General features: G+C 52.1%; 52 protein-coding genes (1 of these 52 running past the window's edge). 30 read left to right on the top strand and 22 right to left on the bottom strand.

Features of this window, described 5'->3' with window-relative positions; translation table 11 throughout:
- Both hslV and ABJN86_RS00255 read left to right on the top strand, forming a co-directional pair.
- Positions 1–251, top strand: partial view of an ATP-dependent protease subunit HslV gene (gene hslV / locus ABJN86_RS00260; RefSeq protein WP_348362870.1) — the 3' end only. Its footprint begins 307 nt before the window's first position; the window shows 251 of its 558 coding nt (coding positions 308–558); its start codon lies off the left edge, out of view; its stop codon occupies positions 249–251.
- A complete protein-coding gene (locus ABJN86_RS00255; protein WP_348362871.1) occupies positions 244–1,329 on the top strand; it encodes a hypothetical protein in 1,086 nt (361 codons plus the stop codon). Before hslV ends, ABJN86_RS00255 begins: the two co-directional genes overlap by 8 nt.
- A gap of 3 nt (positions 1,330–1,332) precedes the next feature.
- On the opposite strand, the gene ABJN86_RS00250 is transcribed toward ABJN86_RS00255, so the two are convergent.
- On the bottom strand, positions 1,333–1,716 hold the full coding sequence (locus tag ABJN86_RS00250; RefSeq protein ID WP_348362872.1) for a DM13 domain-containing protein: 384 nt from the start codon (positions 1,714–1,716) through the stop codon (positions 1,333–1,335).
- A gap of 161 nt (positions 1,717–1,877) precedes the next feature.
- Here ABJN86_RS00250 and hslU point away from each other — a divergent pair, with 161 nt between their 5' ends.
- The 3 genes from hslU to ABJN86_RS00235 all read left to right on the top strand — a co-directional run bounded on the left by hslU (position 1,878) and on the right by ABJN86_RS00235 (position 5,516).
- Complete coding sequence (hslU, locus tag ABJN86_RS00245; protein ID WP_348362874.1) at positions 1,878–3,197, top strand: ATP-dependent protease ATPase subunit HslU; 1,320 nt, start codon at positions 1,878–1,880, stop codon at positions 3,195–3,197.
- Between the two features lie 190 nt (positions 3,198–3,387).
- Positions 3,388–4,293 (top strand): alpha/beta fold hydrolase, encoded by a 906-nt coding sequence (locus ABJN86_RS00240; RefSeq protein ID WP_348362875.1) that lies wholly within the window; start codon positions 3,388–3,390, stop codon positions 4,291–4,293.
- A complete protein-coding gene (locus tag ABJN86_RS00235; protein WP_348362876.1) occupies positions 4,293–5,516 on the top strand; it encodes an MFS transporter in 1,224 nt (407 codons plus the stop codon). The genes ABJN86_RS00240 and ABJN86_RS00235 overlap by 1 nt, the downstream gene beginning before the upstream one ends.
- Here ABJN86_RS00235 and ABJN86_RS00230 read toward each other — a convergent pair.
- From ABJN86_RS00230 to ABJN86_RS00220, 3 genes are read right to left on the bottom strand one after another with little or no spacing between them, the layout of a single operon-like run.
- Positions 5,499–6,092 (bottom strand): Smr/MutS family protein, encoded by a 594-nt coding sequence (locus ABJN86_RS00230; protein WP_348362878.1) that lies wholly within the window; start codon positions 6,090–6,092, stop codon positions 5,499–5,501. The two genes, ABJN86_RS00235 and ABJN86_RS00230, sit on opposite strands and share 18 nt — an antisense overlap.
- Positions 6,093–6,096: 4 nt before the next feature.
- Positions 6,097–7,086, bottom strand: a complete 990-nt coding sequence (locus tag ABJN86_RS00225) for an MltA domain-containing protein (protein ID WP_348362880.1) — start codon at positions 7,084–7,086, stop codon at positions 6,097–6,099.
- 44 nt (positions 7,087–7,130) lie between these two features.
- Positions 7,131–7,787 (bottom strand): Tim44/TimA family putative adaptor protein, encoded by a 657-nt coding sequence (locus ABJN86_RS00220; RefSeq protein ID WP_348362881.1) that lies wholly within the window; start codon positions 7,785–7,787, stop codon positions 7,131–7,133.
- A 117-nt stretch (positions 7,788–7,904) separates the two neighbouring features.
- On the opposite strand from ABJN86_RS00220, the gene ABJN86_RS00215 reads away from it, so the two are divergent.
- Positions 7,905–8,393 (top strand): FxsA family protein, encoded by a 489-nt coding sequence (locus ABJN86_RS00215; RefSeq protein ID WP_348362882.1) that lies wholly within the window; start codon positions 7,905–7,907, stop codon positions 8,391–8,393.
- Between the two features lie 69 nt (positions 8,394–8,462).
- Positions 8,463–8,963 (top strand): protein-export chaperone SecB, encoded by a 501-nt coding sequence (gene secB / locus ABJN86_RS00210; RefSeq protein ID WP_348362884.1) that lies wholly within the window; start codon positions 8,463–8,465, stop codon positions 8,961–8,963.
- A 2-nt stretch (positions 8,964–8,965) separates the two neighbouring features.
- Here the strand turns inward: secB and dnaQ are convergent, their stop codons facing one another.
- Genes dnaQ through ABJN86_RS00190 form a run of 4 tightly spaced genes read right to left on the bottom strand, consistent with a single transcriptional unit; the run spans position 8,966 to position 11,673 of the window.
- Positions 8,966–9,655 carry a DNA polymerase III subunit epsilon gene (gene dnaQ / locus ABJN86_RS00205; RefSeq protein ID WP_348362886.1) on the bottom strand — a complete coding sequence of 230 codons (690 nt, stop codon included), beginning with the start codon at positions 9,653–9,655 and terminating at the stop codon, positions 8,966–8,968.
- Entirely contained in the window at positions 9,648–10,247 is a 600-nt protein-coding gene (gene coaE, locus ABJN86_RS00200) for a dephospho-CoA kinase (protein WP_348362888.1), read from the bottom strand. Before coaE ends, dnaQ begins: the two co-directional genes overlap by 8 nt.
- Positions 10,244–11,077 carry a shikimate dehydrogenase gene (locus ABJN86_RS00195; protein WP_348362889.1) on the bottom strand — a complete coding sequence of 278 codons (834 nt, stop codon included), beginning with the start codon at positions 11,075–11,077 and terminating at the stop codon, positions 10,244–10,246. Before ABJN86_RS00195 ends, coaE begins: the two co-directional genes overlap by 4 nt.
- Complete coding sequence (locus ABJN86_RS00190; RefSeq protein ID WP_348362891.1) at positions 11,074–11,673, bottom strand: Maf family nucleotide pyrophosphatase; 600 nt, start codon at positions 11,671–11,673, stop codon at positions 11,074–11,076. Before ABJN86_RS00190 ends, ABJN86_RS00195 begins: the two co-directional genes overlap by 4 nt.
- Before the next feature lie 393 nt (positions 11,674–12,066).
- On the opposite strand from ABJN86_RS00190, the gene hemJ reads away from it, so the two are divergent.
- The 7 genes from hemJ (at position 12,067) to ABJN86_RS00155 (ending at position 19,417) form a co-directional block, all read left to right on the top strand.
- On the top strand, positions 12,067–12,519 hold the full coding sequence (hemJ, locus tag ABJN86_RS00185; protein ID WP_348362892.1) for a protoporphyrinogen oxidase HemJ: 453 nt from the start codon (positions 12,067–12,069) through the stop codon (positions 12,517–12,519).
- Positions 12,520–12,644: 125 nt separating this feature from the next.
- Positions 12,645–13,916 carry a transcription termination factor Rho gene (gene rho, locus ABJN86_RS00180; RefSeq protein WP_348362894.1) on the top strand — a complete coding sequence of 424 codons (1,272 nt, stop codon included), beginning with the start codon at positions 12,645–12,647 and terminating at the stop codon, positions 13,914–13,916.
- Positions 13,917–13,946: 30 nt separating this feature from the next.
- Positions 13,947–15,227, top strand: a complete 1,281-nt coding sequence (gene mnmE, locus ABJN86_RS00175) for a tRNA uridine-5-carboxymethylaminomethyl(34) synthesis GTPase MnmE (protein WP_348362896.1) — start codon at positions 13,947–13,949, stop codon at positions 15,225–15,227.
- 2 nt (positions 15,228–15,229) lie between these two features.
- The gene (mnmG, locus tag ABJN86_RS00170; protein WP_348362897.1) at positions 15,230–17,104 is read left to right on the top strand and encodes a tRNA uridine-5-carboxymethylaminomethyl(34) synthesis enzyme MnmG; all 1,875 of its coding nucleotides are present in this window, start codon (positions 15,230–15,232) and stop codon (positions 17,102–17,104) included.
- Positions 17,104–17,730: a 16S rRNA (guanine(527)-N(7))-methyltransferase RsmG gene (gene rsmG, locus ABJN86_RS00165; RefSeq protein WP_348362898.1), complete on the top strand. Its 627-nt coding sequence runs from the start codon at positions 17,104–17,106 to the stop codon at positions 17,728–17,730. Before mnmG ends, rsmG begins: the two co-directional genes overlap by 1 nt.
- A 3-nt stretch (positions 17,731–17,733) precedes the next feature.
- Positions 17,734–18,534, top strand: a complete 801-nt coding sequence (locus tag ABJN86_RS00160) for a ParA family protein (RefSeq protein WP_348362899.1) — start codon at positions 17,734–17,736, stop codon at positions 18,532–18,534.
- Positions 18,524–19,417: a ParB/RepB/Spo0J family partition protein gene (locus tag ABJN86_RS00155; protein ID WP_348362900.1), complete on the top strand. Its 894-nt coding sequence runs from the start codon at positions 18,524–18,526 to the stop codon at positions 19,415–19,417. Before ABJN86_RS00160 ends, ABJN86_RS00155 begins: the two co-directional genes overlap by 11 nt.
- 4 nt (positions 19,418–19,421) lie before the next feature.
- Here the strand turns inward: ABJN86_RS00155 and hemW are convergent, their stop codons facing one another.
- From hemW to rph, 3 genes are read right to left on the bottom strand one after another with little or no spacing between them, the layout of a single operon-like run.
- Positions 19,422–20,582, bottom strand: coding sequence for a radical SAM family heme chaperone HemW (gene hemW, locus ABJN86_RS00150; protein ID WP_348362901.1), 1,161 nt, complete (start codon positions 20,580–20,582; stop codon positions 19,422–19,424).
- Positions 20,572–21,180 carry an RdgB/HAM1 family non-canonical purine NTP pyrophosphatase gene (gene rdgB, locus ABJN86_RS00145; RefSeq protein WP_348362902.1) on the bottom strand — a complete coding sequence of 203 codons (609 nt, stop codon included), beginning with the start codon at positions 21,178–21,180 and terminating at the stop codon, positions 20,572–20,574. Before rdgB ends, hemW begins: the two co-directional genes overlap by 11 nt.
- A gap of 4 nt (positions 21,181–21,184) precedes the next feature.
- Complete coding sequence (gene rph / locus ABJN86_RS00140; RefSeq protein WP_348362903.1) at positions 21,185–21,898, bottom strand: ribonuclease PH; 714 nt, start codon at positions 21,896–21,898, stop codon at positions 21,185–21,187.
- A 94-nt stretch (positions 21,899–21,992) separates the two neighbouring features.
- Between rph and hrcA the strand changes: the two genes are divergently transcribed.
- Complete coding sequence (gene hrcA / locus ABJN86_RS00135) at positions 21,993–23,054, top strand: heat-inducible transcriptional repressor HrcA (protein WP_348362904.1); 1,062 nt, start codon at positions 21,993–21,995, stop codon at positions 23,052–23,054.
- Positions 23,055–23,062: 8 nt separating this feature from the next.
- Positions 23,063–23,614, top strand: coding sequence for a nucleotide exchange factor GrpE (locus ABJN86_RS00130; protein ID WP_348362905.1), 552 nt, complete (start codon positions 23,063–23,065; stop codon positions 23,612–23,614).
- Here ABJN86_RS00130 and mutS read toward each other — a convergent pair.
- From mutS to dnaK, 3 genes are all read right to left on the bottom strand, one after another.
- The gene (gene mutS / locus ABJN86_RS00125; protein WP_348362947.1) at positions 23,600–26,218 is read right to left on the bottom strand and encodes a DNA mismatch repair protein MutS; all 2,619 of its coding nucleotides are present in this window, start codon (positions 26,216–26,218) and stop codon (positions 23,600–23,602) included. The two genes, ABJN86_RS00130 and mutS, sit on opposite strands and share 15 nt — an antisense overlap.
- A gap of 170 nt (positions 26,219–26,388) precedes the next feature.
- Positions 26,389–27,534 (bottom strand): molecular chaperone DnaJ, encoded by a 1,146-nt coding sequence (gene dnaJ / locus ABJN86_RS00120; protein ID WP_348362906.1) that lies wholly within the window; start codon positions 27,532–27,534, stop codon positions 26,389–26,391.
- Positions 27,535–27,622: 88 nt separating this feature from the next.
- Positions 27,623–29,542: a molecular chaperone DnaK gene (gene dnaK / locus ABJN86_RS00115; protein WP_348362907.1), complete on the bottom strand. Its 1,920-nt coding sequence runs from the start codon at positions 29,540–29,542 to the stop codon at positions 27,623–27,625.
- 207 nt (positions 29,543–29,749) lie between these two features.
- On the opposite strand from dnaK, the gene ABJN86_RS00110 reads away from it, so the two are divergent.
- Entirely contained in the window at positions 29,750–30,376 is a 627-nt protein-coding gene (locus ABJN86_RS00110; RefSeq protein ID WP_348362908.1) for an alpha-ketoglutarate-dependent dioxygenase AlkB, read from the top strand.
- Here the strand turns inward: ABJN86_RS00110 and ABJN86_RS00105 are convergent.
- Positions 30,373–31,194: an ABC transporter permease gene (locus ABJN86_RS00105; RefSeq protein ID WP_348362909.1), complete on the bottom strand. Its 822-nt coding sequence runs from the start codon at positions 31,192–31,194 to the stop codon at positions 30,373–30,375. The genes ABJN86_RS00110 and ABJN86_RS00105 overlap by 4 nt on opposite strands.
- A 126-nt stretch (positions 31,195–31,320) precedes the next feature.
- Here ABJN86_RS00105 and cysQ point away from each other — a divergent pair, with 126 nt between their 5' ends.
- From cysQ to ABJN86_RS00060, 9 genes are all read left to right on the top strand, one after another.
- Entirely contained in the window at positions 31,321–32,118 is a 798-nt protein-coding gene (gene cysQ, locus ABJN86_RS00100) for a 3'(2'),5'-bisphosphate nucleotidase CysQ (protein ID WP_348362911.1), read from the top strand.
- Positions 32,118–32,918, top strand: coding sequence for a manno-octulosonate cytidylyltransferase (locus ABJN86_RS00095; RefSeq protein ID WP_348362912.1), 801 nt, complete (start codon positions 32,118–32,120; stop codon positions 32,916–32,918). The genes cysQ and ABJN86_RS00095 overlap by 1 nt, the downstream gene beginning before the upstream one ends.
- Entirely contained in the window at positions 32,915–34,123 is a 1,209-nt protein-coding gene (locus ABJN86_RS00090; protein WP_348362914.1) for a glycosyltransferase, read from the top strand. The genes ABJN86_RS00095 and ABJN86_RS00090 overlap by 4 nt, the downstream gene beginning before the upstream one ends.
- A gap of 111 nt (positions 34,124–34,234) precedes the next feature.
- Complete coding sequence (galU, locus tag ABJN86_RS00085; RefSeq protein ID WP_348362915.1) at positions 34,235–35,125, top strand: UTP--glucose-1-phosphate uridylyltransferase GalU; 891 nt, start codon at positions 34,235–34,237, stop codon at positions 35,123–35,125.
- A gap of 18 nt (positions 35,126–35,143) precedes the next feature.
- On the top strand, positions 35,144–36,127 hold the full coding sequence (galE, locus tag ABJN86_RS00080) for a UDP-glucose 4-epimerase GalE (RefSeq protein WP_348362917.1): 984 nt from the start codon (positions 35,144–35,146) through the stop codon (positions 36,125–36,127).
- Between the two features lie 16 nt (positions 36,128–36,143).
- Positions 36,144–37,343 (top strand): glycosyltransferase, encoded by a 1,200-nt coding sequence (locus tag ABJN86_RS00075; protein ID WP_348362918.1) that lies wholly within the window; start codon positions 36,144–36,146, stop codon positions 37,341–37,343.
- A gap of 25 nt (positions 37,344–37,368) precedes the next feature.
- The gene (locus ABJN86_RS00070; protein ID WP_348362920.1) at positions 37,369–38,379 is read left to right on the top strand and encodes a glycosyltransferase family 2 protein; all 1,011 of its coding nucleotides are present in this window, start codon (positions 37,369–37,371) and stop codon (positions 38,377–38,379) included.
- Positions 38,376–40,070 carry a beta-1,6-N-acetylglucosaminyltransferase gene (locus tag ABJN86_RS00065; RefSeq protein WP_348377736.1) on the top strand — a complete coding sequence of 565 codons (1,695 nt, stop codon included), beginning with the start codon at positions 38,376–38,378 and terminating at the stop codon, positions 40,068–40,070. The genes ABJN86_RS00070 and ABJN86_RS00065 overlap by 4 nt, the downstream gene beginning before the upstream one ends.
- Positions 40,071–40,073: 3 nt before the next feature.
- Positions 40,074–41,504: a nodulation protein NodH gene (locus ABJN86_RS00060; RefSeq protein WP_348362923.1), complete on the top strand. Its 1,431-nt coding sequence runs from the start codon at positions 40,074–40,076 to the stop codon at positions 41,502–41,504.
- Here the strand turns inward: ABJN86_RS00060 and ABJN86_RS00055 are convergent.
- The 7 genes from ABJN86_RS00055 to ABJN86_RS00025 form a co-directional block, all read right to left on the bottom strand.
- Entirely contained in the window at positions 41,501–41,965 is a 465-nt protein-coding gene (locus ABJN86_RS00055; RefSeq protein ID WP_348362925.1) for a PTS sugar transporter subunit IIA, read from the bottom strand. The genes ABJN86_RS00060 and ABJN86_RS00055 overlap by 4 nt on opposite strands.
- A gap of 37 nt (positions 41,966–42,002) precedes the next feature.
- Positions 42,003–42,575, bottom strand: coding sequence for a ribosome-associated translation inhibitor RaiA (raiA, locus tag ABJN86_RS00050; RefSeq protein WP_348362927.1), 573 nt, complete (start codon positions 42,573–42,575; stop codon positions 42,003–42,005).
- A gap of 235 nt (positions 42,576–42,810) precedes the next feature.
- Entirely contained in the window at positions 42,811–43,572 is a 762-nt protein-coding gene (gene lptB / locus ABJN86_RS00045) for an LPS export ABC transporter ATP-binding protein (RefSeq protein ID WP_348362928.1), read from the bottom strand.
- The gene (gene lptA / locus ABJN86_RS00040) at positions 43,572–44,081 is read right to left on the bottom strand and encodes a lipopolysaccharide transport periplasmic protein LptA (protein ID WP_348362930.1); all 510 of its coding nucleotides are present in this window, start codon (positions 44,079–44,081) and stop codon (positions 43,572–43,574) included. Before lptA ends, lptB begins: the two co-directional genes overlap by 1 nt.
- 9 nt (positions 44,082–44,090) lie before the next feature.
- A complete protein-coding gene (gene lptC, locus ABJN86_RS00035; protein WP_348362932.1) occupies positions 44,091–44,690 on the bottom strand; it encodes an LPS export ABC transporter periplasmic protein LptC in 600 nt (199 codons plus the stop codon).
- A gap of 4 nt (positions 44,691–44,694) precedes the next feature.
- Positions 44,695–45,669, bottom strand: a complete 975-nt coding sequence (locus ABJN86_RS00030; protein ID WP_348362933.1) for a KpsF/GutQ family sugar-phosphate isomerase — start codon at positions 45,667–45,669, stop codon at positions 44,695–44,697.
- A 9-nt stretch (positions 45,670–45,678) separates the two neighbouring features.
- A complete protein-coding gene (locus ABJN86_RS00025) occupies positions 45,679–46,290 on the bottom strand; it encodes a ribonuclease D (protein ID WP_348362935.1) in 612 nt (203 codons plus the stop codon).
- 404 nt (positions 46,291–46,694) lie between these two features.
- On the opposite strand from ABJN86_RS00025, the gene ABJN86_RS00020 reads away from it, so the two are divergent.
- From ABJN86_RS00020 to ABJN86_RS00005, 4 genes are all read left to right on the top strand, one after another.
- Positions 46,695–47,000, top strand: a complete 306-nt coding sequence (locus ABJN86_RS00020; protein WP_348362936.1) for an Arm DNA-binding domain-containing protein — start codon at positions 46,695–46,697, stop codon at positions 46,998–47,000.
- A gap of 799 nt (positions 47,001–47,799) precedes the next feature.
- On the top strand, positions 47,800–48,042 hold the full coding sequence (locus ABJN86_RS00015) for a hypothetical protein (RefSeq protein WP_348377737.1): 243 nt from the start codon (positions 47,800–47,802) through the stop codon (positions 48,040–48,042).
- Positions 48,043–48,158: 116 nt separating this feature from the next.
- Positions 48,159–48,341 carry an AlpA family phage regulatory protein gene (locus tag ABJN86_RS00010; RefSeq protein WP_348362938.1) on the top strand — a complete coding sequence of 61 codons (183 nt, stop codon included), beginning with the start codon at positions 48,159–48,161 and terminating at the stop codon, positions 48,339–48,341.
- Positions 48,342–49,066: 725 nt separating this feature from the next.
- The coding region (locus tag ABJN86_RS00005; protein WP_348377738.1) for a hypothetical protein at positions 49,067–57,671 on the top strand (8,605 nt) is incomplete at its 3' end.

Raw genomic sequence — 57,671 nt, 5'->3', positions numbered from 1 at the left:
ACCTAGAGGCCATGTTGATCGTGACCGACGGCACAGATCTATTCGTTATCACAGGTGCGGGTGATGTGCTGGAACCGGAACATGACGTCACCGCAATCGGATCGGGCGGGAACTTCGCGTTAGCAGCAGGGCGCGCAATGATGGACAGCGACAAAGACGCTGAAACCGTGGCTCGGGACGCTATGAAAATTGCGGCTGAAATCTGCGTCTACACAAATGGAAACCTGACCGTGGAGACTATCGATGGGTGAAGGTGTTACCCGTGACGATCTTCGCGCCGCTGTCGCTTCGGGCGTTTTGGATGAGGCGCAGGCCAGCAAGTTGATGATCCTGTCTGATCAAAGACAAGGCTACCGCGCCAACATGATCGGCGATGATGAACCGTTTGAGCTATTCAAAGGGTTTGCTGAAATTTTCGTGACCGTGGGTTTGGGCCTCTTGATGGCGGGCTTGCTTAGCCTGTCCGCGCTAATGGGTGATGTCGCACTCGTTCCCTTCGTCGCTTTAGCGCTGTCATGGAGTCTCGCACTATATTTCACGAAGCGGCGGCGCATGTCATTGCCGTCCATAGCCCTATGTATCTCCTTTGCGCTTAGCCTTTTGGCTTTATTATACGCTGTATTGATCGATGACGCTGAGGCTCACACGCCAGCGAAATCCATACTCATCGGCACCATAGGAATGGCGTCGATGGCGGCATACTATCGGTACTTCAAGCTTCCTTTCTCGATGTTCGTACTGGGCGTGTTTGGCATCCTATTTATGGCGGGGCTTGTTGACGCCACAAACGCCGAGCAAGGGCTAGCATACAACGAGCTTACCGACGTCTTTGACCTGCGAAACAAGCCTTACTTGGCCGTTGGTACCCTTATATTCGGGGTCTGCGCCTTTTTAAGTGCATTGTGGTTTGACCTACAGGACCCTCACAGGGTTAGCCGTAAATCCGCCTCAGCATTTTGGCTCCACATACTTGCGGCCCCTGCATTGGTGAACACGCTGGTAATGTCGAACTACCAGTTGGGCGGTGGCGTCGGAACCAGCCTCGCCGTCATCGTATTGGCAATGTTCACCCTGCTAGCTGTCATTATCGACCGTCGCAGTTTTCTAACCGCAGGGTTGATCTATATGGGGTTGCTTCTAGCCTCCGCCATAAGTGAAACAGGAACTGAATGGGCCCCTGTCATAACAATGCTTGTGCTTGGGTTGTTTGTAACCTCGCTAGGGGCATTCTGGACGCAGACCCGTGCGTGGTTGCTTGGGCTATTGCCCAGTTTTCCTGGAAAACACCGCCTACCCCCCTATGAAGACGGGTTGGCGGTGTCGGAGTAACTTTTACAGCTTAGCGACGCCCAATGGGACGTTGAACTTTTCACACCAGATCCAGACTTCATTGTAGTCGTCTGGGTTGATGCCTTTTGGAAGCTTGTAAGAGGAAGCACCTTTGTTGGACTTCAGCAGACCCATCAGTGTTTTTGGGTCGTAGCCGTTTTTGCCCAGAGCAACTTTTGGATCAGGTGCGCCGTCAAATGTGAAATCACCCAAAAGTTCCACAGTCCCGCCGGAGCCAGACTTAACCAATTCCGCACGGCCTGTTGTGACGTGGTTGCTTGCACCTTTAAATGTACCGATACGGCCATGGCCGCCCGCAAAAGCTGGCAATACGGAAACAGTAGAAACTGCAAGTGCGCCGCGTAGGACGTTTCGACGAGAAATCATGAGAAAGCTCCAAAGTTTGATACGATTGGCAGAGTATTCTTCGAAAACTCATTCAGCGAAACCCCTTACACGCAAAAGTCAGGACATGTGAAACAAGCCCTTCAAGTTGCGGGGCATCGACCATAAGTCTAAAACACATGCAAACATCGAGGAATGCTAACGTGACCGACCTGACTCCACGCGAAATAGTGTCCGAGCTTGACCGCTTCATCATTGGACAAAACGACGCCAAACGGGCTGTTGCCGTAGCATTGCGCAACCGCTGGCGCCGTAAACAGCTCGCGGACGACCTACGCGACGAGGTTTACCCAAAGAACATCTTGATGATCGGACCAACTGGCGTTGGCAAAACCGAAATCTCGCGCCGCTTGGCCAAGCTAGCGCGTGCACCCTTCCTAAAAGTCGAAGCCACAAAATTCACCGAAGTTGGATATGTTGGTCGCGATGTAGAACAAATCGTGCGCGATTTGGTAGACGCAGCTATCGTCATGACCCGCGAACACATGCGCGAAGACGTCAAGGCAGCGGCTCATGAAGCCGCAGAAGAGCGCGTAATCGACGCGTTAGCAGGAACAGACGCACGTGAAGGCACGCGCGAGATGTTCCGCAAGAAACTGCGTGATGGCGTATTGGATGACAAAGAGATCGAGCTGGATGTAGCCGAGAGCAGCGGCGGCAACCCCTTTCAAATGTTCGAAGTCCCCGGGCAACCCGGCATGGGTGGCGGTCCGGGCATGATGAACCTTGGCGATTTGTTTGGCAAAGCCATGGGTGGCAATACCAAAAAGCGTAAGTTGAAGGTCGCCGACTCCTATGAGGTTTTAGTGGCCGACGAAGCGGATAAGCTTTTGGATCAAGAGACCGTCACGCAAAATGCCATTGAGGCCGTTGAACAAAATGGCATCGTGTTCTTGGATGAGATCGACAAAGTATGCGCCCGAGCAGATGCCCGCGGTGCGGACGTCAGTCGCGAGGGTGTACAGCGCGACCTGCTTCCCTTGATCGAAGGCACCACCGTTTCAACCAAACACGGCCCTGTAAAAACAGACCACGTGCTATTTATTGCATCTGGTGCATTTCACATCGCCAAACCTTCCGATCTGCTGCCTGAGCTGCAAGGGCGCCTTCCTATTCGCGTGGAATTACGTGCCCTAACGGAAGAGGACTTCGTTCGCATCCTGACTGAAACCGACAACGCGCTTACTCGCCAATACACTGCCCTTATGGGTACTGAGGAGGTTACCGTGTCTTTCACCGATGACGGCATCGCAGCTTTGGCGCGCATAGCTGCAGAGGTGAACCAGTCGGTAGAAAATATCGGGGCGCGTAGATTGTACACTGTCATGGAACGGGTTTTTGAGGAGCTTAGCTTCACTGCGCCAGATCGCTCTGGTGACGAAATCACTGTGAACGCCGAATTCGTCGAGCAGCATTTAGGTGAGCTTAGCAAGTCGGCCGATCTTAGCAGATACGTGTTGTAGTCCGGTGAATGTCAGACTTCTCCTACTCGCAGTTACCCTGCTTCTTGCCGCTTGTACCCATACAGGCGGACTGGCGCGCGTACCGGTAGGAGAAGACCCCGCATCAGTGCGGCCCGTGTTCTTTTCAACAACACGAAACATAGACCAGCTACCATTTGGGACAGGTCGCGCACGAACATCGCAATACGGCATGGCAGATGTATCCATTCCTTTAGTTCACAAAGCAGGCCGCATTGAATGGCCAAACAAGAAACCCGACCCCAAAAAGCACTTCTTACTGGCCAGCACGTCAGCCTATAGCAGCGGCGCAGAAATGCGGGCAAATCTGAACAGAACACTCGCAAGTAGGCCTGCTGACGACCGTGATGTGATCATCTTCGTTCATGGTTTCAACAACCGGTTTAGTGATGGCCTCTACCGCATCGCTCAAATGAGCCATGATCTTGGTCTTCCAGGTGTGGTCATGTCCTATTCCTGGCCCTCCGCTGCCAACCCATTGGCCTACGCATACGACCGCGACAGTGCGCTGTTTGCCCGCGATGGCTTGCGGCGCATGATTGAAGAGGTCGCGAAATCTGACGCAGACAACATCATTCTGGTCGCGCACTCTCTTGGTTCGTTAATCACAATGGAAACTCTAAGAGAGCTCAGCATCACGGGCAAAACCAAGGTAACCAACCGTGTTGGCGGGGTAGTCTTGATGTCACCCGACATCGACCTTGATCTGTTCAAGACACAGGCTGACGCTATCAAGAAACTGCCCGACCCGTTTATCATCTTCTCATCCCAAAAGGATCGGGCCTTGCTTTTGATTGAACGCCTAACTGGTCAGAAAAACCGTCTTGGGCGTCTCGAGAATATCGAAGCGATTTCCGAATACGACATCACCTACATCGACATAACTGCGTTCAGCGAAGGTGGCTTGAACCATTTCGCCACGGCCAACTCCCCAGCGCTTTTGAAGCTACTTGGTCAAGTGCCTGACCTGGATGCCGCACTTTCAGGGGATGGCGGGCGCACTGGCTTACTGCCCGGCACGGTTCTGACGGTTCAAAATACCACCGCTTTGATTCTTTCTCCTGTAACGAGCCGATAATGGAGACGCTTCGGTTTGTCCGCAGCAATCTAAATTGGCTTAGTGCAGGGTTGGTTCTTACCTTTTCATCCTCTTTTGGTCAGACGTTCTTCTTATCGATCTTTGCGGGTGAAATTCGGGCAGAGTTTAGTCTGACGCATGCCGCATGGGGCGGCATCTACATGCTGGGAACACTCTGCTCCGCCGCCACAATGATCTGGGCGGGGTCGCTCACGGATCGTTTTCGCGTTCGAATTCTGGGACCGCTCGTCCTATTGGTGCTTGCCGTAGCCTGCGCATCTATGTCCTTTGTGTCGTCTTTGCCAATGTTGGTGGTCCTAATCTTCGTGCTGCGGTTGATGGGACAAGGCATGTCCACACATGTTGCCAGCACCGCAATGTCGCGGTGGTTCACCGCCACCCGTGGACGCGCGCTGGCAATCGCGAGTTTTGGGTTTTCCATCGCTGAGGCCGTACTCCCGATAGTTTTTGTAGCACTCATGGGGTGGATAGGATGGCGTAGCTCTTGGTTGGTTGCAGCTGGATCTCTGATCCTGATTTCACCGGTTATTTTCCTCCTGCTTCGTCAAGAACGGACACCACAATCCACGTCATCAGATGATCAGGTCGCTGGCATGGGCGGTCGGCATTGGACAAGGTTTGAGGTACTGACTTCGCCAATGTTTTGGATGGTTGTGCCCGTGTTTATCGGTCCACCTGCATTTGGCACGGCATTCTTCTTCCTTCAGGTCCATTTGGCTGAAGTAAAAGGATGGAGCCATTTTGACCTAGTAGGCCTGTTTCCCGTCTATACCGGCGTCGCTGTCTGCTCAATGATCCTATCGGGTTTTGCAATTGACCGCTTTGGGTCTATTCGGATGATGCCGCTCTACACATTGCCTTTGGCTTTGGGATTCCTGATCTTCTCACAAGGACAAACGCTGATCGTTGGCGCTATCGGGATCGCGTTCTTCGCCATGACATCAGGCATGCAAGCCACCCTACCCTCGGCCTTCTGGGCAGAGGCTTTTGGCACACGTCACTTAGGAAGCATCAAAGCAATGGCGACAGCATTCATGGTTTTCGGGTCAGCCATCGGACCCGGATTAACGGGGTTAATCATTGATTTTGGCGTCGACTACAGCCGGCAAATGATCTGGGTATCCGCCTATATGGTCATCGCAACCGTCTTCGCCGTAACTGGGCTGCGAAGCGCCGGATCGAAACTAACGCGTGCGGCGTAGATAGACGTAATACGCACCCGATCCACCATGCTTTAAGCTGGCTTGCGCGACCTGCAAGATATGTGGCTTTAATGGATGCTGATGAAACCACTGTGGGACTTGATGGCGAAGGACGCCAAGGCGTGTCGGAATGGGACCAAAGTCATCGCGGCTTTTCCCTTTGCCAGTGATGACCAGCACCAGCCGCTTACCCTGAGCATGCGCATCCAGAATGAAACGGTTTAGCATTGGGTGCGCCTGTTCCAGCGTCATACCATGCAGATCAAGCCGCGCCTCGGGGCTGAGCTTTCCTTGCTTGAGGCGGGTGAACGCCTTCTTGTCCATCGCCACGGTAGACTCCGCGAACTGCTGCTCCAAACTTGGGGACAGATTGTGTTTCGCAGCCTTTGTGGACGCCTTTTCCCCCAACCGGAATGATTTGATTGAACGAGGTGAAATTGGGTCAGGAACCTTGGCTTTGGCAGTGCTGACGGCAACCTTTGCCTTGGCGTGCACCGGCATTGGGATAGCCGTCTCGGTGACACGCGCCCAGAGCTCTTGCTCTTCGGCGTTCAGGGTTCGTTTGCCGCGCTTCATCAAGTTAACCGCCTGGCGCTAAGGTATATGCGGTTTGAATAGGCATTAAAGTAACCAAGCGACCACGGTCACGGATATGACCCGCGTCGCGACCGGCTTGGTCTCCGGTGCCATAATAAATGTCCGCTCGCTGAGCACCTTTAATGGCAGAGCCAGTGTCCTGCGCGATCATCAAACGCCTAATCGGGTCAGCACCCGATTTCTCAACCCAAATAGGACTGCCCAAAAGATTAAAACTCGGATCAACCGCGATGGAGCGCATGGGCGTGATAGACCGGTTCATCGCCCCTAACGGTCCCTTATGCGGGGGGACCTCGGACACTTCGCGAAAGAACACATATGACGGATTGTGCCGCAACAGTTCAGCGCCATCGATAGGGTTGCGCTTTACCCAGTTACGGATCACCTGCGCAGATACTTGGTGCGGCTCATAAATTCCGCGGCGGATCAGCTCCTTACCGACGGACTTATACTCATGGCCGTTTTTGCCCCCATAGCCCACACGCATCGCACCACCTTCGGCCAACTTTACTCGACCCGAGCCTTGTACTTGCAGGAAGAACTTTTCCACTGGATCATCGATCCAAACCAACTCCAAGCCACGCCCCTCCAATAGGCCTTGCTCCTCAATCTCGCGGCGCGATCTCCAAGCGGTGCCGTTTTTCACTTCGGGTGGCTTCCGGTGAAGCGGGTATTGATAGGGCCCGCCTCGATTGCGCGATCCTCGCAGTTCTGGTTCAAAGTAACCAGTGAACAGCGCATCTTCTTCGCCATTTATCAAAACGGGGCGGAAAAATAGCTCGAAAAACGTACGCGCCGAGGGTTGGCTGGTCGCCAACGCACATAGAGTTGCCCACTCGGGATCTTTGATATCAGCGCAGGTCTCTAGAAAAACCGTGAGGGCGGCGGCGTGGTCGTCTTCGACCCAACCTTCTAAATCATCGAACTTGAGAATTTCATATGTCGGCGCGGCGTCAGCTGGGTTGAGGGTCATAATCGCCCCCAACGCCAATACCGCTGCTGCCCGCCGGACATGCCTCATTCCCCAGTTGCGACCAATTGCCAATTCGGGTCATCACTTCCCATGATGCGGGAGAAGGTCCAGATGTCTTTCACGCGCTTGATCTCGTTTGGATCGCCTTCAACAATGTCACCTGCAGAGTCGCGAACCACTGAAGTAAGCTCACCTACGAATTTCACCTTCAACTCACCCTCTTTGGTGTCTTGGTCGAACTCTGCATCGAGCAGGGTCATTTCACGAACACCAACAAAGTTTGCTTGAACCAGCAGGCCTTCTTTTTCGCGCTGCTCGATCACACCCTCAAAAGCTTCAAGGACATCGCCAGACAAGAACGGCGCAATGTCATCAATTTCGCCCAGCTCAAAGGCCATCAAAATCATCTCATAGGCACCGCGTGCACCACCAAGAAAATCGCTGACACCGAAAGTTTGGTCGATGCGCTTCATGTCGGCCAACGCTTTGGCCGCATCGCTATCTTCGTCAACGTGGTCTGTGATATCGCGATCTGCCCCGCCTTCAATAACTTCGAACCTTTGACGTGCCTGTTGGGCAGGCTCGTTCGAGGACGGCATAGGGAGTGGAGGCTTCTCGAAGCCTTCGCGTGTGCCCAAAACTGATTTCAGCTTTAGAATTAAAAAGACGGCAATGCCCGCCAAGACTAGAAGTTCGATCATAGTTTGCTCTTCAACGCCTCTGTGTGCCGGAAAGTTGGCAAATTGGATGTCAGCCTCTTATGTAGGTGCTAGGGGGACACAAGTCCACCAGACGCTCTATTAGGAACAGGCTTTGCCATGTGGCTATTTTTACTCTTCGTAACAATTCCGATCGTTGAGATTGGGTTATTCATCCAAGTCGGCGGGTGGTTGGGCCTATGGCCAACGCTAGGAATAGTAATTCTAACAGCGATGTTAGGTACGTTTCTTGTTCGTGCACAAGGGCTTATGGCCATGTCGCAGATACGATCCAACTTGCAAGAATTCCAAGATCCCACCGAATCCCTAGCCCACGGCGCAATGATCCTTGCGTCGGGGTTGTTATTGCTAACACCGGGCTTCTTTACGGATGCCGTGGGGTTCGCCTTGCTAGTTCCGCCCGTTCGGCTGGCCCTTTTTCACTGGCTTCGCAATAAAGTGAAGGTTCAAAGCTTCGTTCAAACCAATTATCGTCGCGAAGAGCGGCCAACAGCCAACAGCGACGTAATTGATGGTGATTTCGCCGATATAGATGATGACGCACCTCGCCCGACGCATAATCCGCCATCAGGTTGGACGCGCCATTGAGTTGAGGCGCGAGCCATGACCTGTTAAACACCCACCAAGTTAATTTGCCCCTTTAAGGAGACGCCAAAGATGGCCGAAGAAAACGGCGCGGCAGCCGCCGCCCCCACACCACCCCGCATGCAAGTTTTGGCGCAGTTCGTTAAGGACATGTCTTTTGAGAACATCGCCGCCCAAAAGGGCCTAGGCGAAGGTGACCAAACACCTGACATTCAGGTACAGGTTAACCTCGATGCGAAAAAGCGCAGCGACGACAATCAATTTGAAGTAACCACAAAAATTGAAGTAAACGCGAAAACTACTGGCGAAGGTAAACCAATTTTCTTGTTGGAGCTTGAGTACACAGGCATCTTCCATGTTGAAAATGTGCCAGATGAACAAATGCACCCGTATCTGATGATTGAATGCCCACGCATGTTGTTCCCATTCATGCGCCGCATCGTATCTGATGTGACTCGTGACGGTGGCTTCCCGCCGCTGAACTTGGAAACCATCGACTTCCTCGCGCTGTACCGCAACGAGCTAGCGCGTCGTGCGCAAGCCGAAGCAGCTGCGAAAACCGCAGACGCTTAAGTCTACGATTTCCACAAAGCGTCGTCGCCCAACTTGTCTACAAAGGCTTGATGGGCGGCGCGTTCTTCCTCGGTGATCCGAGAGGGGAGCGCTTCCGGTCTTGGAGATGCTCGCCAGCTTGAGGCCGAGTTTTCTTTCCCAGAACCACCACCGGACGTTGACGACAGAACCAAGTCTGGTTGTCGCCCGCCGATCAGCTCCAGATACACTTCTGCCAAAATCTCACTATCAAGAAGCGCGCCGTGTTTTTCGCGTGCGGAGTTGTCGATCCCAAACCGCCGACACAACGCATCAAGCGTTGCCGGAGACCCGGGGAACTTTTTGCGAGCGATTGCCAAGGTATCAAGTGCCTGGTCGTTTGGTAAAAGGCGAAAACCCGCCCAGCCCAGTTCCGCATTAAGGAATTTCATATCGAACGCAGCGTTATGGATAACCATTCTAGCGTCACCCACAAAATCCAAAAACGCTTGGCCAACCTTTTTGAATACCGGTTTGTCACGAAGAAAGTCATCGCCAAGGCCGTGAACCTCAAACGCACCCTGAGGCATTGCGCGTTCTGGGTTGATATACTGGTGATACACCTTGCCAGTAGGCATGTGGTTGAACAGCTCGACCGCGCCGATTTCCACAATGCGATCACCTTCGCCGGGCTCAAAGCCGGTGGTCTCGGTATCTAGTACGATTTCACGCATGTTTGGCCCTCAGTAGTTCGACCAAAGATGTCACGTCGGCCTTGGTGCCTTCAAGGGTCAACGTCTCGATAATGTAGTCGGCACGTTTGCGTTTCTCATCATCGGGAAGTTGCTTTGCAAGGATCGCTTCAAATACCTCTGGGGTCATTGTGTCTCGTTCAAGCACTCTTTGCCGCTGAACATCCGCGGGGGCAGTGACCACCACCACCGCATTGACACCAACTTGGGTATTGGTCTCAAACAATAGTGGGATATCCAATACGACGAGCTTGCTGTCAGCGTGCAGCTCTAGAAACGCCTCGCGGTTTTCCCTGACTAGTGGATGAACTACCGCCTCGATATTTTTTAGGGCTTCAGGGTTTGTTGCAATTGCTTGCTTGATCGCCGCACGGTCAACCGCACCATTACGCACGTAACTAGCGTCAAGTGTTTGCAACGCCAACACAGCTAAACCCTCTTTAGAATAAAGGGCTTCAACCGTTTTATCCGCATCCCAAACCGGAACTGATAGGTCGCGGAACATCTGTGCAGTGGTGGACTTGCCCATACCGATGGAGCCTGTCAGGCCCAGAACAAAGCAACTTGAGGTCATCCCAAAACAGCGCGGCGCAATTCTGCGTCAACTTGTGGTGCACGGCCAAACCAGCGCTCAAACCCTGGTACGGCTTGGTGAAGCAACATACCAAGCCCATCCACAGCAAAGCACCCGCGTTCTCGGGCTTGTGCCAGTAACGGTGTGATCATCGGGTTATAGACTATATCGGTCACAAGCGTTTTGGATGTCAGAGCATCTAAATTCAGTTTCAAATCTTCCTTGCCGGTCATTCCCAAGGCGGTGGTATTCACCAATGTAGAGACCTCCCCAAGCTGATTTGCGGCTTGGGTCCAATCTACGACTTTGATCTTGCCACCAAAGTGCGCTTTCAACGCATCTGCTCGGGCACGGGTACGGTTGGTCAGGATTACTTCAGGTACTTTTTCATGCAGCAGGGCTGCTACAATCGCCCGTGACGCGCCCCCTGCCCCCAATACCAACGCAGGGCCAGCTTTGGGGTCCCAGTTAGGCGCCTCTTGTTTCAAATTAGATATGAAACCAATGCCATCCGTATTGTCCGCGTGCAGTTTACCGTCGTTTTGAAACGTCAGGGTGTTGGCCGCACCAATCAAAGCTGCTCTATCAGAAATCACATCAGCAATATCCAACACACTTTCCTTATGGGGAAGTGTAACGTTCACCCCACGAAACCCCATCTTAGGCAAATTATTCAAGACATGAGGCAGATCCACACTTGAAATATCCATAGGGATATAATGACCTTTGATGCCGTAACGGCTAAGCCAATGGCCATGCAGAACTGGGGACTTGCTTTGACTAATCGGGTGACCAATTACACCTGCCAAGAGGACTGTATCGTTGCTCATCCGTCTATTGCTCCTGACATAGTAAGATAACTTAATACATCTAATAGCGGCATACCGAGCACCGTGAAATAGTCTCCGTCAACCCTAGCGAAAAGTCGCGCGCCTTCTGCCTCTAGCTGGTAGGCGCCTACGCAGTGCTGAATTTCTTCCCAATTTCGGGATACATAGCTTTCGATGAAGGGTGGATTAAGGGTGCGCATCATTAGCCTTACCTGTCCTACCGTTCGCCAAACTGGTTTCGCATCCTCATAGATTACTACGGCAGATAGCAGTTTATGCTGCTTGCCCGACATTTTGGTTAGTTGAGCAATTGCCTCTTCTGGCGAAGAGGGTTTCGAGAGGGTTTCCCGCTCTAGCTCCAACACTTGGTCACTACCAATCACAAGCGCTTCTGGGTTTTTATCGGCAACACGCCTGGCTTTGAACTCTGCCAATGTATCGGCGATGTCCCGTGGGTTCGCTTCCTCCGCCAGTAGTGATGCTTTAATGCTATCTTCATCTACTCGAGCCAAGATTGAAGTGAATTCAACTCCGGCCTGACGCAGCATTGATTGTCGTGTGGTGGAACCTGAGGCTAGGATAATCTGGCGTGTCATGTGGATAACTCTGAGGGAAAGCTAAGGGATATATATTGCGCTTTGGATGGCTTATCCACTGGGTAGATCTATCCTTCTTGATTTACCCACATTGTTCGAATTTTGATCTTGTGGTTTTCCCGTGTGGACAGCGGAATTCAGTGTTGTGAGTAAAGATGCTGGTTTCTATTATGATACAGTGTTTATCCACAGACTTTACCTCACCCAAAATTAAATTAAGCTATTGTTAATAAACAATAATTTTTATATTCGTTTTCCTGTGTAGAACTTTAGATTCATTACTAAGATTCAGTGGACAAGTATTTGATCCACACTATCCACCGTACCTACTAACAACATCATCTTTTCTTTCTTCTTTATTTATTTAAGAAGGGAAACTGAGAGTGAGGTGCCATGATCGATTTTCTTGCAGAGATTTACCCTTGGACCAAAAGTCTGCACGTCATGTCAGTCATCTCTTGGATGGCGGGTTTGTTCTATCTACCAAGGTTGTTTGTTCATCATACGGAAAAAGTGAAAACAGGGTCTGAGACAGACGAATTGTTTCAAATGATGGAATACAAGTTGCTTAGGGTGATTATGAACCCTGCAATGATATGTACGTGGTTCTTTGGATTGGCGCTGGTCTTCACTCCAGGTGTCGTCGACTGGTCTGATGGATGGCCTTGGGTAAAGGCTACGGCGGTACTTGGGATGACTTGGTTTCATCATTGGCTTGGAAAAAGGCGTAAGGACTTCATTCATGGGGCAAATGTACTTGAAGGTCGGACTTATCGTTTGATGAATGAAATTCCGACAGTGTTTATGATTATCATCGTAGTTATGGTTATCGCGCGTCCGTTCTGAGTCTGATTGACTTAATGAGACTTCATAGGTATCCACGAGGCCAAATAGCCGTCCGGCTGTGTTAAACCCCTGAACTGTATATTTCTGACTTGGCTGAACTAGCCACCTGAATTGGGTGATCCCTTATGTCTGAAGACAAGATGAATCTCGCTGACCTCAAGAAACAAAGCCCCGCTGATTTGGTGGCTATGGCTGAGGAGCTGGAAATCGAAAATGCCTCGACCATGCGGAAAGGGGACATCATGTTCTCGATTCTCAAGGAACAGGCAGAGGAAGGCTGGGAAATTTCCGGCGATGGGGTTTTGGAAGTTCTTCAAGATGGGTTCGGTTTCCTGCGTTCACCAGAAGCCAACTATCTGCCGGGCCCGGACGATATTTATGTTTCTCCTGAGATGATCCGCAAACATTCGCTTCGCACTGGCGATACAGTGGAAGCAGTAATGAACGCCCCTGGGGAAGGGGAACGCTATTTTGCGGTGACTTCGGTTACGAAGATTAACTTTGAGGACCCTGAAAAGGCGCGTCACAAAGTGTCTTTTGATAACCTGACGCCGCTATATCCGGATGAGCGTTTGACGATGGAGCACAAGGACCCAACGGTTAAAGACCGGTCCGCTCGGATTATTGATCTTGTAGCGCCAATCGGTAAGGGGCAACGTTCCTTAATCGTAGCGCCACCGCGTACTGGTAAAACAGTTCTGTTGCAAAATATCGCGCGCTCGATCGAAGAAAACCACCCTGAGTGCTATTTGATTGTTCTACTCATCGATGAGCGTCCTGAAGAAGTTACAGACATGCAACGCTCCGTTAAGGGTGAGGTTGTAAGCTCTACGTTTGATGAGCCAGCAACGCGCCACGTTGGTGTATCGGAAATGGTGATTGAAAAGGCCAAACGTTTGGTAGAGCACAAACGTGATGTTGTCATTTTGCTCGACTCGATTACCCGTCTAGGACGCGCTTTTAACACCGTGGTGCCGTCATCTGGTAAGGTATTGACGGGTGGTGTGGATGCGAACGCTCTACAGCGGCCTAAGCGCTTCTTTGGGGCTGCACGGAACATTGAGGAGGGTGGTTCCCTTACAATAATCGCTACGGCGCTGATTGATACCGGATCTCGGATGGATGAGGTCATCTTTGAGGAATTCAAAGGTACTGGTAACTCTGAGATCGTTTTGGATCGCAAAGTGGCTGATAAACGCGTCTTCCCTGCTATGGATATTCTTAAGTCGGGTACGCGTAAGGAAGAATTGCTAGTTGATAAGAACAACCTGCAGAAGACCTTTGTTCTGCGACGTATTTTGAACCCGATGGGGACAACAGATGCGATTGAGTTCTTGATTGGTAAGTTGAAACAAACCAAGTCTAATGATGACTTCTTCGATTCAATGAACACCTAATTTCTGTTTTAAAACAGTAAGGTAATAGATATGGACACGATATTTGCTCTAGCTACTGCTCGGGGTAAGGCCGGTGTATCCATAGTGCGGGTTTCAGGGGTTAAGGCCTTTGATGCCGCTGAGGCTTTGGCTGGTAGAACCATACCTGTTCGTAAGCCAACGGTTGCTAATCTGCGAGATGCTTCGGGTGATCTTATCGACCAAGCATTGGTGTTAAGCTTCTCTCATGGGGCGAGCTTCACAGGTGAAGATGTGGTAGAGTTTCAGCTCCATGGAAGCCCTGCCATTGTGTCTGCGGTGCTTGTACTTCTTGGTGATATGGATGGGCTGCGGTTAGCTGAGCCCGGGGAATTCACGCGGCGCGCGTTGGAGAACGGATGCCTCGATCTCGCTCAGGTCGAAGGGCTTGCTGACCTGATTGAAGCTGAAACGGAAGCTCAGCGTAGACAAGCTGTACGAGTCTTCAGTGGTGAACTTGGTGATAAAGCGGAGAGTTGGAGGGTTGACTTGATCCGCGCTGCGGCTTTGCTTGAGGCAACAATAGATTTCGCGGATGAAGATGTACCTGTCGATGTGGCTCCCGAAGTCCGGGAGTTAACCTCTGGAGTTCGAGCAGAGCTTGAAGGGATGGCAAAAGGGGTAGGTATTGCTGAGCGAATTCGAGATGGTTTTGAGGTTGCTATCGTTGGACCGCCGAATATTGGTAAATCCACGCTTCTGAATACGCTTGCTGGACGTGAGGCTGCAATTACGTCGTCAGTTGCGGGAACTACTCGTGATATTATCGAAGTTCGCATGGACCTTAGAGGCCTACCGGTAACGTTTTTGGATACGGCGGGATTGCGCAAAACAACGGATGAAGTGGAAGCAATTGGTATTCGTCGAGCGGTTGATCGGGCAGAAATGGCAGATCAGCGAGTATTCTTGGTGGGCTCAACGCCATCTGAGTTACCTCTAGAGGAGAAATTCGGAGATATAGTTGTTCAAGGTAAATCTGACCAACATGGGTCTGGGGTTTCAGGGTTAACCGGTGATGGCGTAGAGGAGCTTCTTGAGGAGATCTATATAGTTCTCGAGAACAGGGCAGCAGGGGCTGGGCTGGCTATACGAGAAAGGCATAGGATAGCGTTGATGCGTGCGTCTGAGGCTCTCACAGCATGTGATTTTCAGCTTCAATTCGGGATGGAGCGAGCTGAAATAGCTGCAGAAGAGCTCCGTACGGCTGTCCGCGCATTAGAAAGTATGATAGGTCGCGTGGATGTCGAATCCCTTTTGGATGAGATATTCGCAAGTTTTTGTCTTGGTAAATAGGAGTGTTTCACGTGAAACATTCATCATTTGACGTAGTCGTGGTCGGCGGGGGTCACGCTGGATCAGAGGCGGCACATGCTGCTGCTCGCACCGGCGTGCGTACGGCGTTGATCACTCAGAAGGCCGAAACGATCGGCGTTATGTCCTGCAATCCGGCGGTCGGTGGATTGGGTAAGGGGCATTTGGTTCGCGAAATCGACGCTTTGGATGGAATCATGGGACGCGCTGCAGATGCGGCGGGGATTCAGTTTCGTTTATTGAACAGACGTAAGGGGCCGGCAGTGCAGGGGCCGCGAACACAGGCGGACCGCTCCCTGTATAGGGCTGCGATACAAAACTTTACCGCGTCACAAGAGAATTTAACGGTGCTAGAGGGTGAAGTTGCGGACCTGATTGTGTCAAAGGGCGTTGTTGCGGGAGTCATCCTTTCAGATTCCTCTGAGATTTCCGCCGAAACGGTGGTTCTGACAGCAGGCACATTTCTTCGTGGCATAATCCACATCGGGGATGTGTCCAGACCAGGTGGCCGCGTTGGAGATGATCCTGTAATCAAGTTGGCGGAGCGGATTGATAGCTTTGGTGTTGATATGGGTCGCCTTAAGACGGGAACTCCACCTAGATTGGCAAGCGATACAATCGATTGGGCCGTTTTGGAAATGCAGCCAGGTGATGATCAGCCAGAGCTGTTTTCGTTCCTGTCGTCAAAAGTCGTTGCGGAACAAATATCTTGCGGAATTACGCATACGAGTGAAAAAACTCATGAAATCATTAGGAAAAACCTGAATCGGTCTGCGATGTATGGGGGTCATATTGATGGGGTGGGTCCCCGTTACTGCCCTTCGATAGAAGATAAGGTTGTTCGCTTCGCAGAAAAAACCTCCCATCAGGTATTTCTTGAACCCGAGGGCCTTAATAGCAATTCTGTCTATCCAAATGGAATTTCTACGTCTCTTCCCGTTGAGGTTCAGGAAGAGTACGTGAGGTCGATTCAAGGGCTTGGAGCGGCAAAGATTCTGCAACCCGGTTATGCTATTGAGTATGATTACATAGACCCGCGAGCTTTAAAACATACTCTGGAGATGCGATCCGTACCTGGTTTGTTTCTGGCGGGTCAGATTAACGGGACAACGGGGTATGAGGAAGCCGCTGCTCAAGGTCTTGTGGCGGGAATTAATGCCGCTCGAAGATCCAAAGGCCAGAGCGAGTTTGTTTTGAGTCGGGCTGAGGCATACATCGGCGTCATGATTGACGATTTGGTTTCGCGTGGTGTGCAAGAACCGTATCGGATGTTCACATCTAGAGCCGAGTTTCGCATGTCGTTGAGGGCTGACAATGCTGATCAACGCCTTACCGAGGTGGGGGTAGCGCTTGGTTGTGTAGGCCCAGAGCGAGCGGCTAAGTACTTTGAAAAGAAAGAGAAGCTTGCGAAACTTCGAGGTGAGATGACCAGTGTTAGCGTGACACCGCAAGAAGCGGAACGTGTTGGGCTTACAGTGAACAAAGACGGTAAACGGCGCACAGCATTTGAGCTTCTGTCGTTTCCAGGGGTAACACCTAAGGATATCGCGCCATTGCTTCCTGCTGGCGCTACTTGTGATCCTGAAGTTGTAACTCAGTTGGCGAGGGACGCGCTCTACGCGAACTATATCGAGCGCCAGAACAGAGATGCGGCTGCGTTACGTCGAGACGAAGAAACGCTCATTTCCGATGATTTCGACTATAGAGGGCTTACGGGTCTTTCAAACGAGTTAAAGGGAAAGCTGGAGCAAGCTCGTCCTCGGTCGCTTGCACATGCTGCTAAGATTGACGGCGTTACCCCGGCAGCTCTGACTCTTATTTTGGGTAATATTAAGGCTTCAGGAGCGCGTTCTGCATAATGTCTATAGGAGAAGAGAGCTTCGCCAACAGTCAAAATGTTTCACGTGAAACATTAGAGAGGCTGAAAATATATGAGGTTTTGTTAACTAAATGGACGAGCAAGATTAATCTCGTCTCTAAGTCGACAATCCCCGATATGTGGACGAGGCATTTTCTCGATTCAGCGCAGGTTTTTTCCCAAATCCCTAAAGAAGCAACAAAGCTGGCGGATTTTGGGTCTGGCGGAGGGTTTCCTGGCTTGGTGGTCGCGGCGATCTCGGCTGAAAAATTACCAGAGCTTTCCGTTGTCCTTATCGAGTCAGATCTCAGAAAGGCATCGTTTTTAATGGCTGCAGCACGAGAAATGGGCGTTGAAGTAGATGTGCTTTCGGAGCGGGTAGAAAATGCTCCGGAACAATGTGCGGACGTGGTGACTGCACGAGCGCTGGCGCCGTTGGTAAACTTGCTGGAAATGACAGAAAAACACTTGAAAAAAGATGGAACAGCATTGTTTTTAAAGGGCGCCAGTCATGAGGCCGAACTGGACATGGCGCGTAATATGTGGGACTTCAACGTTAAGAAGTATGAAAGCGTTACAAGTAATGATTCAGCGCTTTTGCAGGTAAACAATCTCAGGCGAGCGTGATAAATGGCGAACAGCCGACCCAGAATAATATCAGTGGCAAACCAAAAGGGTGGGGTTGGTAAAACAACGACGACTATTAACCTTGGCGCTTCTCTTGCCGCCAAAGGTCTGAAGGTAGCCATTATAGATTTAGATCCCCAGGGGAATGCATCAACTGGTCTTGGTATTGACCATACAAGTCGCGATAAATCGACCTATGATCTTCTTTTGAATGAGATGCCGCTTAGCGAAGCTCTTAAAGACACTGCGGTGCCAGGGTTATCAATTTCCCCAGCAAATACAGACCTAAGTTCGGCGGATATCGAGCTTGTATCAACTGCTAGGCGTATTTACCTGATATCAGATGCACTGACAGGACCAGACATAGAAAATTTGGATCTCGACTATATACTGATTGATTGCCCACCATCTCTGAACTTGTTGACGTTGAATGCCATGGTTGCTTCGGACTCTGTGTTGGTTCCATTGCAGGCGGAGTTTTTTGCGTTGGAGGGGCTGTCCCAATTAATGCTGTCGGTACGAGAGATTAGAGAAACCGCGAATTCTAAGCTAAGGTTGGAAGGTGTTGTGCTTACCATGTATGATAAACGCAACAACTTGTGCCATCAGGTGGAGCTCGACGTTCGAGAGAACCTCCGAGACCTCGTATTTAAAACAATGATTCCGCGTAACGTTAGGCTGAGCGAAGCGCCTTCATATGGGCTACCGGTAATAAACTACGACCCAAGTTCGCTCGGCGCCACCGCGTACAAATCGCTTGCGACAGAGATTCTCGCACGGCACTTACCACAGAATGGAGCGTAAAATGGCTGAAAAACGTGGACTAGGACGAGGCCTCTCGGCTCTGATGGCCGACATTGACGTTGCATCTCCTGCAAAGGCAAACAGCTCTGTAGTTTCGTCTGATAAGCTTATTCCAATTGAGCGAATCGAACCTAATCCCGATCAGCCAAGACGCGATTTTGTAAAAGCTGATTTGGAAGAACTGGCAGAGTCCATTCGCGCGAAAGGCATCATTCAACCATTGATAGTTCGTGCTCATCCCAAGGATGCTGGACGATTTGAGATTGTTGCCGGTGAGCGTCGCTGGCGAGCAGCTCAGATAGCTCAAATTCATGAAGTACCAATTGTTTTGCGCGAGTTGGACGACACTGAAGTTCTCGAGATAGCTATTATTGAGAACATTCAGCGCGCAGATCTAAACCCGGTCGAGGAAGCTCTAGGTTATCGCCAGCTACAGGATAAATTCGGTCACACTCAGGAGCAGTTAGCTTCCGCTCTGGGTAAAAGTAGAAGTTATATCGCAAACCTGATGCGGCTTCTAAACCTTCCCGATGGTGTCGTGCAGCTTCTACGGCAGGGAGATTTGACCACTGGGCATGCACGTGCATTGATTACGACCGAAAACCCAAGCGAATTGGCTCGGAAGGTAGTGAAACAAGGCCTGTCTGTGCGTGAAACTGAACGATTGGCAAAGCAGGGGTCAGAAACAAGCAAGCCGACCAAAGTGAAGCTTAAACCGGCAAAAGATGCAGATACCAAAGCATTAGAAGGCGATCTTAGCGCAACACTTAAAATGGCGGTTAGTGTAGATCATACTCAAGGAACTGAAGGGGGTAGTGTGACTATTTCTTACAAGGATTTTGAACAACTGGATGAGTTGTGCCGACTTCTTGCCGGAAACTGACCTTTTAAGACACTAATTGACCTAGAATAGAATTAAGCAAGATGCGCTCCTTTGTTGGAACATACATTCTTGAACCTTCAACCTTTAGATGACCTGAATCAGCTAATTCATTGACTTTTAACAATGAAATCAAACTACCATCAAGCTCATGTAGCCGATCTAGATCGCAGCCTTCTGTCAACCTCAGAGACATAAGCAAGTATTCCAACGCTTGCTCTTTTAACGATAACGAGGAGGCTAAGCTTTCCCCGCTCGCATGTTGATCTACCGCACTTAACCAGTCGATCGGCGCTAGGTGGGTTTCGGTAGCTATACGTTGCGCATTACTTTCAAATCGTCCATGCGCGCCAGGGCCTACTCCGACGTAATCCCCGCCTCGCCAATAAATTAGGTTGTGACGCGACTCTTGACCAACCTTAGCGTGATTGGACACTTCATAAGCCGAGAATCCATGGGCTTCTGTTATATCTTGAGTCATCTCATATAGATCTGCTGAAAGATCCTCGCTCGGCAACCCCTTCAGGCCCCCACGAGCAAACCTATCACCGAACGCAGTGCCGTCTTCTATCGTCAGTTGGTACAATGACAGGTGGTCCGCTGCCATGCTCAATGCGCGAGTAAGTTCAGCCTCCCATTGGGATGCTGTTTGGTCTTGCCGAGCGTAGATAAGATCGAAACTTACCCGCTCGAATATACTGCGGGCTGTGCCAAATGCATTTTCAGCTTCGGAGACCGAATGAAGGCGCCCCAACTGTTTCAAATCTGTGTCGTTTAGGGCCTGGATCCCCATGGAGATGCGATTGACACCGGCTTGCTTGAAGCCCTCAAAACGAGAGGCTTCTACGGAGGTGGGATTGGCTTCGAGTGTGATTTCGACGTCGTTAGCGCTACGCCAATTCTTGCGGATCTGCTCAATGATGGCGTTAACCGTTTCGGGCAACATTAAGCTGGGAGTACCGCCGCCGAAGAAAATACTGCTTACAACTCGATCCGGCGTCAGTGCAGCCAGCCGATCTAACTCGCTAATATAGGCTCTAACCCAAGCGCTTTGGTCCACATTCGAGGACACATGACTGTTGAAATCACAATAGGGGCATTTGGCTTGGCAATAGGGCCAGTGAACATAGACGCCAAAGCCGGCTCTTTGCCAGTTTTCAGGACTCAAAGGCTTTTACCAGTTTTTGAAATGCGTTGGCTCGGTGACTAATTTTGTTCTTTTCCCAGCGATCCATTTCGCCAAAGGTGATGTCGTATCCATTGGGTTGAAAAATGGGGTCATACCCATGCCCCTCATCACCGCGCATTGGCCAAACGACCTGACCTTCCATAGTGCCGGGGAAGACTTCATCGTGTCCGTCAGGCCAAGCTAAAACCAAAGTCGCGCAAAACCTTGCAGTCCACGGCGCCGGAACCCCGGTTTTTTGGACTTCGTCATATGTCCTAGTCATAGCCAACACAAAATCGCGTCCGGTGGGCGTTTCAGACCAATCCGCAGTGTAGACGCCGGGCGCTCCGTTTAGGCAATCGACTTCGATGCCACTGTCGTCAGATAGAGCTGGTAGGCCAGTAGCCACCGCAGCTGCATGTGCCTTTATTCGAGCGTTTCCAACAAATGTAGTTTCGGTTTCCTCTGGCTCAGGCAGGTTTTGTTCAGCGGCGGAGGTTACCTTGATCCCATACGGGGAAAGTAGGGCAGAAATCTCTTCCAATTTTCCCTTGTTGTGGGTTGCGACCAATAGGGTATCGCCGGTGAACTTTCGCATGCTTCTAGCCCTCGACCGCAGCTTTTTGCGCTGCTGTCAGCTCCGAGACGCCCTTCTCAGCGAGGTCCATAAGCTTGTTCAGCTCATCACGGCTGAATGTTGCCCCCTCAGCGGAGCCCTGAACCTCGATCAGGCCAAGATTCCCCGTCATTACAAAGTTGGCATCTGTGCCAGCGTCGCTGTCTTCAGGGTAATCCAGATCCAAAACAGGCTGGCCAGCGTAGATACCACAACTAATTGCAGCGACGTGATCAGTAAGCGGATCGGTGGTGATGTCCCCCGCTTTCATTAACGCATTGACGGCCAGACGTAGTGCGACCCAACCGCCAGTGATTGAAGCGCAACGTGTGCCGCCATCAGCTTGGATGACGTCGCAATCGACGACGATCTGACGTTCGCCCATAGCGACACGATCCACACCGGCACGCAATGAGCGACCAATAAGGCGTTGGATTTCTTGTGTTCGACCAGATTGGCCGCGTTTTGCCTCGCGGTTCATCCGTGTGTGAGTGGCGCGGGGCAACATCCCGTATTCTGCGGTGACCCAACCAAGGCCGGAGTTACGTAAAAATGAAGGAACTCGCGCGTCTACTGATGCGGTACAAAGTACATGCGTGTCGCCACATTTGATCAGGCAAGACCCCTCGGCGTGGCGGGTGACATTGGTCTCGATTGTGATTGATCGCATTTCGTCAAGCTGACGGCCGGATGGGCGCATGTGAATTCTCCTGTTGGAACATGTCCAGATACCCTTGTGATACGCTTGGTTGCAAGCCACATTGAGCACGATCACAGTCGAGAGAAGAACGCAGATGAGCCGCGAAGACACCTTGTCCCAAATGAACGACCGCAGCCGCGAGGTTTTCCAACGCATTGTTGAATCGTATCTGGACAGCGGCGAACCTGTTGGATCGCGTACTTTGTCGCAAAACCTGACCGAAAGCGTGAGCGCTGCGACAATCCGAAACGTGATGCAGGACCTTGAACTGCTCGGCTTGCTAGATAGCCCGCATGTGTCCGCCGGGCGTATTCCAACACAGGCGGGCTTGCGGATGTTTGTCGACGGACTGCTGGAAGTGGACGAAGTAACGAACCATGATCGCGAAAAGTTGGACGCAACCCTAGGAAGCAATGATCGCGATGTTGGTGTTATGCTAGACCGAATTGGGTCGGCTTTATCGGGTCTAACACAGGGCGCGAGCCTTGTTTTAACACCAAAACACGAAGCGCCAATCAAGCACATCGAGTTTGTTAGCCTTGCGGCTGACCGTGCGCTTGTCGTGTTGGTGTTTGCAGATGGGCATGTTGAAAATCGCGTTTTTACCCCGCCAATCGGGCAAACACCGTCGTCGATGCGAGAAGCGGCGAATTTCCTGAACGCCTTGGCGGTAGGGTCAACAATTTCAGAGCTGCGAGGGCGAATAGCTCGGGAGATCCAGTCAAGACGGCAGGAATTGGATGTGTTGGCGCAAGACCTTGTCAAAATGGGATTGGCCGTTTGGGAAAACGAAGGGGACCAAATTGAACGCCTAATCGTCCGCGGCAGGTCGAATCTAATCGAGGATGCGGAAGATTCTGAAGCTCTAGACCGTGTCCGCGCGCTGTTTGACGACCTTGAACGCAAACGTGATATCGCAGAATTCCTTGAATTGACCGATGATGGCGACGGTGTGCGCATTTTTATTGGCTCTGAGAACAAACTCTTTTCACTTTCGGGTTCCTCTTTGGTGGTCTCTCCCTATATGAACTCTGATCGAAAGATTATCGGTGCAGTTGGGGTCATTGGCCCAACGCGATTGAACTACGGGCGCATTGTCCCAATCGTGAACTATACTGCGCAGATGGTTGGCAAACTTATTTCGGACGGTGGGTAGAGGTACAAATGTCTGACGCGAACAAAGAAGATGATTTCCAAACAGATCACTTGGAGGCGATGGCCGAAGAGACTGTAGATATTATGGAAGAAAACGACGAGCTACAGGCGCTTATCGAAGAGCGTGACATGCTGAAGGACCGCCTTTTGCGCACAATGGCTGATGTCGAGAACACGCGGAAGCGTGGAGAGCGCGACCGCCGTGAAGCTGAAAGCTACGGCGGGTCCAAACTGGCGAAGGATATGCTGCCAGTTTACGACAACCTTCGCCGAGCTTTGGATGCTGCTGATGATTCTCAACGTGAAGCGGCGAAAGCCGTCTTTGAAGGTGTTGAGTTGACACTTCGTGAGTTGATCCACGTCTTTGGCAAACATCAGATCGAAGCAGTGATGCCTGAAGTTGGCGACAGATTTGATCCGCAGCTTCACCAAGCGATGTTTGAGGCGCCGCTGCCAGACACCAAAGCTGGTGATATCATTCAAGTTATGGCCGAAGGCTTCCTTCTGCATGATCGTTTGCTGCGGCCTGCGCAAGTTGGCGTTTCGTCAACTCCGGCTTAGGTCCTTTAGCTCATAGAGCAACTGCAAAGCTTCGCGCGGCGTTAATTCGTCGGGCGAGACTTCTTTTAGCCGATCGTCTGCAAGCGATGATTTGGCAATGGGCGCTGGTGCGGGCGTTGTCGCGAACAAGGGCAAATCGTCGATCAAGGCCTTTGGCTTTGCGCCGCCCTCACGGTCCCCTTTTTCAAGCTGTTCCAGAACGACGCGCGCACGATCGATAACCGATGGTGGCAGACCAGCGAGCTTCGCAACCTGCACCCCGTAAGATCGATCAGCCGCCCCGCGCTTTACTTCGTGCAGGAAGATAATATCGCTTTCCCACTCTTTCACGGTGACTGTGGCGTTCTCGACACCTGGTAGCTTGCCAGCAAGTGCCGTCAGCTCATGGTAGTGAGTGGCGAACAATGCGCGACACGTATTGGCGGCGTGAAGGTGTTCCAATGTGGCCCAGGCGATGGACAGCCCGTCGTAGGTTGCAGTGCCGCGACCAATCTCGTCCAGAATGACCAATGCGCGCTCATCGGCTTGGTTTAAGATCGCTGCAGTTTCGACCATTTCGACCATAAACGTGGATCGCCCACGGGCCAAATCATCGGATGCACCCACGCGGCTGAATAGCTGTGATACAAGGCCGATATGCGCGCGATCCGCTGGAACATAAGACCCTACTTGTGCCAAAAGTGCGATTATTGCGTTCTGACGTAGGAACGTGGACTTACCTGCCATGTTCGGGCCAGTAAGCAACCAGATGCTAGATGCACCACTTTGTGCGGACAGATCACACCCGTTCGCGACAAAGGGCGAGGCGCCTTGGTTCTTTAGGGCTTTTTCAACGACGGGATGGCGTCCCCCCACGACATTAAAGGCTCTTGAATCGTCTATATTTGGGCGAACCCAGTCTTCAGACACAGCAAGATCTGACAGGGCCGAAAATACGTCCAGCTGCGCCAATGCGGCTGCAGCAGCAAACAACTTTGCGCTGACCTCAACAACCTCTGCACATACGTTTTCAAAGACCTGAAGCTCAATAGCTGTTGCGCGACCACCTGCGTTCAGGATTTTAGTCTCAAGCTCGGACAGCTCAACGGTCGTGAAGCGAATAGCATTCGCCGTCGTTTGGCGGTGAATGAAGCGATCAGAATGCGGTGGTGCCAACATCTTTTCAGCATGTGCTGCCGTGGTTTCGATGAAGTACCCAAGTACATTGTTATGTTTGATCTTAAGCGCAGTAACGCCCGTTTCTTCGGCATATTCCGCCTGATAACCCGCGATGACCTTGCGGCCTTCGTCACGTAGTTGCCGGACTTCGTCTAACTCAGAATTGTAACCGGTTGCGACGAACCCGCCATCACGAGCCAGAAGTGGGGGTTCAGCAACGAGGGTGTCCTGCAGTTTGGTTAATATCCCATCATGCCCAACAAGATCAGCTGCATTGGCTTCGATGGATGATGCAAGTTCTCGCCCTAGGAGTAATTCATGCAGTATTAGACACTGTTCTAGACCGGATCGGAGCGAGACAAGGTCGCGTGGACCACCTCTGTTCATAGCAATTCTAGATAACGCGCGATCCATATCTGGCACACGCCGTAGGGCTTCTCGCAAATCTCCCCGAAGTTGCGAATCCAACGAAAAAACTTCGATAGCATCTAACCTTGATTGCAGCTCGTCCAGATCGGTAGACGGGCTTGAAAGCCGCCGATCAAGAAGGCGGCCACCACCAGCCGTAAGGGTTTGGTCAATCGTGTCGAGTAATGACCCTTTTCGCGAACCATTTAGAGTTTGGGACAGTTCCAGATTGCGACGAGTGGCGCTATCGATCTGCATCAAGCGGTTGGCTGCTTCGCGCACAGGAGGTCGCAAGAGAGGCAGCTTACCCTTTTGTGTGATATCAAGATAATCTACCAGAGCGCCAAGGGCGGCAATCTCGGCACGGGTGAAGTTACCGAAAGCATCTAAAGAACCTACTGAATAGAGACTAATAAGTCGCTTTTCGGCGGATGTGCTGTCAAAGCTGGCCCTGCTAAGGGGCGTGATCGCCGAACCTGTTTCGCTGACAATTGGGCTCAGCTCGTCGAAGTCCGGCTCTGACACCAAGACTTCACTTGGCGCAAGGCGCGCTAGTTCTGGCGATAGGCGCATTTTGGAACATGGGCCGGTTCGCATGTCGCCGGTTGAGATATCCACCCATGCCATTGCCCCTTCACCGCGAATCTCTGAATAGGCCGCGAGAAAATTGTGACGCCGCGGCTCCAACAAGCTGTCTTCTGTCAACGTGCCGGGAGTGACCAAACGTACGACGTCGCGCTTCACTACCGATTTAGAGCCACGCTTTTTGGCCTCGGCTGGGCTTTCCAACTGTTCGCCTACGGCGACGCGGAACCCTTTGCGGATCAGAGTTAGCAGATAGTTTTCGGCTGCATGGAAGGGCACACCACACATGGGTATATCATTACCTAAGTGCTTGCCGCGTTTCGTTAGTGAGATGTCCAAGGCCTCAGAAGCCGCGACGGCATCGTCAAAGAACAACTCGTAGAAATCACCCATGCGGTAGAATAATAGAGCGTCAGGGTACTGGGCTTTGATGTCCAGATATTGTGCCATCATTGGCGTTACAGATGCATTGGCGACAGTCACGTATTCACCCTCCGGTGTGTTGGATGAATTCTAATCGTCTGGCGGCTGCGGTGAAAGCACGAATTCCGTTGGATCAGCATGGACGCATCTTCGCGCATTGGGCCAGACAAAAAAGTAGCGCCCGATTTGGACGCTTCTTTTTAGTTCTTCATGTCTTCCCAGAAAGATTTGACCTTTGAGAAGAAGTTGTTGAGCAATGGATTGTTTTCTTCGCTCAGCTTTTCGAATTCTCGAAGCAGCTCTTTTTGCTTTCCCGTGAGGTTCACAGGGGTTTCCACCGCAAGTTCGATGAACATGTCGCCGGTTCCGGCGCCGCGAAGTGCAGGCATACCTTTTGCGCGAAGGCGCATTTGGCGACCGGACTGGCTGCCAGATGGTACTTTCACACGCGAACGCCCGCCATCTATGGTTGGAACCTCGACATCGCCGCCGATTGCGGCAGTGGCCATAGATACCGGGACGCGGCAGTACAGATCGACGCCGTCACGTTGGAACAACTCGTGCTCGTTGACTTCGATGAAGATATAGAGGTCACCAGATGGGCCACCACGCAGGCCGGCTTCACCCTCGCCGGACAGACGAATTCGGGTTCCGGTTTCTACGCCTGCTGGGATATTGACGCTAAGTCCGCGTTCTTTTTCCTCGCGACCAGAGCCGCCACAAGTTCGGCATGGGTTCTTGATGATTTGACCGATGCCGGAACAAGTTGGGCAAGTGCGCTCAACCGTGAAGAAACCTTGCTGTGCGCGAACTTTGCCCATGCCGGAACATGTCGGGCATGTTTGAGGCTCCGCGCCGCCTTCGGCGCCGGTTCCGTCACAGCCGCTGCAAACAATTGAAGTGGGCACCGTGATTGCCTTTTGCATGCCCGCGAATGCGTCTTCTAACGAGATGCGTAGGTTGTAGCGAAGGTCAGAGCCGCGCGTGGCGCGTTGACGCCCACCACGTTGGCCGCCACCGCCCATAAAGTCGCCGAATAGGTCTTCAAACACGTCCGAAAACGCAGATGAGAAATCACCATTCCCGCCACCGGGATGTTGGCCACGACCGCCCATTCCGCCTTCAAATGCCGCATGACCATAACGATCATACGCTGCTTTCTTGTCGGCGTCTTTTAGAACCTCGTAAGCCTCGTTGGCTTCTTTAAATTGAGATTCCGCATTTGGGTTGTCGGAGTTGCGATCAGGGTGCAGCTCTTTCGCCTTCTTGCGGTAAGCTTTCTTTAATTCGTCTGCGGAAGCACCACGGTCGGCACCGAGAACTTCGTAATAATCACGTTTTGCCATGGATTAACCTTCCCAAATCTCGATCCCTGAAACATGCAGACCGGCCCGTGTTGTCGGGCCGGTCTATGTTGTCAGGACTTAGCGGACATTAGTCGCGCTTGTTGCCGTCCAGATCTTCGAAGTCTGCGTCAACGATGTCTTCGTCTACACCGCGCATGTCGTCTGGCTCTTCGGTTGGCTCAGCAGCCGCAGCTTCGTCTTGCTGCGATTTGTAGATTGCTTCACCAAGCTTCATGGCCGCGTCGGTCAGGTTCTGAATGCCGGCTTTGATTTTGCCTGCGTCCTCAGAGTCCATAGTTTCTTCGAGGGCTTTCATGGCCAGCTCGATGACTTCTACAGTAGATCCGTCAACCTTATCGCCGTGATCTTCCAGCGACTTCTTCGTGCTGTGCATCAGGCTTTCGGCTTGGTTGGTTGCTTCTACCAACTCGCGACGTTCAGCATCCGCATCAGCGTTAGCTTCAGCGTCTTTGACCATTTGTTCGATGTCATCATCGGACAGGCCGCCGGACGCTTGGATCGTGATTTTCTGCTCTTTCCCGGTGCCTTTGTCTTTGGCGCCAACTTCAACGATGCCGTTGGCGTCGATGTCGAAGGTCACTTCGATCTGTGGCAGACCGCGTGGTGCGGGCGGGATGTCTTCAAGGTTGAATTGACCAAGGACTTTGTTGTCCGCAGCCATTTCACGCTCACCTTGGAACACACGCAATGTCACAGCGTTCTGGTTGTCTTCCGCAGTCGAGAAGATTTGCGACTTCTTCGTCGGGATCGTTGTGTTGCGGTCGATCAGGCGTGTGAACACACCACCAAGGGTCTCAATACCCAAGGACAGCGGTGTCACGTCGAGAAGAACAACGTCCTTCACGTCACCTTGCAGAACACCAGCTTGAATGGCTGCGCCCATAGCAACAACTTCATCAGGGTTCACACCTTTGTTTGCTTCACGGCCGAAGAACTTGGAAACTTCTTCGATAACCTTTGGCATACGGGTCATGCCACCAACCAACACGACTTCGTCGATGTCAGAAGTGGACAGGCCCGCATCTTTCAAAGCGGCTTGGCAGGGCTTGATCGACGCTTTGATCAGGTCGGCAACAAGGCTTTCCAGTTTAGCGCGTGTCAGCTTCATAACCATGTGAAGCGGCTGGCCGCCTTTAGGGTCCATGGAGATAAACGGCTGGTTGATCTCTGTTTGTTGCGACGAGGACAGCTCGATCTTCGCTTTCTCGGCCGCTTCCTTCAGGCGTTGCAGCGCCATCTTGTCTTTGGTCAGGTCGACGCCGTTCTCTTTTTTGAACTCGTCAGCAAGGTAGGACACGATGCGCATGTCGAAGTCTTCACCACCAAGGAATGTATCACCGTTGGTGGACTTAACTTCGAACAGCCCGTCGTCGATTTCCAGAATGGTTACGTCGAATGTACCACCACCAAGGTCATAGACCGCGATGGTTTGGGTTTCTTTTTTGTCGAGGCCGTAAGCCAACGCAGCAGCAGTCGGCTCGTTGATGATGCGCAGCACTTCGAGGCCCGCGATCTTACCGGCGTCTTTTGTTGCCTGACGCTGAGCATCGTTGAAGTAAGCAGGAACGGTGATAACCGCCTGTGTGACTTCTTCGCTCAGGTAGCTTTCAGCAGTCTCTTTCATCTTTTGCAAAATGAACGCAGAGATTTGCGCTGGGCTGTATTTGTCGCCTTTAGCGGCAACCCAAGCGTCACCGTTGCCACCGTCGACGACGTCGAAGGGCAGGTTCTTCTTGTCTTTGGCGATGTGCTTGTCGTCAGAACGACGACCAATCAGGCGCTTAACACCGAAGATGGTGTTTTCAGGGTTCGTAACAGCCTGCCGTTTGGCGGCTTGACCGACCAGACGCTCGTCGTCTGTGAAGGCTACGATAGATGGTGTGGTGCGTGCACCCTCAGCGTTCTCAATAACGCGAGGTTGAGAGCCATCCATGATGGCGATGCAAGAGTTGGTTGTACCAAGGTCGATACCGATGACTTTTGCCATGAGCTTAGGTCCTTTCGTCGCGGCGATGTTGAGGAGAGCAGACCCAAACTGGCCCCTGCTACTCCGATCCCAAAATTGAACCGGGGGCATAGCCCCATCGGAATTCGAAGGGTATATAGGACTGAGGCCCAGTTGCTGCAAGGCGCTGGGTGGATGGAATCTCTCAAATTAGTGAGAAACGTGGCCTAAAGTGGAATGGATGCATCAATGAGCCAGCACTCAACGCCAAATCCACCTAGTTTGAACTTGCGAGGTTTCGAAATCTTCGAGGGTTTTTTGGATGTGAAAAAACAACAAAACTTGCTCGAAGATCTGAGGGTTGTGGTTGGAAAGGCACCGTTATTTACCCCGACAATGTCAACGGGAAGACAAATGTCGGTCCGAATGACCTCTGCTGGCCGCCTTGGTTGGGTGTCGGATAATAACGGTCACCGTTATCAAGACAGGCACCCACGCGGGATGGGTTGGCCGGATATACCCAAATCAATCATGGAAATTTGGAACGCGGTTGGCGCGCCCGAACGTACGCCGGACTGTTGTCTTGTAAATTTTTACGACGAAGCTGCGCGGATGGGGTTGCACCAAGACAAAGATGAGGCGGATTTCTCTTGGCCAGTCGTTTCTGTGTCCTTGGGTGACGAGGCGTTGTTTAGGGTGGGCAATCAGGAACGAGGAGGCAAGACCGAAAGCATCTGGCTGCGTTCAGGCGATGTGGTGGTCATGGGGGGCGAGGCCCGCCTCAAGTTTCACGGCGTGGACCGGATTAATTCGGGGACATCTACTCTGTTACCCAAAGGTGGCCGGATAAACTTAACGCTTCGTGTGGTGACTTAGCGCCCTGCGCTCCAACTGATGGAAGCGTGTCGGCGTGCCTTGAATTCACCCATGAGGCCCAACATGACCAGCGTAATTGAAACAATGACCGGATAGCTGACTGAGCTGAAGTGCGGGCTGTAATTGATGAAGGCAAAGCCGCGTGATTGGTCAATGCAGTGAAATAGCGGGTTCCAATCGAAAAACGCTAGCACTGAAGATGGCATGTTGTTGGCGACAAACATCTTGCCGGACGCCAGCATATTGGCACGGCTGTAAATGGTCGAAGCGATCGTTGCGAAGCCGGGGAACCACGGCTTGATTGCTAGAAAGACCATCCCAACCGCCACGCCGGAAAACCAAGACAACAGAAACATCCCAATCGCACCCGTCGGATTATCAATGACGATGGGCTGCCAAATGACGTGAGCCATGAACAGGATCAGGATGCCGGAAAGGGTTTGGATGTATAGCGCGGACAAAGCTGCAGACGCGATCGAGATAGCCGTATTCATAGGCGCATGTTTCATCATTGCTGATGTCGGCCCCTCTGATCCCATGATCGCGCCGACGGCCTTGGTGTGGGTCAGGAATAAGAAGATGCCCGAAAGCAGGTATAGGATGAAGTTGCCGCGGATCGCTGTTCCACGCAATCCCAGAACTGAAAACATCAAATAGAAGGCAGCAACCATGATAACCGTCGTCATCATGTTCATTACTAGCCCGACGATCGCATTGCGGTGTGATTTTCTGACATGCCGAACGGTGCTGACAAAGATCAGATCTGCCAGCCCGATGGCTGAACGGAAGTGCGTGTTACGTTCTTCGGTCTGGAACATTTTTGCAACCTGCTTTGCTTACGGGCGCTGTCCTGATCCTTAGATGTCAGAAAACTTGCCGATCCGTTACCAAGCAAGCATAAGAAGGCCAAAGAATGAAATCAATTAACCGGCAGGAGAGCGGCTGTGGACTATAACAAGATGGCAACGGTGTTTCGTGAGCTAGCATTGGAGGCTGGCGATAAGATCATGGAGATTTACGACGCTGACGACTTCGATGTGCGTGCAAAATCAGATGATAGCCCAGTCACCGCCGCTGACGAAGCTGCTGACGCGTTGATTTCTGCCGGTATCCGCGCTGCTTTCCCTGACGTCCTGCTGGTCACCGAAGAACAGTCCTCCACACATGCTGAAAGCGCTGCGAACTTTATTATTGTGGACCCTCTGGATGGCACCAAGGAATTCATCAAACGCCGTGGTGATTTCACAGTGAATATTGCTTATGTCGAGAATGGTAAGCCTATTCGCGGTGTGGTTTACGCGCCCGCGAAAGGCCGTATGTTTTACACAGGCGCCGACGGTAAAACCGTTGAAGAGCAAGGTCCGTTTGACCGCAAGAAACAAGGTCTAACAAACCCCATTGGCGTCAAAACTCCCGACAATGACGCTTTGGTTGTTGTCGCCTCAAAGTCTCACCGTGATCAGGCGACCGACGATTATATCTCTAAGTACAACACGACGGATATGACGGGCGCTGGATCGTCTCTGAAATTCTGTTTGGTCGCCGCAGGTGAGGCTGATTTATACCCACGCTTGGGTCGCACGATGGAATGGGACACGGCCGCAGGCCATGCGGTTCTTAACGGTGCTGGCGGTGCCGTTGTGCGTTTTGATGATCACTCACCTTTGACTTACGGGAAGCCGATCTATGAAAACCCGTTCTTTATTGCTTACGCCCCTGGCGTTGATCTGAAGCCTGCGTAATGTCAGTCACTATCGTCATACCCGCTCGCTACGCCTCCACCCGCTATCCTGGGAAACCCCTTGTAGAGTTACGAGGGGCTACTGGCGACGCGAAGAGCCTGATCGAGCGTTCTTGGAATGCGGCGAAATCGGTTTCCGGTGTAGATCGTGTGGTCGTGGCGACGGATGATGATCGGATCAAGGCTGCGTCTGAGGCCTTTGGAGCGGAGGTGGTCATGACGTCTTCTGATTGCTTCAACGGAACCGAGCGTTGTGCAGACGCGCTTCCTGCGCTGGGAGATGAGCCAGAGATTGTGGTAAACCTGCAAGGTGATGCTCCCTTGACGCCATCTTGGTTTGTAGAGGAGTTGGTCGCTGGCCTGCGCGGCGCGCCGAATGCGGCCTGTGCCACTCCGGTACTGCGATGTGATGGGCGGGCTTTGAACGGCTTCTTGGAAGATCGGAAAAATGGGCGTGTTGGCGGCACCACGGCCGTGTTTTCACAAGATATGTCAGCGTTGTACTTTTCTAAGGAAGTTATTCCGTTCACCTCAAATACCTACTCCGATAACTCTGAAACTCCTGTTTTTCACCACGTCGGTGTTTATGCCTATAGACCGGACGCCCTTCGTGCCTATGCGACATGGCCTATAGGCCCGCTGGAAAAGCTGGAAGGCTTGGAGCAGTTGCGCTTTCTTGAAAATAATGGCCAAGTTTTGTGCGTTGAGGTTGAGGCGAGGGGTCGCCAGTTCTGGGAGCTGAACAACCCCGAAGATGTTCCTCGACTTGAGGCGATGCTGTCGGAGATGGGTCACCCATGAACCGACCTTTGGTCAGTGTGGTTGTTGTAAGCCGTCACCGACCGGAGGAATTGCGCAGGTGTGTTCGGGCGCTTGACTACCAAACCTATGGTCGCTTTGAGGTTGTTTTGGTGACCGACACCAAGACCTCTCAAGAAATAGCAGACTTGGTGCCAATTGATCGGGTTAAGCACGCTGTCTGCGGTGAAGCCAACATTTCTAAAGCGCGTAACATTGGCATCGAGATTTCGTCAGGTGAGGTGGTTGCATTTATTGATGATGATGCAATTGCGGAACCCACTTGGTTGCAGCATTTGATCGCGCCGTTTGAGGATCAAAGCGTTGGCGCGTCGGGGGGATTTGTACGAGGCCGAAACGGTATTAGTTTTCAGTGGCAGGCGGAGGAGATAACCTCAGATGGTCGTTCGCACTTAGTAGATGTCACAGAAACTACGGTGCCTCAGATCGACCCTAACAAGGCAATTAAAACGCAAGGTACCAACTGCGCATTTCGCCGTGAGGCTCTCGTTGAGCTTTCTGGATTTGATGAAAACTACCACTTTTACCTCGACGAAACCGATCTAAATATTCGTTTAACCCGAGCCGGTTGGCGCACTGCAATTGTCCCATTGGCTGAGGTGCAGCATGGTTACGCCGCTTCTAGCATGAGAGGACAAGACAGGCGTCCAAAGTCGTTGTTCCAGATTGGCGCAAGCCAGTCCTATTTTGGGAAGAAGAATGGGCGACCAGAGCACGAGTTGGATGTGCTGCGCAAAGAACAGAAACATAGATTGGAGAGTGCGCTGATCGGGGGGTTGATTGAGCCTTCGGATGTTGGTCGATTGCAAGCCGATTTGGAGCTTGGAATTGAAGATGGAAGATCACGTGTAGAGTTGCCTGCACGTGATTGGGCTCCTGCTCCCGAGTTTAATGTGTACCAACTGGATGGGGCTGCAAAGGCACATCGCTTTGTTTCGGGTCGATGGCTATCTAGGCGTAGAGTATATGAACGAGCAAAGGAGCTTGCGGATCAAGGATTCCCCTGCACGGCAATTGTCCTGAGTGTTACAGCCTTGTTTCACAAACGTTACTTTCATTCCGACGGGTATTGGGTGCAATCGGGGGGAATATTCGGAAAATCTACCCGTGGACAGGCATTCTGGTCGTGGTATCGGCACTCAACGCGCGTAGCGGAAGAGCAAAAACAACTTAAAAGAACGAGATGAGCTGGTAGAGATATATCGGCTATTTTGGTCACAGTTTCGTTGGCTGATGTGTGTGCGTGTGGTCAAGGGTTTCTCGAATCAGTACGGTAAAAAAAAGACAAGGTGCAGGGTATGAAGCGTAAGGTAACGAAGGCAGTATTTCCGGTTGCTGGTTTAGGAACTCGATTTCTTCCAGCTACGAAATCGATCCCGAAAGAGATTATGACTTTGGTCGACAGACCTTTGATTCAATACGCAATCGATGAGGCCCGTGCCGCTGGGATTAAAGAGTTTATCTTTGTGACCTCTCGCGGCAAAGGCGCGCTTGAAGACTACTTTGATCACGCTCCTGAACTTGAAAACTCTCTTCGTAAAAAGGGTAAGAAAGAGCTTCTTTCGACCCTGAAAAATACTAACATGGATAGCGGTGCCATCGCTTACATTCGCCAACATAAGGCGCTGGGTCTTGGTCATGCTGTTTGGTGCGCGCGTCGCCTTATCGGGAATGAGCCTTTCGCGGTTATCTTGCCGGATGACGTGATCGCGGCTGAAAAACCGTGCCTCCAACAAATGACCGAAGCGTATCAGGAAACCGGTGGCTGCATGGTTGCGGCTATGGAAGTCCCACTTGAGAAGGCATCAGCATATGGCGTGCTTGATGTGAAGGAAGACTTGGGTGCGATGGTCTCTGTGCGGGGCATGGTCGAGAAGCCTGAAGTAGATAAAGCGCCGTCAAATCTTGCTGTTATCGGCAGGTACATTCTTACGCCCAAGGTTTTGCAAAGTCTTAATCAAATCAAGAAGGGCGCTGGTGGTGAAATCCAGCTGACAGACGCTATCGCGAATGAGATCAACGAAGACCGTGATGTCTATGGGTATCGGTTTAGTGGTCAAAGGTTTGATTGCGGCTCTAAAGCAGGGTATTTGCAGGCTACGGTTGCCTTTGGGCTTGCGCGGCCAGAACTGCGCGATGAACTTGCGACCTATCTAGATGACATGAAAACCGCACAGCAATCGGTGTAAACTAAAAGGACGGGCTTTATGGCAAACGTGCTGGTTACAGGTGGGGCAGGCTACATTGGCTCCCACGCTTGTAAGGTGCTGGCCGCAGCCGGCTTTACCCCCATAACTTACGATAACTTGTCTACGGGCTGGCAGGACGCGGTTAAGTTTGGTCCTTTTGAGCAGGGCGACCTTTTGGACCGCGCCCGAATTGATGAGGTGTTTGCTCAATACGCCCCCGTTGCGGTTATGCATTTTGCGGCCCTTAGCCAAGTTGGCGAATCTGTGAGTGATCCGGGGCTTTACTGGCGTAACAATGTAGGCGGTTCCTTGAATCTTGTTGAGGCGGCTTCTGCGGCGGGGTGTCAAAATTTTGTCTTCTCATCGACTTGCGCGACCTACGGTGATCAAGATGGGGTAACTTTGTCGGAAGACACGGATCAGCACCCAATCAACGCATACGGAGCATCTAAACGTGCCGTAGAAGACATCCTGCGCAATTTTGAGCAAAGTCATGGGATGCGGCATGTTATTTTTCGCTATTTCAACGTGGCGGGCGCTGATCCCGATGGAGAGGTCGGTGAGTTTCACCAACCCGAGACCCATCTTATCCCACTGATGTTGGACGCCATCGACGGCAAACGGGATGCGTTGACTGTTTATGGCACCGATTATGATACCCCTGACGGGACCTGCATTCGTGACTATGTTCATGTGATGGATCTAGTTGAGGCTCACGTTAGGGGCGTTCAATGGCTTCTTGATGGCCATGACCCGGCGGTTTTTAACCTTGGTACAGGTACTGGCTTTTCCGTTCGGGATGTAGTCGATCATAGTCGTTCGGTGACCAATAAAGAGGTCCCTATCATAGAGGGTGCCCGCCGTGCAGGAGATTGCACAAAGCTGGTTTCAGGTAGTGATCGCGCGGTGTCCGAGCTTGGCTGGATGCCTACACGATCAACATTGGAGGCGATGATCACGGATGCATGGCGTTGGCACCAATCAGGTCATTACAACAAGTAGGAATTTTCCTGCGATCTTGGACATCACGCGCCTTGTGTCTCGTGTTGGGCGCGGGCCGCTTACTGGCGTCGACCGAGTGGAGTTGGCCTATCTTAATTGGTGCCTGTCCGGTGATGAAGCCCAACTGTTTTGTTTGGCTCGGATTACTGGCGGGTATGTCCTGCTGGATCGCGCAGGTGCTGTGGCGTTCCGGACAAGACTGTTGGAAGGCGGGCCTTGGGGGCGCCGTGATCTGCGCGCGAAGCTAAGTTTGAAACTCGCGAAAATTAGGGGTGCGGCGGAATCTGAGCTCCGGAGGCATGCCATTTCGCGGTCAGGCCGACGTTCGCTACCCGCGATGCCGTTCACTGATGGGGTGTATTTGAACACGGGCCATTCAAATTTATCACAGGTAACGCTGAGTGGTATGAAGGATCTGGGGATAAAAATCGTGACGCTTGTTCACGACATGATTCCCCTTGATTGGCCAAAATTTCAACGTGACGGCACCGTGCAAACATTTGAGCGAAAGATGGAACAGGTGGCTGAAAACAGCGATCTGATTATTGCAAACTCAGCTGATACTTGCGGCCGAGTGGAGCATTACTTCAGTGATTGGGGTCGCCATCCGAATTACGTGGTTTCGCTACTAGGCGTTGACCAAGTATCACATAAAAACAAAAGATTGGGCAAGAATAGACCCTATTTTGTGACTGTTGGAACCATAGAGCCTCGAAAAAATCATGCACTCCTACTGGATATTTGGTCGGAGCTGGAAGCAGAAATGTCTCCTTCTGAATTGCCGAATTTACATATTGTCGGCCGGCGTGGCTGGAAGAACGAAGAGCTTTTCAAACGGCTTGATGACTTACGTGGTGCTCCTTGGTTGCGTGAGCAAAATGATTTGGATGATGTCAGCTTGCGCACTCTCCTCGCAGGGTCGCACGGCTTGCTATATCCGTCCTTTGCCGAAGGCTTTGGTCTGCCATCAATTGAAGCTGCTCAATTGGGTGTGACGGTGATCTGTGGCGATCTTGCCATTCACCGCGAAGTGTTGGGTGACTACCCCGTTTACGCAGGCTTGCAAGATAGATACCTTTGGAAAAAAATAATACTTGAGCAGGCAGAGCAGAGGCAGAAAGACCTCGTTCACGCGAACATGGCTAAGAAACCGAGAGTACCGACGTGGTCGGAACACTTTGATGCCGTTAACACGGCGGTGACGAAGCTACTGTAATCAGCGTGAATAGAGGTAACACAATATGGGTGCCCTTAATTCATATCGGCTTCGTATGGAGCGGAAGCGTTGGCGCATGCGAGCAGTTCGCAAGCGAAGGGAACTTGCGTCCGTTAAAGACCGCACTGCGCAAATCGCACCTTCTGATATCATTGTTTTTTGTACGCTCCGCAATGAGGTCGTACGCCTTCCCTATTTCCTAAAGTACTATCGCGAGATGGGGGTCGATCATTTCGTGTTTGTCGACAATGGATCCGACGACGGTACCGGAGAGTATCTCGCCAATCAGCCGGATGTTTCGCTGTTCGAAACTGACAGTAGCTACAAGCGTTCCCGGTTTGGCGTGGACTGGGTCAACTGGCTGCTGCGCAAATATGGTCACGGTCATTGGTCGCTTGTCCTCGATGTAGATGAGTTCTTTGTTTACCCGTTCTGCGATACGCGACCGATAAGGGCGCTAACGGATTGGCTTGATGCGTCTTCTGTTAAATCCTTCGGGACGCTCATACTGGACATGTACCCCAAAGGGCCCATCGACTCTGTGAAGTATGAAGCGGGGGCTGATCCCTTTGAGCATCTTCATTGGTTTGATAGCGGAAACTACTCGATCAAGAAGAACAACCAATACGGGAACCTTTGGATTCAAGGTGGACCAAGGGCGCGCGCATTCTTTGCCGACAGGCCGGAGCGGGCACCAGCGCTGAACAAAGTGCCTCTCGTACGTTGGGACCGCAGTTATTCTTTCGTCAGCTCTACGCATATGCTTTTGCCGCGTGGTTTGAACCTAGTTTATGACGAATGGGGCGGGGAAAAGACCTCTGGGTGCCTGCTGCACGCTAAGTTTTTGGACACCTTTACCTCCAAGTCGTCCGAGGAGCTGCAACGCAAAGAGCATTTCGCGAACAGCCACGAATACAAAGCCTATCATACCGGACTTTCCGAGGACCCAGACCTGTGGTGCAAGTGGTCTGAAAAGTACATCAACTGGCGCCAGTTGGAAATCCTGGGGCTTATGTCTAAGGGGAACTGGGCATGAGTGTCGGATTCGTCATGTTGGTTCATGATGCATTGGGCCGCGCTGCTCAAGTTGCGCGGCATTGGTCTGAACATGGGAAGCCTGTCGTAATTCACGTTGATAAGCGTGTGGATGACAGTGATTACGAGTATTTCCAAAGCCGTTTGGCCGATCTAGAAAACATTCAGTTTTCGGAACGTCATTTGTGCGAATGGGGCAATTGGTCAATTGTTGGCGCGACGCAATCGGCGTGTGAACAGATGTTGAAAGCGTTTCCAGATGTACGTCATGTTTATCTGTCCAGTGGGTCCTGTATGCCGCTTCGGCCCGTTGAGGAAATCCAATCCTATCTTGATGAGCGGCCTCGCACAGATTTTATCGAATCCGTCACCACTGACGAGGTTGATTGGACAGTTGGTGGCTTGGATCAGGAACGCTTCACCCTTCGTTTCCCGTTCTCCTGGAAACGGCACCGCCGCCTTTTCGACGGATATGTTGATTTACAACGACGCTTAAAGACGACGCGGCGAATTCCAGCAGGGCTGACCCCACACCTTGGTTCCCAATGGTGGTGCCTGACGAGACAAACACTGTCGGCAATTTTGCAAGACCCGCGCCGGGATGAGTTTGACACCTACTTCAAGCGGGTCTGGATTCCGGATGAAAGCTACTTCCAAAGCCTGTGTAGGCTCTATTCTACTCAGATCGAAAGCCGCTCTTTAACTTTGTCGAAGTTTGACTTTCAGGGGAAGCCACACGTCTTTTATGATGACCACTTACAGCTTTTGCGGCGGTCCGATTGCTTTGTTGCGCGCAAAATTTGGCCGAAAGCCGAACGTTTGTATCGGGAGTTTATCGCCCCTGCGTCTCGTGCGCAGGATATGGCCGAACCTAATCCCCTTAAGATTGACCGCTTGTTTAGTCGCGCCACCGAGCGGCGTACGCGCGGACGTGCGGGGCTGTATATGCAAGGCCGTTATCCGAACGATGGTTGGGAAAACGGTAAGACAAGTGGGCGATATTCTGTGTTCGAGGGCTTCGCATACCTCTTTGACGATTTTGAGGGGTGGATCGCCCGGCGAACCGGCAATCGTGTGCACGGAAACCTGTTCGCCAAAGACCGTGTGCATTTTGCTGGCGATGACGATGTGTACAATGGTGCCTTGAGCGATAGCGCTGCGCTGCGCGATTACAATCCTAGCGGTTTTTTAACCAACCTAATTTGGAACACACGCGGAGAGCATCAGAGCTTTCAGTTTGGCCCGTCCGATCGTCAGGAGATCACTGACCTTCTCGCGGCGGACCGGAACGCTAATATTTCTATAATTTCCGGCGCTTGGGCGATTCCACTGTTCCACTCAAACCAAGATTTCTCCGAGCTTCGAAAGGTGGCTGCCCACCTTCAAAGAGTTGAAGCGGCGCATTTGGAGATATTAAAATTGGGTAAGACAAAAGCACAGGTTCGTATCTGGAGCCTTGCTGAGTTTATTGAAAACCCGATGGAGAACCTGCAGACAATCCTTGATGATATCGGTGGCATTGGGCAGCGGCGCTTATCGGAAGTTCCAGTGATGGCCGATCTTACCGGCTTTGGACAGTTTTTGCAGAACCTTAAGAACCAAGGCATGAGCCCGCATTTGATGGGCGACTTCCCAGTTATTCAAGAAAATGGCGATAAACCTCAAGGTGGTCGCCCTTATTTGGTGAAATAGAATATGAGCAAACAGTTTGAGTATTTTGTTGTCTTCGCGGAAATGCGCACCGGATCGAACTTTCTGGAGGCCAGCTTAAACGAGTACTCTGATCTGCAATGCTATGGGGAAGCCTATAACCCGCATTTTGTTGGCCACCACAACAAGGATGAGTTGTTTGGCGTGGACAAAGCACAGCGCGAGATTTCGCCGCTGATGTTGATCGAACGGATGAAGGAAAACTCCGATGGTTTGCCGGGGTTCAGGTTCTTCAATGACCATGATCCTCGTGTGATGGAGCATGTTTTAAAAGACCCCAAGTGCGCCAAAATTATACTGACCAGAAATCCATTGGACAGCTATGTCTCGTTGAAAATTGCTGGGCAAACAGGCCAGTGGAAACTGTCTGATGTGAAGCAACGCCGCAGCGCTACTGTGGCGTTTGATCGTGAAGAGTTCGAGCTGCACCTCGCCGCGAAGAAGGCGTTTCAGCTCGAGATATTGAAAGGTATGCAGGTGTCGGGTCAAACGGGCTTTTACGTTGCCTATGAGGACATCGGGGACGTAGATGTTTTAAATGGAATGGCGCGCTTTATCGGGTCTGACGACCAGATCGACAACACACCAAACAGCGTCAAAAAGCAAAACCCGAGCGGGTTGGAAGAAAAGGTCACCAACTACGATCAGATGGTGAAAGACCTTGCGAATATTGATCACTTTGGGTTGTCCGATACCCCTAACTTTGAGCCACGTCGCGGGCCCGGAGTGCCGGGTTTCTATTTAGCGGCGGAATCGCCGTTGTTGTTCATTCCTGTCGCGGCTGCGCCCAGTGACTGCGTGTTGGATTGGTTGGCGGAGTTGGACGACTGCAAAATTGAGGACTTACAAACCAAGCTCTCACAAAAAAAGCTGCGTCAGTGGAAGCGAGCGAACCCTGGTCATCGGAGCTTTACAGTTATTCGTCATCCGTTGGAGCGAGCACACAGGGTCTTCTGCAAATACATTCTGCCCAAGCGGGACGACAAGTTTTCCGATCCGCGTAAAGTGATGCGCAACAAATATGGTGTGAGTGTACCAGGACAAGGCGACTTGAGTGGCTATACGAAAACGGATCATCGCGAGGCGTTTGGCAAGTTCCTAGAGTTTCTCAAAGGTAACTTGGCTGGCCAATCTAGCATTCGAATTGATGCGGTGTGGGCGACCCAATCTGCCTTACTTCAAGGCGCTTCCGGCGTTGTCTTGCCCGATATAATCTTGCGTGAAGACGAGCTGAACGAAGGTTTGAATGGGCCGGCTTTGGCCATGGGTATAGAAGCCGGCGAAATGCAAAGCGAGCCTGAGGTGGGCCCATTTTCGCTAGGGGATATCTACGATCGCGAGCTGGAAAAGCTGGCTAAGGCCGCTTACCGCAAAGATTATATCAGCTTTGGATTTGGGGATTGGAGTGAAGGCTAAGCAGCCTTCGATTCCTGTTCTTCGGTTAGGATCGCGTGCAGCGCAATTGCGTCAGTATTGGCGCGCAATTTCGTGCAAATATCAGAGTTGCGCATGGTTCGTGACACCAATGCCAGCGCTTTGAGGTGATCGACGCCTGCAGATTCTGGCGCGAAGAGTGCGAAGAACAGATCTACCGGATGACGATCAGCGGAATCAAAGTCCAGTGGACGCTCGACGCGCAAAAATACGGCTACGACGCTATCTAGGTCTTTGATGCGTGCATGGGGCAAAGCAACCCCATGGCCCACACCTGTCGGGCCAAGGGATTCGCGTTCTAACAAAGCTTCAAAAGCCAAGTCGGCAGGAATGCCATGTGCAGAAAACGCCAGCTCAGAGATTGCCTGAAACAGGCGCTTCTTACTGGTGACAGTTGATACCGTCTTTACCGCATCTTGCGGCAGGATTTCCGAGATCTGCATAGCCCGCTCTCTGAACATGGCCGGTTTGTCGGCCTACTTAGCTGCTTGAGGGGTCAATCCAGCCTATATTTCCATCCTCGCGTGTATACACGACGTTGACGTTCTTATTTCCCTCATTGCGAAACACTAGCACAGGTGCACCAGCAATTTCCATCTGCATAACGGCTTCCCCAACCGATAGCGAAGGGATATTGGTCTCCATCTCTGCAACGATAATCGGCTGCAAATTTTCTGGCTCCGAGTCTTCCGACCCTTCGCTTGCGGCAAGGATATAGGAGGAAGCGCCCGAAAGTTCAACTGGTTGTGACCGTTCCTTATGATGGTCCTTCAGTCGCCGCTTATAGCGCCTTAGCTGCTTGTCCATTTTTTCGAGACATTGATCGAGGGCAGCGTAGATTTCGGTGTTGTGGCCGCGAGCCTGAGTCGTAAGGCCAGTGCTTAGATGCACGATCACTTCGCAGACATATTCGTGCGCGCTTTTGGAGAAAATGACGGTCGCATCCGTTGGTCGTCCCGCATATTTCTCAAGAACGCTTCCTAACTCCGATTTGACGTGAGTTTGAAGCGCTTCACCGATGTCAATTTGTTTGCCCGTGATCTGGTAACGCATGGCGTCTCCTTGTTTGTATTTTGGGAAATCACCGACCAAATATTGTAGGGAAATCTAGCCGGATTTGGACTGAGCGTCTGGTGCCGCCCGAAAATTCGGGACGTTTCCAATTCGAGGTTTGCGCTGGGCAAGACCAAAGCCTGGGGCTGTCGAACACTCATTGACCCTATTTGGCGACGGCAGAGGGGTAGGTGTCAATCAATTTGATAAGAAGTCTCGCCAGATTGCGCAAAATTCAGCTGATACGGAAGTTTTGGCCTAGGTAAACGCGGCGCACGTTTTCGTCTTTTACGACTTCTTCCGTCGTACCACTCATCAAGACGTGGCCGTCGTGAAGGATGTACGCGCGATCAACGATTTCCAGAGTTTCACGGACGTTATGATCCGTGATCAACACCCCAATACCCCGCTTTTTAAGGTCTGAAACCAAGCCACGGATTTCGCCAACAGCAATTGGATCAACACCGGCAAACGGCTCATCAAGCAGTAAATATTTGGGATCAGCAGCTAGGCATCGGGCAATTTCAGCGCGGCGGCGTTCCCCGCCGGATAGGGATAAAGCGGGAGCACGACGCAAGTGGCCGATCGAGAATTCGTTTAGCAGCTCTTCAAGCCGTTCTCTGCGTTTGGTGCGGCTTTTGATCGAGATTTCAAGAATCGCGAGAATGTTGTCTTCAACGCTCAGGCCGCGAAAGATGGACATCTCTTGCGGAAGGTAACCGATACCAAGCTTGGCGCGTCGATACATGGGAAGCAGGGTCACATCACGTCCGTCAATTGTGACGGTCCCAGCTTCAGGAGTTACCAAGCCTGCAATGGAGTAGAAGCATGTAGTTTTGCCCGAACCATTTGGCCCCAGAAGCGCTACAACTTCGCCACGAGCCAATTCCATTGACACGTCGCGGATAACGGGGCGTCGTTTGTAGTTTTTGCGAAGCCCTAGAACCTTCAGACCGGAAGATCCGTCCTGAACGCTAAGATCGGGTGTATCGGCCATTAGTTGCCGCCAGTTTGGAAAATTGTGCGCACTCGACCCGACATCCGTCCTGATCCAGTGTTAAGATCAACTGTCAGCTTTTCACCGGACAGTGCATTTTGGCCCTGGGTTAGTATCACATTACCAGTCATGACGATCTCTGCGCCAGCCACCGAATAGACAGCCTTTTCAGCCTCGGCGGCTTCCGCACCATTTACCAACGTGACATTCCCCGTCGCGACCAGCTGATCGATACGGCCCGTGGCTTGACCGTTTTCAGTTGCATATTGCACCTGAACGCGGCCCGCGCTGAGGCGCATTTCGCCCTGCCCTGCAACGACATTGCCGATAAAGACGGCGCTTCCAGACGCTTGATCGACGGTCAGCTCATCAGCCGTGATTTCTACCGGTAAACTGGCATCATGTTGCAAGCCGCCAAAGGCAACGGATGCCCCTTGGGCATGTGCCGTGCCTGAAATAACGAGAAGGGCCAGTGCTGCTGCGGCAGCAATTTTGGAAAAAACAGTCATTATCACCCTCTACTCTTTCGCATCGTATATCAGCTTCACCCCATTCTTGAAAACAAGAACCTGTGTTTCGCCATTTGACGTCAATGACATGGAGCCGGCCTCCAGCGTCCCAATAGGCCCGCGGCTCGAAACATGTGTTGGCGCATTGAGACTGGCGTTGGCCAAGTTTGCTGCCAGTGTTTCTGTTTCCAAGCGGTATCCATTGGATGTCGAGAGGCGAACGTTTCCTTCTAGATCTAGCAAATCTTTTGTTCCGTCATACAGCGCGCTGTTCGCAATGATCCCGAAGGATGGGCCGGTTTTAGATTCGATGCGGGCTACGACCTTTTCTATGGTCAAGCGACGCGGGTTGGTCAAATCTGGCACTGCGCTTTCGGCATCAACCACTATTGAGGAGCCATTGTTCGTGGTGCCGGAAAACCGCGGCGACATCAGTTGTTGCTCACGGGCGATCTTTTCAATGTCGATGTCTGCGAAGGGTATAGCGTCTTCTGGGTCAACCGTGCGCGAAAAGAGAAACATCGTCGACAAAAGCCCAAGTGCGACTAAGGGAAAAATAATTTTCGCCCATTGCACGAAGCGGGAGTACCTGTTGTCGATACGTCTCATAGCTTCAGGCCACGCCAGCGCGAAGGCAGTCGTGGATGTGTAGGATACCCAATGGTGTACCGCCATTTCCTGCTTGCGTGACAAACAGGCAGGTAATCTGGCGCTCATTCATGTTGGCAACGGCAGTTTCGGCCAAGGCGTCAGGGGCGATGGTTTTAGGGTTCGGGGTCATGACCTTAGATGCCGTCATATCCAACAATCCCTTCATGTTACGTCGAAGGTCACCGTCGGTGATAATTCCGGCCAAACTGCCAGCATCATCGATCACACCCACCACACCAAAGCCTTTTTGGCTGATCGCGATTAGGACATCCGGCATAGGGGTATCCATTGCGATGACAGGAAGCTCGTCCCCAATGTGCATTAAGTCGGATACCTTTGACAGGCGAGCGCCAAGCTTGCCGCCGGGATGGAACTCGCGGAAGTTTTCAGGTGTGAATTGGCGGTGCTCCATCAAGGCGATTGCCAAGGCGTCGCCCAATGCCAGCGTCATGGTGGTGGAAGTTGTGGGGACAACACCCGTGTCGCAAGCTTCCTCGGCCTTTGGAAGGATCAGGGCCACATCACATTGCTTGAGCAATGTGCTATTTGGGCGGCTGGCGATCCCGATCATAGGGATGTTGAAGCGGCGAGTGTAGGCAATTACATCCGCCAGCTCTGGCGTCTCGCCCGAATTGGACAAGATCAGCGCGACATCGCCTTGGGCCATCATTCCCAAATCGCCGTGGCTTGCCTCGGCTGGATGCACAAAATGTGCGGGGGTCCCAGTTGAGGCCAATGTCGCAGCAATTTTTCGGGCGACATGGCCGGATTTTCCCATCCCGCAGATAATCACACGGCCTGTGGCTCCGAGCATCAGCTCTACGGCCTTCGCAAAGTTGTCATCCAGGCTGCTTGCCAACAGCTCAAGCGCGTCCGCTTCGCGGGCGACGACGCGACGGCCAATTTTCAGGAATTTTTCGGGTGCTATGTTTGTCATTGTCACTATCTAATGTGCGAAGATGTCTATTTCAGGCCAGCCGGCTAAATCTAGCTGAGCACGGGTCGGCAGGAAATCAAAACAGCTCTGCGCAAGCTCGGTCCGGCCCTCGCGTTCCAACATATTTTCCAACTTAGCTTTCAGCTTGTGTAAGTGCAAAACATCGGATGCGGCATAGTCGCGCTGAGCTTTGGTCAATTCGGAGGCTCCCCAATCGCTGGATTGCTGTTGTTTGGAGACGTCTACGCCAAGTTGCTCTTGTAGTAGGTTCTTTAATCCGTGCCGGTCAGTGTAGGTGCGGACCATCTTGGAGGCGATCTTGGTGCAGTAAACTGGGGCCGTTAGCGCGCCAAAAGCATTGAGCATTGCTGCGATATCAAATCGGCCAAAGTGGAACAGTTTTAGGACTTCAGGGTCTTCCAGCAAGCGGCATAGATTAGGGGCCTCTGTTTGATCGAACGCGATTTGCACGAGATGCGCATTTCCGTCACCACCAGAAAGCTGCACGACGCACAAACGGTCGCGAAGCGGGTTCAAGCCCATGGTCTCGCAGTCGATGGCTACAACAGAACCAAGGTTGAGATCGTTAGGCAGGTCGCCTTGATGCAAGAAGTTGGCCACGTGCTGGGCTCCCTTAAGGTGTTCCTTGCGGAATAGGCTTTTTGGGTGTGATATTCAATAACAGGGGTTATCCGCTGCGAATATAGAGTGTTGGAAAGATTTGGTGCCCAGGAGAAGCACTGGATAATCATTCCGAATTTGTCCTAAATTGTCTAGTTATTATTTATTTTCAGAGCATTGCAGAGTTCCGGCTGTCTTCATAACTCCTAAATGTCCCTATTTTGTCTAAGTGGTGCTATCTCTTACGATGGGGCTGGCATCATTTTTGAATTAGTCATGCCAGAGCTCAACAATCTGCCTGCGCTGAAAGCCAAGACTGCTGGTGCAGGTAAATATGGTGACGGCGTGAACCTTTGGCTTCACAAAAGTGGAGTTGCCGGAGGTAAAGGGCTTTTCTTTTCAAGGTGGGAAGTCGTCGTCGCGAGATGGGGCCTGGTCCGTTCCCTGCGGTCTCACTCAAGGAAGCGCGAGCGGAAGCAGATGAATGGCGGACAGTTGTTCGCAGCGGTCTGGATTCGATCAAAGAGCGACAACGCGAAAAGTGGGAAGCGGAGCGCAATCTACACTTACTCAAGGACATTGCGGCCGATGCTTTCGAAAGCCGTAAGGCTGAGTTGAAAGGTGATGGCAAAGCGGGACGTTGGTTTTCGCTGCTCGAACTTCACGTATTATCGCGGCTTGGTGGCGTGCCTGTCTCTAACATAGATTAAATCGATATTCGCGACACGCTTGCGCCGATATGGCATGAAAAAGCAGACACCTGCCGAAAGGCCATGAACCGTCTGGCGATATGCACGAAAAATGCGACTGCGCTGGGCTTAGATGTGGACCTCATGGCTGTCGAAAAAGCCAGGCGCTTTTAGGCAAGCAACGTCATGGGGTGAAGCATGTTCTCGCCCTCCCTTGGAAGGAGGTTCCCAATTTCTATGCAAGTCTTGATGAAGGCACGACAACTCATCTGGCGTTGCGATTGTTGATCTTGACGGCAGTGCGCTCACACCCTTTGCGGTTCTTGCATCTTGGTTAAATTGACGGTGACGTTTGGACCATCCCTGCCGATGCGTTGAATGGGCGTAATGGGGCGACTTCTGGTTTTCGGGTGCCGTTATCCCAAGAGGCGTTGAAGATCATCGATCAAGCCCGACCAATGGCACGGGACGGGTTTTTGTTTCCGAGTGTTCGCAAGGGTGTAATCAGTGATGCGACGATGGCGCGATTGATGGAACGTCGGAAGATGGAATCGCGACCTCATGGTTTTCGGTCTTCATTCCGCGATTGGGTGGCTGAAACAACAAAGACACCGGATGACGTAGTGGAAACTGCGCTCGGTTATGTCGTTGGCGGATCAGATGAACGAGCCTATCGGCGGACGGACCTTTTTGAGAAACGCTGTAAATTAATGAGGCTACAGACTGTGCAGAACGCGGAGATTTTCGAGCGCTTGAATCTATTGTAGAGAATCGCGGCTTTTTACGTACCAGTAGAGCGCGGACCCTCGTAGCCGAGCGCATGAGGGAACTTAGGAAAACTGGAACGGCAAAGGCAACCATTAACGCTGATACGCTTACAGAAGTTATTGTTCTCATGGTCGACCTAAAATGCACTGAATACCGTGGCAAATTGGCTTGGTTGCACCGAAACCATGATGTTAGCATTGAAGCATTGAAGAAAAGGCTACGTGACGCAAAAAGAGAACCGGCGATTGGCGCGATCTACAAGGCGTTTTCCGAAGCGAAGAAAGAAAAACCATAACAGTTCAAGGTCTGTGCCTCCTCGTGGGGTACCGAAGCGCCTTAATTTGGTAACTTATTCTTGGGCCTTGATCACCTGATAGCTCCTGCATGAACCTTAACATGCAGGAGCATACCATGATCGTTGAGAAACATTACCGCCGAACAGAAGTCGAAGAGATCACAGGCCTATGCAGGTCAACTTTGTACTCGATGATTTCTGAGGGAAAGTTTCCCCGCCCTATTCGCATGAGGGCAAAGGCTGTTGCATGGCCTGAAAGCAAACTTATCGAATGGTTGGAAAACTGGCCCGCCGCTTAAACGAAATCCGCGCCCCTTTCACAGAGGACACGGGCAATGTCGTTTGAACTTTTCGGTGAGCTCAATATGAAAAATACCGTTTTCCTGCCTTGGCGCAAGCTCAAGGACATTCAACAGCATACGAGACCTAAATCACCTATATGACCCACATTTTAACTACATCACCCTTGTCGATAAAGAGTATCGAAACAACCGGTTTGAGAGCGATCATGCTGCCTTCAAGAGGCTGTTTGGCTATCGGCAATGCTTCTGATCATTAAGGTGTGCGAAGGCGATACTACTGGGAATGGAAACTATCTGAACGATCAAGAACGGGCATGTTCAGATCCCACAATCAGGCGTACGAGGGAAAGTTGCGTTCGATCGTCAATTGTTTAGTTTGGCTGCGTAAAATCAACGCGCTACGATGCAAATATGGGCTCAATCAATGCTACAATTCCCTTCTGGGTGACAGCATTGGTTGTCAAAGTCAGAATTCGTAATTTAGCGGCCTTTTCACTTGTTGTCCCTGAGTCTCATGTAGAGCTTTATACGTAGTTAATGCGTCTCAAACTGTTGATTTAAAACAATATTGTGTTGTGTCTTTTTGAAAATCATTGCCTACATAAATCTTACATTTGCTATAGGTCGTCGCAATGAATATCGAGCAGTCCCTGACAACAAAAAAAAAATCTAAACGAGCGTTAACAACGAGTGAATATCGGGCAGACGTTCGTGGTGGGCGTATGACCAAGGTTGCGGGTGTCGCCGCAAGCTATTCATCGTCCTTGGGCTGGGCGACGGTACCGGGTTTGGTTTGCTCGTTTGTATCCATGCCAACGATCGTTGCGGGTCTCTTCGTCCTAACGCTCCCAACGGCTGCCCTAGCCTGTGTTGAAAGCGCGCCGAATTCCGGCGTTTTCGTTTGCGATGATGACCAAACACTCCCCCAATTTCTGTCAGCTAACGGCACATTGCTGGATGTAACGGTGTCCGAAGACGCTTCCTTTGAGGTTGATCAGGGAGGGTTGCCAATTGCGATCACTCTTGAAGGGGATAGCGGGATAAGTTTTGTGCAGGGTACGCCCGGCGGTGCGGGAGCGGGCAGGATCGACAGTACCGGTTACGGCATCCTTGCAGATGCAACTGGTGGTGATGTCGACATCAGTGTGGTGACGAACGTTGGTGATGGGAACACAGAAGAAGCCGCCATTGCCGTGATCGCAGATGTAGGTGTCGGGTCAATAAACGTGCAAACTGGCGAAGGCAATATCGACAGTCAGAAATACGGCTTCGTTGCTTCGTCTTCTGGAAGTGGCGGTATCACTTTCAATGGCGGTGACTCTGGTTGGATTCGAGGTGGGTATTACGGCATTAAGACCACCGCACTTGGCGACAATCCAGATACAACGATTACTGTTCAGGGTGCGGTCATTGGTTTGTCGGCTGACGGCATCTCTGCCCAACATGGGAATGCAAGTACTGAAACGGGCGGCGACATAACCATTCAAACGGGCGATGGGGACGTCACGGGTGGCCGGCACGGAATTAACGCAGAAAACTACGATGATGGTGATGTTAGCATTACCGGTGGGGCCGGGGCGATAAGTGGCGGTGAACGTGGCGTCAACGTGCAAAACAAATTCACCGGTAGCACAGACATCACCGTTGAGGGTGCGGTGACAGGTACAAATGATAGCGCCATCTATGTTAACAACGGGCCAACGATTTTTGATATCATTTTGAATGGTGCGGAATATGGGCCCGGTACTCTAGAAATCACCACAGGCGATGGTGAAATCAATGCCGGCAAGACCGGAATCGAGGCCTCAAACACGAACCAAGGTGGCGTTACACTTACCACTGGGACGGGTGCGATCACTGGTGATCGCGAAGCTATTGCTGTTGCTAATATTTTCGGTGGCTCGGTCGACATTTACGTCAACGCGGACCTTACAGCAACAGGCACCAACGTGGCTCCGGGCACCACCAACCATGCCCTTCGAGCCACGAATGGCATTGACGGAGATGCACTCACGATCACGGTCGAAACTGGTGTCGAAATTACGGCAACAGGCGGCGGCGGCGATGCAGTTGGGATTTTGGCGGCCAGTAGCGGTAGCGGCGATGTCACTCTGGATTTAGGCTCAGTCACTATCAGGGGCGGCGAGAGTGGGATTGATGCTGCTAACCGCGGGGCTGACGTCAATGTTAACATAAACGGCGGCTACATTTTTGGAGGATTTAATAGCGGTATCTATGCCCAGAATTATCCAGGTGCCGGTAGCATTTCTATCAGCACGGGTTCTGCGGAGGTCATCGGCAATCGGAACGGTATCAGGACTCTTAGCCGGTCGTCAGGGAACATCGATATTACGACTGGTGCCGGAGGCAGTATCACCGGAATTGGAGGTGCGGCCATTTTTGCCTACAACCGGGATGGCAGTGACGGTAACGCAACCATCACGATTGGGGGCGAGGTTTCAGGGATCACTGGCGCTACACAAGACGCCGTTCGGGTGATCAATGAAGGCACCGGTGATGCGACGGTAACAAGCCTCGTAGGCAGCAATGTCACTGGTGCTTATGACGGTATCGACATTTCAAACAATGACGGCGACGTTGTTGTTGACGTTGACGGTGCGGTGACAGGCACGGCTGGGGACGCCATTACCGTCGTAAACGGTGATGACGGCAACGCAACGGGCAACGCAGTAACCGTCGCAACAGGTGCGGGCGCAATCACAGGTGGTCAAAACGGCATCGACGTGACCAATGAAGGCACTGGTGGCGTAACGGTCCAAGGTGGCGCAGGCGCCATCACAGGCGCCCAAGACGCCATCTTGGTTGACAACACGAATGGCGGCGCCGTTTCGGTTACGGTGAGCGGAGCGGTCACAGGCGGCGGCGCTTATTCGGGTATCTCTGTCGCAAATGCGGTCGGCGGTTCCACGCTTTCAGTGACAACTGGCGCAGGCGACGTAACTGGGGGCAATTATGGGGTCGCTGCAACCAATGATGGCACTGGGGACTTGTTTTTCAATTACGGCACGGCCGGCCTTGGGGCGACTGGGGCTATTACGGGCGGTAGTTCTGGTGTCGCACTTCTGAACCAAAACGGCGGCTCTGTGAGAGTTACCACCGTTGGCGATGTAACCGGAGAACTTGTTGATGGTATCCGCGCGGGAAACAATGCTTCCGCGACCGCCTCTGCGCTGTTTGTGCATACCAGCGCTGGTGAAGTCGATGGCGCCCGATATGGCGTCAACGCGTATAATGAGGGCAGCGGTACGCTTAGGGTTTCCAGCGAAGAGGGCGGGTCAATCACCGGTGGTGACGACGGCATCAAAGTGACGTCTGATAACGGCGGTGCAGTACAAGTGGCAGCCTTGGGTGCAGTAACCGGTGAAACAGGGGCAGCAATCGACGTCGATAGTAACGAAGGTGGCGACTCAGTAACTGTAACCACGGGAACCGGTGCAATTGACGGCGCAACCAATGCAATCCTGGTGAATAATACAGGGGACGGCGGAATAACCATTGATGGTGGCATTGGTGCGATAACATCTGACAGTCTTTCCGCTATTCGGCTGAGCAATCTGAATGGTGGTGACACCGTCGTTGTCATTACCGGTGATGTGACCTCAGGCAGCAGAAACGGTATCCAATCTTATAGCAGTGGCTATGGAGATGCTGACACTACAGTTTCGATAAGCGGTGATCAAGCAGAGGTGACCGGTGCAAGAGACGGCATCGCCCTCACCCAGCAGGGTGGGCAAGATCTATCTGTTACGACAGCGGCGGGAACCGCCGTCGGAGGTGGCCGGTATGGTATCAGTGCATTTAATAATGGGGCCGGTACGACAACAATTAACGTCGATGGGGCTGTCACGGCGTCCTCAGCTTACGACCCGAGTGGCAGTGCGCGGGATGCGATTAACGTAAGCACTGGCTACGATTCCACTACGCTTTCGGTAACAACAGGCGTCGGGGACATTTCCGGCGCGCGAAACGGCGTTTCAGCAACCCATAATGGCAGTGAAGATCTGACAGTCCAAACCGGTCAAGGGAGCGTCGAAGGCGCCGCAGAGTCTGGCATTTACGCAAGAAGCACTGGTTCTGGTGGTCTGAACATCACCGGCGGAACTGGCGAAATTACTGGCTATTTCTATGGTATTTTTGCTGAAAACACGAACGGCGGTGCCGTAGATATTGGCGTTTCGGGTGATGTTACCGGGACTTCAGGCGACGGAATCTACGCGGAAAACGATGAGAATGGAACGACACTAACTGTCTCAACCGCTGCAGGCACGACTGTTAGCGGTGCAGCAGACGGGATCGACGCGCGCAATGACGGGACCGGATTGCTAACGGTTGAGGCGCTCGGCGCGGTGACTGGGGACGGCGGATCTGGCGTTTACGCAAGGAACACTGGTTCTGGTGGTATAGACATCACCGGTGGAGATGGCGCAATCGCGGGCTCCAACTTTGGTATCTTTACTGAAAACACGAACGGCGGTGCCGTAGATATCGACGTCTCGGGCGATGTTACCGGGACTGCAGATGCTGGGATTTACGCGTCAAACGATGAGTATGGAACGACACTAACTGTCTCAACCGGCACTGGCACGACTGTTCACGGTGGAGCAGCCGGTATCGACGCGCGCAATGACGGGACCGGATTGCTAACTGTTGAGGCCCTCGGCGCGGTGGCTGGGGACACCGGGTCTGGCGTTTACGCAAAGAACACTGGTTCTGGTGGTCTGAATGTCACCGGCGGAGATGGCGCAATTGAGGGCGCTCTCAATGGTGTTTTAGCGCGAAACACGAACGGTGGCGCCGTGGAGGTGTCCGTTTCGGGAAGTGTGACCGGGTCTACATTTGACGGGGTTCACGCCGAAAATGGTGACGGTGGGTCGACGCTGTCGGTTACAACCGGTGCGGGGGATATTTACGGCGCGCAAAATGGCATTTTCGCAAGCAAACTCGGCGATGATGATCTGACTATTCAAACAGGTGCAGGCGCTGTCGAAGGGGGGAGCAACCATGGTATTGTCGCGACGATCAGTGGGACTGGTGGACTGGGTATCACTGGGGGCACCGGCGCAATCACCGGTGCTATCAATGGTATGTTCGCGCAAAACGCGAACGGTGGTGCTGTGGATATCGGCGTGTCCGGTGACGTTACTGGGATCTCAGGTGGCGCGATTTCCGCGTTAAACGGTGTTGGTGGGACAACATTAACCATTGAGACGGGTGCAGGCACCATCCAAGGCGACCTCTACGGCATTGAAGCGCGCAATTTTGGTACGGGGGATTTACAAATCACCGGCGGTGCGGGCGAAATCCTTGGTACGCAGTCTGGCGTCTATGCGAAAAACTATAATGGGGGCGACACGACTGTTTCTGTTACGGGCGATGTGACGGGCACAAATGCCGATGCGATCTTTGTCGATAATATTGGTACGTCCGTCTTGGTTGAAACCGGTTCTGGCGAAATTCAAAGTGGGATGCAGTTTGGTATCAATGTAATTAACACCGGTGATACATCCAACGCCGGATCGGAAGATCTAACAGTCAGAGTTGGTACCGGAAAAATCACGAGCTATTTGTCCGGTGTCGCGACCAATAATCAGGGCGAAGGTGAAACCAATGTCTCTGTTGAGGGTGAAATCGAGGTCACGGGTCTTCTCGCTGGCATTAACGTAACAACTGGTTTCTCAAACACAGATACAAATGTCACAACAGGCGCGGGAGACGTGACTGGCGGTTACCTTTCTTCTGGTGTCAAAGTTAATCATCAAGGTACTGGTACGTTGACCATCACTGGGGGCGAAGGCACGATCACAGGCGATACTGTTGGTATTGAAGCTGAAAATCTGCGGGGTTTGGAAACCAATATTAACGTAACCCATGATGTAACGGGGCAAATTTCATTCGGAATTAGCGCTCTAAATTCGGGAACTGCGGGGGCCATGTCGATCAGCACCGGAGCAGGGGAAATTTACGGCGGAAGGAGCGGTATCTACGCAAGAGCTTTCGGTGAAGACGTATCTATTACCGGCGGATCGGGTGAAATAAGCGGTGGTGACAACGGCGTCGAGGTTGAAAACTTTGGCGTGGGATCGGCGAACATTGATGTTAGTGGCAATGTTTCAGGTGATGCAGAAGATGGCATTAATGTAAGAAATGGTGGTACCGCGACCTCATTAACAATCACAACTGGCGCGGACGCCATTGTCAGCGGTGGAATTGACGGTATCGACGCGCGCAATGACGGGAGCGGTACACTCGTTGTTCAGGCCCAAGCCTCGGTTATCGGCGAAAGCGGCACTGGAATCTCGGCATACACTGGCATCAATAACACCGGTGGAATTTCGATCGAAGCTGTCGATGTAACCGGTGGTGTCTACGGGGTTTACGCCGAAAACTACGGGACAGGCGGGATTTCTATCGTTACGACCGGCGATGTCACGGCTGATACAGATGAAGGAATATACGCTTACAACGGGGCCTATAGCCTTGAGGATTTGTCGATTGAAGCGGTCAATGTTTCTGGTGGTTACAGCGGAATAATCGGGAATGATTTTGGCGGGGGTTCTGTTACTATCAGGACGACTGGAACCGTGTCCGGCGCTGGCTACAACGGCATCTATAGCCGGAACGAAGGCGATGGCGATATTACGATACTAGCAGCGACAACCAGTGGCCTAGATAACGGTATTCGCGCACGGCAATATGGCACCGGTGGACTGACCATTACGGCAACCGGAGCCACGACAGCATCTGATCCAGATGGGACTGGGATCCTCGCGAACGTCGCGAGTACCGGCCAAGGTGCTTTGACGATTGCTGCCGCGGAAGTCAGCGGCGGTGAGAACGGTATATACGCAAGAAACGAAGGTCTTCTTGGCATCGACATCATAGGTGTTGGTGGTGACATCGACGGCGGTGAAAGTGGTATCTCTGCGTCGAATTTCGGCGGTGGAGCCGTTTCCGTCAGAGCTGTTGATGATGTCGCGGGCGGAACGCTTCATGGCATTTTGGCATTCAACGACGCCAGCGGAACTTCGGTTTCGGTTACGACGATCGCGGGTGATGTTCAAGGCGGAGAAGTTGGTGTTCTGGCCGAGAACAACGGCAGCGGCGATCTGACGTTCACTGGTATTGCAGGGTCGATCACTGGCGGTGATAACGGCATAGAATTGGAAAATAACGGAGAAAGTGCCGTAATCGCGACCATAAACGGGGCCGTGACAGGTACAAACGCGACTGGTGTCAAAGTTTCCAACACCAATGCAGATGGCACCTATGTGGACGTTCAAACAGGCACAGGCGCCATCACCGCAGGGACGTATGGCGTTGTTGTGTCAAATGTTGGTACTGGCGATCTGACCTTCACCGGCGGCACAGGTGCGATCACTGGCGATTGGGGCGGCGTCATTTTGCAGAACCAAAATGGTGGGGCTGTGTCTGCCAGCGTTCAAAGTGATGTGACAGGTGTAGGCAACAACTACGACGGCATTGTTATTGGTAATGGTTCGGGTGGAACGTCATTGGACCTCACGATCACTGACGCTTCTGTTCAAGGTGGCCAAGCTGCAGTTTACGCGTCCAATAGAGGTACCGAAGATCTTACCATTACGGCAACTGGCGACGGTGCAATCTCCGGCGTCTACGACGGTATCCGAGCCCGAAACTACTACGGCGGCGCGGTGTCAATCTCGGTAGAGGGTGATGTGACCGGGACAAGAACCCGGGGCATTCTTGCGGTTAATGACGCCGACGGTACGAGCATGACAATTTCGACCGGCGAGGGCGCAATTGAGGGCGGGACTGCAGGTGTCATCGCGCTTAACAGAGGCAGCGGCGGGCTGACGTTCACTGGCGGCTCGGGATCTATCACTGGTGTCACGGAATACGGTGTGGTTGCGCGGAACTATAACGGAGGCGATGTATACGTAAGTGTATCGGGCGATGTTACCAGTGAGATGGCCATTTCTGGTGAATATGACGCCCTCAATGTCATAAATAATGCCGGTGGGGGATCGGTGACGGTCAAAACAGGTGCCGGAACAATTTCTGGTACAGATGGAGGCATCCAAGTGACGAATAGAGGCGTTGGCGACCTCGACTTTGAGGGTGGTACAGGTTTGATCACCGGTCGCGATGGTCTCGTCGTGTCACACGCCAATATTGGTGATGTAACTGTCAGCATTGCTGGCGATGTAACTGCAACAGGCGGTAGGGCTATTAGCGTTTCGAAAGGCCTTGGGTTCGGTGGTGTTGATATCTCGCTAGGCGCAGGAAGCATCAACGGAACTCTCAGAGGTGTATCGGCAGTTTCGAGCGGCACTGGCGATCTGACGTTCACGGGTGGCACAGGGTCGATTACTAGCGGTGGCCACGGCGTCGAACTGGAAAATAACGGGGAAAGTGCCGTAATTGCGACGATAACTGGAGCCGTGACAGCTACAAGTGGAGACGCGATTGGTGTCACTGTTTCTAACACCAATGCAGATGGCACCTATGTGGACGTTCAAACAGGCGCAGGCGCCATCACGGCCGGAGGGTATGGCGTTGTTGTGTCAAATGCTGGCATTGGCGATCTGACGTTCACCGGTGGCGCAGGTGCGATAACTGGCGCCAAGGGCGGTGTCATTTTGCAGAACCAAAATGGTGGGTCTGTGTCCGCCAGCGTGCAAAGTGATGTGACCGGCGAACGCAACAACTATTACGGCATTCTTATTGATAATGGCGCGGGTGGAACGTCTTTGGATCTCACGATCACTGACGCTTCTGTTCAAGGTGGAACTGGGGTTCTCGCGACCAACAACGGAACCGGAGATCTTACCATTGAGGCAACTGGCGACGGTGCAATCGCCGGCTTCTACGACGGTATCCGAGCCCGAAGCTACTACGGCGGTGCAGTTGCAATCTCGGTAGAGGGTGATGTGACCGGGACCGCCGGTCGCGGTATCTTGGCATATAACGGCCCCGATGGGACATCTGTTTCGGTTACGACAGGCGCTGGCGATGTTGCCGGCGGAGACGTTGGTGTTTTGGCTGGAAATAATGGCTCTGGCGATCTGACGTTCTCGGGTGGCGCAGGGTCGATTACAGGCGGCGGGGACGGTATCATTTTGCTGAATCAAAATGGTGGGGCATTGTCCGCCAGCGTGCAAAGTGATGTGACCGGCCTGGCCCGCTATGGCATCAACGCCGTTGCAAGCGGCGGCGGCATCACAGTCGATACAACCGATGGCAGCGTCTCGGGCCATACTTCTGGGATCTATGCGAAAGATTTTGCAGGTGCGATTGCGATCACGACAGCTGATGTTGAAGGCACCA

This window comes from Litoreibacter sp., assembly GCF_039974535.1.
GTDB lineage: Bacteria > Pseudomonadota > Alphaproteobacteria > Rhodobacterales > Rhodobacteraceae > Litoreibacter.
Note: the sequence above shows the minus strand (reverse complement) of the source record. Positions and strands in the feature narration are given on the sequence as shown.

Bases quoted from the DNA above. Each gene is read 5' to 3' on its own strand.
- ABJN86_RS00255 (WP_348362871.1), top strand. From the start codon at position 244: ATGGGTGAAGGTGTTACCCGTGACGATCTTCGCGCCGCTGTCGCTTCG.
- ABJN86_RS00250 (WP_348362872.1), bottom strand. From the start codon at position 1,716: ATGATTTCTCGTCGAAACGTCCTACGCGGCGCACTTGCAGTTTCTACT.
- ABJN86_RS00240 (WP_348362875.1), top strand. From the start codon at position 3,388: ATGGCAGATGTATCCATTCCTTTAGTTCACAAAGCAGGCCGCATTGAA.
- ABJN86_RS00235 (WP_348362876.1), top strand. From the start codon at position 4,293: ATGGAGACGCTTCGGTTTGTCCGCAGCAATCTAAATTGGCTTAGTGCA.
- ABJN86_RS00230 (WP_348362878.1), bottom strand. From the start codon at position 6,092: ATGAAGCGCGGCAAACGAACCCTGAACGCCGAAGAGCAAGAGCTCTGG.
- ABJN86_RS00225 (WP_348362880.1), bottom strand. From the start codon at position 7,086: ATGACCCTCAACCCAGCTGACGCCGCGCCGACATATGAAATTCTCAAG.
- ABJN86_RS00220 (WP_348362881.1), bottom strand. From the start codon at position 7,787: ATGATCGAACTTCTAGTCTTGGCGGGCATTGCCGTCTTTTTAATTCTA.
- ABJN86_RS00215 (WP_348362882.1), top strand. From the start codon at position 7,905: ATGTGGCTATTTTTACTCTTCGTAACAATTCCGATCGTTGAGATTGGG.
- secB (WP_348362884.1), top strand. From the start codon at position 8,463: ATGGCCGAAGAAAACGGCGCGGCAGCCGCCGCCCCCACACCACCCCGC.
- dnaQ (WP_348362886.1), bottom strand. From the start codon at position 9,655: ATGCGTGAAATCGTACTAGATACCGAGACCACCGGCTTTGAGCCCGGC.
- coaE (WP_348362888.1), bottom strand. From the start codon at position 10,247: ATGACCTCAAGTTGCTTTGTTCTGGGCCTGACAGGCTCCATCGGTATG.
- ABJN86_RS00195 (WP_348362889.1), bottom strand. From the start codon at position 11,077: ATGAGCAACGATACAGTCCTCTTGGCAGGTGTAATTGGTCACCCGATT.
- ABJN86_RS00190 (WP_348362891.1), bottom strand. From the start codon at position 11,673: ATGACACGCCAGATTATCCTAGCCTCAGGTTCCACCACACGACAATCA.
- hemJ (WP_348362892.1), top strand. From the start codon at position 12,067: ATGATCGATTTTCTTGCAGAGATTTACCCTTGGACCAAAAGTCTGCAC.
- rho (WP_348362894.1), top strand. From the start codon at position 12,645: ATGTCTGAAGACAAGATGAATCTCGCTGACCTCAAGAAACAAAGCCCC.
- mnmE (WP_348362896.1), top strand. From the start codon at position 13,947: ATGGACACGATATTTGCTCTAGCTACTGCTCGGGGTAAGGCCGGTGTA.
- rsmG (WP_348362898.1), top strand. From the start codon at position 17,104: ATGTCTATAGGAGAAGAGAGCTTCGCCAACAGTCAAAATGTTTCACGT.
- ABJN86_RS00160 (WP_348362899.1), top strand. From the start codon at position 17,734: ATGGCGAACAGCCGACCCAGAATAATATCAGTGGCAAACCAAAAGGGT.
- ABJN86_RS00155 (WP_348362900.1), top strand. From the start codon at position 18,524: ATGGAGCGTAAAATGGCTGAAAAACGTGGACTAGGACGAGGCCTCTCG.
- rdgB (WP_348362902.1), bottom strand. From the start codon at position 21,180: ATGCGAAAGTTCACCGGCGATACCCTATTGGTCGCAACCCACAACAAG.
- rph (WP_348362903.1), bottom strand. From the start codon at position 21,898: ATGCGCCCATCCGGCCGTCAGCTTGACGAAATGCGATCAATCACAATC.
- hrcA (WP_348362904.1), top strand. From the start codon at position 21,993: ATGAGCCGCGAAGACACCTTGTCCCAAATGAACGACCGCAGCCGCGAG.
- ABJN86_RS00130 (WP_348362905.1), top strand. From the start codon at position 23,063: ATGTCTGACGCGAACAAAGAAGATGATTTCCAAACAGATCACTTGGAG.
- mutS (WP_348362947.1), bottom strand. From the start codon at position 26,218: ATGATGGCACAATATCTGGACATCAAAGCCCAGTACCCTGACGCTCTA.
- dnaJ (WP_348362906.1), bottom strand. From the start codon at position 27,534: ATGGCAAAACGTGATTATTACGAAGTTCTCGGTGCCGACCGTGGTGCT.
- dnaK (WP_348362907.1), bottom strand. From the start codon at position 29,542: ATGGCAAAAGTCATCGGTATCGACCTTGGTACAACCAACTCTTGCATC.
- ABJN86_RS00110 (WP_348362908.1), top strand. From the start codon at position 29,750: ATGAGCCAGCACTCAACGCCAAATCCACCTAGTTTGAACTTGCGAGGT.
- ABJN86_RS00105 (WP_348362909.1), bottom strand. From the start codon at position 31,194: ATGTTCCAGACCGAAGAACGTAACACGCACTTCCGTTCAGCCATCGGG.
- ABJN86_RS00095 (WP_348362912.1), top strand. From the start codon at position 32,118: ATGTCAGTCACTATCGTCATACCCGCTCGCTACGCCTCCACCCGCTAT.
- ABJN86_RS00090 (WP_348362914.1), top strand. From the start codon at position 32,915: ATGAACCGACCTTTGGTCAGTGTGGTTGTTGTAAGCCGTCACCGACCG.
- galU (WP_348362915.1), top strand. From the start codon at position 34,235: ATGAAGCGTAAGGTAACGAAGGCAGTATTTCCGGTTGCTGGTTTAGGA.
- galE (WP_348362917.1), top strand. From the start codon at position 35,144: ATGGCAAACGTGCTGGTTACAGGTGGGGCAGGCTACATTGGCTCCCAC.
- ABJN86_RS00070 (WP_348362920.1), top strand. From the start codon at position 37,369: ATGGGTGCCCTTAATTCATATCGGCTTCGTATGGAGCGGAAGCGTTGG.
- ABJN86_RS00065 (WP_348377736.1), top strand. From the start codon at position 38,376: ATGAGTGTCGGATTCGTCATGTTGGTTCATGATGCATTGGGCCGCGCT.
- ABJN86_RS00060 (WP_348362923.1), top strand. From the start codon at position 40,074: ATGAGCAAACAGTTTGAGTATTTTGTTGTCTTCGCGGAAATGCGCACC.
- ABJN86_RS00055 (WP_348362925.1), bottom strand. From the start codon at position 41,965: ATGCAGATCTCGGAAATCCTGCCGCAAGATGCGGTAAAGACGGTATCA.
- raiA (WP_348362927.1), bottom strand. From the start codon at position 42,575: ATGCGTTACCAGATCACGGGCAAACAAATTGACATCGGTGAAGCGCTT.
- lptB (WP_348362928.1), bottom strand. From the start codon at position 43,572: ATGGCCGATACACCCGATCTTAGCGTTCAGGACGGATCTTCCGGTCTG.
- lptA (WP_348362930.1), bottom strand. From the start codon at position 44,081: ATGACTGTTTTTTCCAAAATTGCTGCCGCAGCAGCACTGGCCCTTCTC.
- lptC (WP_348362932.1), bottom strand. From the start codon at position 44,690: ATGAGACGTATCGACAACAGGTACTCCCGCTTCGTGCAATGGGCGAAA.
- ABJN86_RS00030 (WP_348362933.1), bottom strand. From the start codon at position 45,669: ATGACAAACATAGCACCCGAAAAATTCCTGAAAATTGGCCGTCGCGTC.
- ABJN86_RS00015 (WP_348377737.1), top strand. From the start codon at position 47,800: ATGAGGGAACTTAGGAAAACTGGAACGGCAAAGGCAACCATTAACGCT.
- ABJN86_RS00010 (WP_348362938.1), top strand. From the start codon at position 48,159: ATGATCGTTGAGAAACATTACCGCCGAACAGAAGTCGAAGAGATCACA.